This window comes from Neolewinella antarctica (assembly GCF_011927835.1).
Taxonomy (GTDB): Bacteria; Bacteroidota; Bacteroidia; order Chitinophagales; family Saprospiraceae; genus Neolewinella; species Neolewinella antarctica.
The window spans coordinates 1094957-1152627 of the sequence record NZ_JAATJH010000002.1; the positions used below are offsets into that span (position 1 = coordinate 1094957).

General features: G+C 55.9%; 45 protein-coding genes (1 of these 45 cut by a window edge). 26 read left to right on the forward strand and 19 right to left on the reverse strand.

What is annotated here, in order from left to right; translation table 11 throughout:
• Positions 1-745 carry the 3' portion of a hypothetical protein gene (locus tag GGR27_RS09595; protein WP_168037194.1) on the forward strand. 323 nt of this gene lie to the left of the window's left edge, so the window shows 745 of its 1068 coding nt (coding positions 324-1068); the start codon falls outside the window, past its left edge; the stop codon is at positions 743-745.
• Positions 746-762: 17 nt separating this feature from the next.
• Here the strand turns inward: GGR27_RS09595 and GGR27_RS09600 are convergent, their stop codons facing one another.
• Positions 763-2163 (reverse strand): M28 family metallopeptidase, encoded by a 1401-nt coding sequence (locus tag GGR27_RS09600; protein ID WP_168037195.1) that lies wholly within the window; start codon positions 2161-2163, stop codon positions 763-765.
• A gap of 168 nt (positions 2164-2331) precedes the next feature.
• On the opposite strand from GGR27_RS09600, the gene GGR27_RS09605 reads away from it, so the two are divergent.
• From GGR27_RS09605 to uvrC, 4 genes are all read left to right on the forward strand, one after another.
• Positions 2332-4119, forward strand: a complete 1788-nt coding sequence (locus tag GGR27_RS09605; RefSeq protein ID WP_168037196.1) for an ABC transporter substrate-binding protein — start codon at positions 2332-2334, stop codon at positions 4117-4119.
• Positions 4120-4352: 233 nt separating this feature from the next.
• Positions 4353-5471, forward strand: a complete 1119-nt coding sequence (locus tag GGR27_RS09610) for a DEAD/DEAH box helicase (RefSeq protein ID WP_168037197.1) — start codon at positions 4353-4355, stop codon at positions 5469-5471.
• Between the two features lie 129 nt (positions 5472-5600).
• On the forward strand, positions 5601-6152 hold the full coding sequence (locus tag GGR27_RS09615; RefSeq protein WP_168037198.1) for a hypothetical protein: 552 nt from the start codon (positions 5601-5603) through the stop codon (positions 6150-6152).
• A gap of 108 nt (positions 6153-6260) precedes the next feature.
• Positions 6261-8084, forward strand: a complete 1824-nt coding sequence (uvrC, locus tag GGR27_RS09620; RefSeq protein WP_168037199.1) for an excinuclease ABC subunit UvrC — start codon at positions 6261-6263, stop codon at positions 8082-8084.
• A gap of 16 nt (positions 8085-8100) precedes the next feature.
• Here the strand turns inward: uvrC and GGR27_RS09625 are convergent, their stop codons facing one another.
• Positions 8101-10098, reverse strand: coding sequence for an alpha-amylase family protein (locus GGR27_RS09625; protein WP_168037200.1), 1998 nt, complete (start codon positions 10096-10098; stop codon positions 8101-8103).
• 245 nt (positions 10099-10343) lie between these two features.
• Here GGR27_RS09625 and GGR27_RS09630 point away from each other — a divergent pair, with 245 nt between their 5' ends.
• On the forward strand, positions 10344-11126 hold the full coding sequence (locus GGR27_RS09630) for a DsbA family protein (RefSeq protein WP_245184508.1): 783 nt from the start codon (positions 10344-10346) through the stop codon (positions 11124-11126).
• Between the two features lie 11 nt (positions 11127-11137).
• Here the strand turns inward: GGR27_RS09630 and gatB are convergent, their stop codons facing one another.
• The 5 genes from gatB to GGR27_RS09655 all read right to left on the reverse strand — a co-directional run bounded on the left by gatB (position 11138) and on the right by GGR27_RS09655 (position 16701).
• The gene (gatB, locus tag GGR27_RS09635) at positions 11138-12616 is read right to left on the reverse strand and encodes an Asp-tRNA(Asn)/Glu-tRNA(Gln) amidotransferase subunit GatB (RefSeq protein ID WP_168037201.1); all 1479 of its coding nucleotides are present in this window, start codon (positions 12614-12616) and stop codon (positions 11138-11140) included.
• Positions 12617-12655: 39 nt separating this feature from the next.
• The gene (locus GGR27_RS09640; RefSeq protein WP_168037202.1) at positions 12656-13828 is read right to left on the reverse strand and encodes a Gfo/Idh/MocA family protein; all 1173 of its coding nucleotides are present in this window, start codon (positions 13826-13828) and stop codon (positions 12656-12658) included.
• 61 nt (positions 13829-13889) lie between these two features.
• Entirely contained in the window at positions 13890-14462 is a 573-nt protein-coding gene (locus GGR27_RS09645) for an acyltransferase (protein ID WP_168037203.1), read from the reverse strand.
• A 12-nt stretch (positions 14463-14474) separates the two neighbouring features.
• Complete coding sequence (locus GGR27_RS09650) at positions 14475-15410, reverse strand: UbiA family prenyltransferase (RefSeq protein ID WP_168037204.1); 936 nt, start codon at positions 15408-15410, stop codon at positions 14475-14477.
• 130 nt (positions 15411-15540) lie between these two features.
• The gene (locus GGR27_RS09655) at positions 15541-16701 is read right to left on the reverse strand and encodes an acyl-CoA dehydrogenase family protein (protein WP_168037205.1); all 1161 of its coding nucleotides are present in this window, start codon (positions 16699-16701) and stop codon (positions 15541-15543) included.
• A 378-nt stretch (positions 16702-17079) separates the two neighbouring features.
• Here GGR27_RS09655 and GGR27_RS09660 point away from each other — a divergent pair, with 378 nt between their 5' ends.
• From GGR27_RS09660 to GGR27_RS09700, 9 genes are all read left to right on the forward strand, one after another.
• Entirely contained in the window at positions 17080-18558 is a 1479-nt protein-coding gene (locus GGR27_RS09660; protein ID WP_168037206.1) for a sigma 54-interacting transcriptional regulator, read from the forward strand.
• A 57-nt stretch (positions 18559-18615) separates the two neighbouring features.
• On the forward strand, positions 18616-19659 hold the full coding sequence (locus GGR27_RS09665; RefSeq protein ID WP_245184510.1) for a lactonase family protein: 1044 nt from the start codon (positions 18616-18618) through the stop codon (positions 19657-19659).
• A gap of 62 nt (positions 19660-19721) precedes the next feature.
• Positions 19722-20840 (forward strand): MBL fold metallo-hydrolase, encoded by a 1119-nt coding sequence (locus tag GGR27_RS09670; RefSeq protein ID WP_168037208.1) that lies wholly within the window; start codon positions 19722-19724, stop codon positions 20838-20840.
• Positions 20841-20972: 132 nt separating this feature from the next.
• Positions 20973-21707: a 3-keto-disaccharide hydrolase gene (locus GGR27_RS09675; RefSeq protein WP_168037209.1), complete on the forward strand. Its 735-nt coding sequence runs from the start codon at positions 20973-20975 to the stop codon at positions 21705-21707.
• Positions 21708-21741: 34 nt separating this feature from the next.
• A complete protein-coding gene (locus GGR27_RS09680) occupies positions 21742-22860 on the forward strand; it encodes a glycerate kinase (RefSeq protein ID WP_168037210.1) in 1119 nt (372 codons plus the stop codon).
• A gap of 347 nt (positions 22861-23207) precedes the next feature.
• A complete protein-coding gene (locus GGR27_RS09685) occupies positions 23208-24359 on the forward strand; it encodes a hypothetical protein (protein ID WP_168037211.1) in 1152 nt (383 codons plus the stop codon).
• A 191-nt stretch (positions 24360-24550) separates the two neighbouring features.
• Positions 24551-25480 (forward strand): DUF4249 family protein, encoded by a 930-nt coding sequence (locus GGR27_RS09690; RefSeq protein ID WP_168037212.1) that lies wholly within the window; start codon positions 24551-24553, stop codon positions 25478-25480.
• A 112-nt stretch (positions 25481-25592) separates the two neighbouring features.
• A complete protein-coding gene (locus GGR27_RS09695; protein WP_168037213.1) occupies positions 25593-26516 on the forward strand; it encodes a DUF4249 family protein in 924 nt (307 codons plus the stop codon).
• Positions 26517-26717: 201 nt separating this feature from the next.
• Positions 26718-29123: a TonB-dependent receptor gene (locus GGR27_RS09700; RefSeq protein WP_168037214.1), complete on the forward strand. Its 2406-nt coding sequence runs from the start codon at positions 26718-26720 to the stop codon at positions 29121-29123.
• Between the two features lie 17 nt (positions 29124-29140).
• Here the strand turns inward: GGR27_RS09700 and queE are convergent, their stop codons facing one another.
• The 4 genes from queE to GGR27_RS09720 form a co-directional block, all read right to left on the reverse strand.
• Positions 29141-29776, reverse strand: coding sequence for a 7-carboxy-7-deazaguanine synthase (gene queE, locus GGR27_RS09705; protein ID WP_168037215.1), 636 nt, complete (start codon positions 29774-29776; stop codon positions 29141-29143).
• A 187-nt stretch (positions 29777-29963) separates the two neighbouring features.
• Positions 29964-30911: an NAD(P)-dependent oxidoreductase gene (locus tag GGR27_RS09710; protein WP_168037216.1), complete on the reverse strand. Its 948-nt coding sequence runs from the start codon at positions 30909-30911 to the stop codon at positions 29964-29966.
• Positions 30912-30990: 79 nt separating this feature from the next.
• Entirely contained in the window at positions 30991-32868 is a 1878-nt protein-coding gene (locus GGR27_RS09715; RefSeq protein WP_168037217.1) for a M56 family metallopeptidase, read from the reverse strand.
• A gap of 3 nt (positions 32869-32871) precedes the next feature.
• Positions 32872-33246, reverse strand: coding sequence for a BlaI/MecI/CopY family transcriptional regulator (locus GGR27_RS09720; RefSeq protein WP_168037218.1), 375 nt, complete (start codon positions 33244-33246; stop codon positions 32872-32874).
• A gap of 322 nt (positions 33247-33568) precedes the next feature.
• Here GGR27_RS09720 and GGR27_RS09725 point away from each other — a divergent pair, with 322 nt between their 5' ends.
• On the forward strand, positions 33569-34183 hold the full coding sequence (locus GGR27_RS09725; RefSeq protein ID WP_168037219.1) for an L-threonylcarbamoyladenylate synthase: 615 nt from the start codon (positions 33569-33571) through the stop codon (positions 34181-34183).
• 85 nt (positions 34184-34268) lie between these two features.
• Here GGR27_RS09725 and GGR27_RS09730 read toward each other — a convergent pair whose 3' ends face one another.
• Complete coding sequence (locus tag GGR27_RS09730) at positions 34269-35546, reverse strand: hypothetical protein (protein ID WP_168037220.1); 1278 nt, start codon at positions 35544-35546, stop codon at positions 34269-34271.
• A gap of 187 nt (positions 35547-35733) precedes the next feature.
• Positions 35734-35955, reverse strand: a complete 222-nt coding sequence (locus tag GGR27_RS09735; RefSeq protein ID WP_168037221.1) for a hypothetical protein — start codon at positions 35953-35955, stop codon at positions 35734-35736.
• Between the two features lie 152 nt (positions 35956-36107).
• On the opposite strand from GGR27_RS09735, the gene GGR27_RS09740 reads away from it, so the two are divergent.
• From GGR27_RS09740 to GGR27_RS09750, 3 genes are all read left to right on the forward strand, one after another.
• Complete coding sequence (locus tag GGR27_RS09740) at positions 36108-36917, forward strand: beta/alpha barrel domain-containing protein (protein ID WP_168037302.1); 810 nt, start codon at positions 36108-36110, stop codon at positions 36915-36917.
• A 90-nt stretch (positions 36918-37007) separates the two neighbouring features.
• Positions 37008-37508 carry a hypothetical protein gene (locus tag GGR27_RS09745; protein ID WP_168037222.1) on the forward strand — a complete coding sequence of 167 codons (501 nt, stop codon included), beginning with the start codon at positions 37008-37010 and terminating at the stop codon, positions 37506-37508.
• A 131-nt stretch (positions 37509-37639) separates the two neighbouring features.
• The gene (locus GGR27_RS09750; protein ID WP_168037223.1) at positions 37640-39340 is read left to right on the forward strand and encodes an ArnT family glycosyltransferase; all 1701 of its coding nucleotides are present in this window, start codon (positions 37640-37642) and stop codon (positions 39338-39340) included.
• Positions 39341-39819: 479 nt separating this feature from the next.
• Here GGR27_RS09750 and dinB read toward each other — a convergent pair whose 3' ends face one another.
• Positions 39820-40953, reverse strand: coding sequence for a DNA polymerase IV (gene dinB, locus GGR27_RS09755; RefSeq protein WP_168037224.1), 1134 nt, complete (start codon positions 40951-40953; stop codon positions 39820-39822).
• 521 nt (positions 40954-41474) lie between these two features.
• On the opposite strand from dinB, the gene mnmA reads away from it, so the two are divergent.
• The 4 genes from mnmA (at position 41475) to GGR27_RS09775 (ending at position 47813) form a co-directional block, all read left to right on the forward strand.
• Positions 41475-42581, forward strand: coding sequence for a tRNA 2-thiouridine(34) synthase MnmA (mnmA, locus tag GGR27_RS09760; protein WP_168037225.1), 1107 nt, complete (start codon positions 41475-41477; stop codon positions 42579-42581).
• Between the two features lie 39 nt (positions 42582-42620).
• Positions 42621-43277: a hypothetical protein gene (locus tag GGR27_RS09765; RefSeq protein WP_168037226.1), complete on the forward strand. Its 657-nt coding sequence runs from the start codon at positions 42621-42623 to the stop codon at positions 43275-43277.
• Between the two features lie 37 nt (positions 43278-43314).
• Positions 43315-45909 (forward strand): lamin tail domain-containing protein, encoded by a 2595-nt coding sequence (locus GGR27_RS09770; protein ID WP_168037227.1) that lies wholly within the window; start codon positions 43315-43317, stop codon positions 45907-45909.
• A gap of 248 nt (positions 45910-46157) precedes the next feature.
• Entirely contained in the window at positions 46158-47813 is a 1656-nt protein-coding gene (locus tag GGR27_RS09775; RefSeq protein ID WP_168037228.1) for a caspase family protein, read from the forward strand.
• A 133-nt stretch (positions 47814-47946) separates the two neighbouring features.
• Here GGR27_RS09775 and GGR27_RS09780 read toward each other — a convergent pair whose 3' ends face one another.
• Genes GGR27_RS09780 through GGR27_RS09790 form a run of 3 tightly spaced genes read right to left on the reverse strand, consistent with a single transcriptional unit; the run spans position 47947 to position 49697 of the window.
• On the reverse strand, positions 47947-48915 hold the full coding sequence (locus GGR27_RS09780) for a CdaR family protein (protein WP_168037229.1): 969 nt from the start codon (positions 48913-48915) through the stop codon (positions 47947-47949).
• Positions 48881-49198 (reverse strand): preprotein translocase subunit YajC, encoded by a 318-nt coding sequence (yajC, locus tag GGR27_RS09785; protein ID WP_168037230.1) that lies wholly within the window; start codon positions 49196-49198, stop codon positions 48881-48883. The genes GGR27_RS09780 and yajC overlap by 35 nt, the downstream gene beginning before the upstream one ends.
• A 4-nt stretch (positions 49199-49202) precedes the next feature.
• The gene (locus GGR27_RS09790) at positions 49203-49697 is read right to left on the reverse strand and encodes a DUF1573 domain-containing protein (RefSeq protein ID WP_168037231.1); all 495 of its coding nucleotides are present in this window, start codon (positions 49695-49697) and stop codon (positions 49203-49205) included.
• A gap of 198 nt (positions 49698-49895) precedes the next feature.
• Here GGR27_RS09790 and GGR27_RS09795 point away from each other — a divergent pair, with 198 nt between their 5' ends.
• Complete coding sequence (locus GGR27_RS09795) at positions 49896-50375, forward strand: shikimate kinase (RefSeq protein ID WP_168037232.1); 480 nt, start codon at positions 49896-49898, stop codon at positions 50373-50375.
• A gap of 164 nt (positions 50376-50539) precedes the next feature.
• Positions 50540-51937, forward strand: coding sequence for a S8 family serine peptidase (locus GGR27_RS09800; RefSeq protein WP_168037233.1), 1398 nt, complete (start codon positions 50540-50542; stop codon positions 51935-51937).
• A 584-nt stretch (positions 51938-52521) separates the two neighbouring features.
• Here the strand turns inward: GGR27_RS09800 and GGR27_RS09805 are convergent.
• Positions 52522-53868, reverse strand: coding sequence for a dihydroorotase (locus GGR27_RS09805; protein WP_168037234.1), 1347 nt, complete (start codon positions 53866-53868; stop codon positions 52522-52524).
• A 239-nt stretch (positions 53869-54107) separates the two neighbouring features.
• On the opposite strand from GGR27_RS09805, the gene GGR27_RS09810 reads away from it, so the two are divergent.
• Positions 54108-54758: a hypothetical protein gene (locus tag GGR27_RS09810; protein ID WP_168037235.1), complete on the forward strand. Its 651-nt coding sequence runs from the start codon at positions 54108-54110 to the stop codon at positions 54756-54758.
• Positions 54759-54859: 101 nt separating this feature from the next.
• Here the strand turns inward: GGR27_RS09810 and GGR27_RS09815 are convergent, their stop codons facing one another.
• Positions 54860-57313: a zinc-dependent metalloprotease gene (locus tag GGR27_RS09815; RefSeq protein ID WP_168037236.1), complete on the reverse strand. Its 2454-nt coding sequence runs from the start codon at positions 57311-57313 to the stop codon at positions 54860-54862.
• Between the last annotated feature and the right edge of the window lie 358 nt (positions 57314-57671).

Sequence of the window (57671 nt, forward strand, 5' to 3'; positions counted from 1 at the left end):
TAAGTACAAACTCGTCGTGCCGTGTTACGAAAGCGCGGAAGCTCAGGAACTGGTCCTCAAAGAATACCTAGCCTACCAAGCTTACGCACTGGTGACGCCAACTAGCTTCCGCACGCAGTTGCTCGAATTAACCATCCGTGACGAAAACGGTGGCTCCGATCGCATCGTGACCGCCTTTCTGATCGAGAACACCGACGAAATGGCCGAAAGAATCGGTGGCGAAGACACCGAAGTTCTCCTCGGTGCCCCCGCCGAGCACTACGCCGCTGAAGCCGAAGCCACCCACGCCCTTTTTCAGTTTCTGATCGGCAACGGTGACTACAGCCTGCTGATGCGCCGGAACGTGAAAATCGTAACGATTGGCGACGAAAAATTACCCGTTGGCTATGACTTCGATTTTGCCGGCTGGGTCGACGCGCACTACGCTTCACCCAACGGAGATGTTGGCCAGACTGACCTCAGCGAAAGAATCTACCTCGGCTACGCCCAGTCGGATGACATTATGGAACGCGCCACGACCAAGTTCCGCGACAAGCGCCGGGAAGTGCTTAAGCTAATCCGCAGCAGCGATCTTTCGTACGAGAGCCGTTTGGAGCTCGATCACTTTGCGACCAGTTTCTTCTCGCAACTCAACCGCCTCAAGAGCGACCGTGACCTGACGCTTTACGATCAATTACGCGGAGAAGTAGCATCCCTCATCCCCATGGGTGAAGACGCGAGTAATTTCCAATCTTTTGGAAAGTAAAACACCGCATTAGAATCCTACAGGCCGCGCGGTATGAGGGTGCTTGGGAAAACGACCAGGCTTTCGTTGCCGTCCGTACCGACCGTAGAAACACCAAAAAAGTAATTATCCACGACCATATTTGTGAACGTGTACTCTAGTTCACCGGCGGGCACGAAACGCTTGTGCTCCCACTGCGGAGCGGTCGTTAGCCGGTAATGGACGTAATAGCCCGCAACGGGCGTGCCAGTCTTTGGCGCGTCCCACTTGAGGCGGGCGCTGGGCTCCACGGTGCCACCGATCATTACCAGCGGCGGCGGTGGTGGGGCAGCGGCCAGCCCGGCGAGGGTAATTGCGTTTACGCCAGTCAACTTGGCGGCGTAGGGGAAGTTGACGTGCTCGAGCCGGTCACCGTACTCGATGCCGTCTTCCGTGCGGAGGTCCTGGTGTTGCTGGTTATAATTTTCGTGGGTTTCCATGATCCGGATACCCGGAAAGCCAGCGTCGTTGAACGGGCGGTGGTGACCGCCACGGCCAAAGCGGTCCAACCGGTAGATCATCATCGGGTTAAGGTTGGTTGCGTACTGCTCGGTCAGCCGGTGCACGTAGCGGGCGAGTTGGCGGCTGGAGCCATCGACCTCGCCACCGAAGAACCGGCGGTAGATGTTGGCGCGCTCGTCGTTGGCGCTGGTGGGAGAGTAGGGCTCGGAAAAAATGCGAAAGGAAGTGTTGTCGGTCACGCCGTCCACGCCGGTGATGTTGCCGATCATGTCATTGTTGAGGACGCCGAGGAGTTCCCATTCTTGTTCCAAAGCGTAGGCCGCGAGGCCTTTGCCGCCGAATAGTCCTTGTTCTTCGCCGCTCAACCCAACGTAAGCGATGGAGCCGGGGAAGCGGTATTTGGTGAGTACGCGGGCGGCCTCGATGGCACCGGCCAGGCCGGTGGCGTTGTCGTTGGCGCCGGGGCTATCGGAGGTGCCGTCGAGCGGGTCCGACACACGGCTGTCGATGTCGCCGCTCATCATGACGATCCGGTCGCGGTCCTGCGTGCCGCGCTGGATGGCGACGACGTTCACGACCCAGGTGTCGTTTTTGATGCGGCTTTCGGGGTCGCCTTCGACGAGGTTGCGCTGGTAGAATACTTCCAGGCAGCCGCCGCAAGCTGCACTGATGCGGGTGAACTCTTCGAAAACCCAGGTACGGGCTGCGCCAATGCCGCGGGTGGTGGAGGTGGTATCACTCAGCGTGTGGCGGGTGCCGAAATTGACGAGCGTGGTGATGTCACGCTCCAGGTTGTCGGCGCTGGCGGCGGCGGCGATGTCGTAGAGGCGCTGATCCGTGGCCGGCGGGGCGGGCTCGGGGGAGGATTGGGCGCGGACGCCGGTGCAGAGGAAGAGCAGTAGGAGCAGGGTAATCAGGCACACCGGGAACTTCAACATGTTGTAACGGTTAAATTGGTTGGGGGAGCGCCGAAGGTACAAAGGTTACTGACTACAGATAACCGAAAGAAGATTCGTGCCTATATTGTTAACAAAGGTTGTAAACATGTGTGTATAGCTTTAATTCTAGGTCACACACCTTGCGCCCGTTTTATTATAATAGCTATTATGAATCACCGCACCCTGCTGCTCGCGCTGTTGCCACTCGTGTTGGCTGCTTGCCAGTCTGACCCCGCACCCGCGTCCGCGCCCTACGACGCTCCACCGGCAAAGTCAGTTGCTTTCCGCAACACGGACAATGTTGTGCGGATCGGGCTTTCGAGCGAGCCCACCAGTCTCAACCCGCTACTGTCGATTGTGACCGTGGCCCGGACGGTGCACGAGATGATGTTTCAAATGCTCAACGCGCAGGACCCGGAAGATTACACCCTCGTGCCCATGCTAGCCAGCCTGCCCGACGTGGTGGAGGAAGCTAACGGGCAAATCGGGTACGCCTACAAAATTAATGACGCGGCCCGCTGGCCCAACGGCTCGCCAGTTACCGCCGCGGACGTCGTGTTCAGTATGAAACTCGTGCTAAATCCACTCCTGGCCAGTGGTGCCTACCGGCCGTACTACGAATTTGTCGAAAACGTCGTGACTAGCCCCAGCGACGAACGCCGGTTCAAAGTGATTACCGATGGACCCTACATGCTCGCCAAGTCCGTGCTCGGTAGTTTAGTCATCTATCCGGAATACGCCTACGACTCAGAAAAGAAACTACGCAAAATTCGCCTGCAGGAGATGGCGACCGATCGGGGCGCCGAAAAGCTAGCTACTGATGACGACGACCTGATTGCCTTCGCCGAAAAATTCAACGCCCTCGCCGCCGGCCGCACGGGCGATGATTTAGTCGGCAGTGGCCCCTACGCCCTCACGAAGTGGACGCCGAGCGAAGAGATCGTTCTGAACAAACGGGATAATTACTGGGCGGACGACGCCAGTGAAGAATGGTTACGCGCCGAACCCGATCAGCTCGTATTTAAAATCATTCCCGACCCCAGCACGATGGCTACCGCGCTGCGCGATGAACTCGTTGACGTTGCCGTCAATCTACCGATCGAGCGCTTCCGGGAGTTGCGCAAGGAACCTTACCTGCTGGACCGTTATAATTTTGAGACCGTAGCGAGTTTCACGTATTTCGGGTTGCTGTTTAACCAGCAAGATCCCCTTTTTAAAGACGCCGCTACCCGCAGGGCGGTCACTAAGTTGGTCGACGTCGATCAGCTCATCGAGCAACTCTACCCGGGTGAATTGGCAACCCGGATCGTCGGCCCCGTTCTGCCCGCCAAAAGCTACTACAACGAAGATTTAAAGATGATCGATTACGATCCGACTGCCGCCCGCGCGGACCTGGAGGCTGCCGGGTGGACGGACAGTAACGGAAATGGGATCGTCGATCAAATGATTGACGGCGAGCTACGCGAACTATCCTTCGAGTTCCTCATTTTTCCCAGTTCGGTTAGTGAAGCCATCGCGACCTTGGTAAAAGAGTGGGCGCGGCAGGGCGGCGTCGACGTGCGGCCCGTGACAAAAGACTCGCGCGCGCTGTTCGATGAGCTGGATAAAGGTAACTTCAAAATGGCCATCGTCGGTCAGGGCTTCAACGCTGACCCGGACGAGTTCACACAAGTCTGGGCTTCCAGCTCGGTGCCCCCGAACGGGACGAACCGGGGTGGTTTTGCCGTGCGGGAGGCAGACGAGCTGATCCGCGAATTGCGCGTCACGATCGACCAGGAGGAGCGCGCGCCGCTCTACCGGCGCTTTCAGGAGATTATCTACGCCAATCAACCGATGGTGTTCCTATTTTCTCCGAAAGATCGGGTGGTGGTCAGCCGCCGGTTTCGTTACCAGATTCGGTCGATGACGCCGAACGTCGGGTTTAACGGGCTGCTGCGGGAAGGGTGGAATGAGTAAACTTGCCGGGGTTGAACGCATTACTGCGGTCATCCAAAGTCCCGAAATGTGCTGAGGTAATCGATCACTTTTCTGGGTTCAAGTGATCTCCTCCGTTGGTTGGGAGGTGTACTGATCCGCCCGTGTACCATTCTACTTACTGATTAATGACCACACGTCGGTGAACACAACAGTGCTGATTTGTCAAATGAACGAGGTGAAGAAAGTACCGACTACCTTCGCAAAAAAATAAAATGACCACCTTTTCCGATCTGGGCATCAGTAAAGCCTACGTGAAGGCTTTGAACGAGCTTAACATTACTACCCCAACCGAAATTCAGTCAGCGGCGATTCCCACGCTGCTCACGACCAAGACCGACTTAATCGGTCTGGCACAAACGGGGACGGGGAAGACGGCGGCCTTCGGTCTGCCGCTGCTGGCCTCGGTCGACGCCAACAAGCCAGTCGTACAGGGCCTGATTATTGCCCCCACCCGGGAGCTGGTGCAGCAAATTAAAAAACAACTTTTCAAGTTCACGAAGCACCTCGACGACATGATTTTCGTGGAGGGCGTCTACGGTGGCGAGCGGATAACGAGACAGATTAAGGCCCTGCGGCGGCCCACGCACGTAGTCGTCGCCACCCCGGGGCGGCTGCTCGATTTGCTGGAGCAGGGAGCCGTCGACATTAGCTACGTGAAGACGCTGGTGCTGGACGAAGCAGACGAGATGCTCAGCATGGGTTTTAAGGAGGATTTGAACAAGATTCTTCGCCACAACACGACGAAGCGAAATACCTGGCTTTTCTCCGCCACCATGCCCGCCGAAATTAAAAGGATTGTGAAAACTTACATGGCGGACAACGCCATCCGGGTGGAGGTAAACAGGAACTCGCTAGTCAACGAGAACATCTCCCACGTCTACATCAATACCAAGATCAACGATAAGGTAGATTTAATCGGAAAAATCCTCACGCGGCGGGAGGACGAGCGAGGCATCGTTTTCTGCCGCACTAAAGCGGGCACCAGAAAACTAGCTAAAGAACTTCAGGACAAAGGGTTTTCCGTTGGTGCCCTCGAAGGCGATATGCAGCAAAAGGAACGCGATAAGGTTATGCGGGCATTCAGAAACAAGAAGGTTCGAATTCTGGTATCGACCGACGTTTCCGCACGGGGTATTGACGTCAACAATCTATCCTTCATCCTGCACCACCAGTTGCCGGAACACATGGAATACTACACGCACCGCAGTGGCCGCACGGCGCGGGCCGGCAAGAAGGGGCAGTCGATTGCGTTGATCATTCCGGGAGAAATGCAGAAGGTGCTCGACGTGCAGCGGGCGCTGGGGATCCGGTTTAAGGAAGTTACGTTGTGACTTCGAGAAGTTTTTTTCGGGGCAGTTCATCGATCGAAAGCTGGGAACCGCCGCGTCTAAACTAGGGAATTATTGCACGGTGTGTAAGTTGATTGTTTTCGTGACGGCCCGTAGTAAAATCTATTCCCAATGACGTTAGATAAATTGCTGGACGAGTTCTACTTAACAAACGGGATCCCTCAAGACGGTGGAATCGAAGACGATACCTTTCAGATGAAGGTCTTCTTCGTTATTTTGACGTTACCGAATCCAGTATTTCGCAAGGAGCTGACCCACATCCACGATATTCAGCACGTGCTGAATGACTGCGATACGTCCTGGCGCGGAGAAGGATTTATTTCCGGCTGGGAAGTTGGAACTGAATTCTGGAAGCGATTTCCCATCAATATTTTTATTCTGTGGGCCTTTGGCTATAGTTTGTGGTTGCACCCAGCGGCCGTGCACGGAGGTTTTAAAAAAGGCCTGAACAGCGTTGGGGTCGTTGACTTGGGCATAAGTAAGGAGGATTTCATGAATATGGAGCTCGACCGTTTGGTCGAATTGACTACGAGCCCCCGACGCACGGAGATGGGGGCTTGGCAGTGGGCTCAGTTCCTGTGGTGGTGTCTCGTGAGTCAGGTCATCCTACTCTTTCCAATCGCTATCTTAATAGCCGGAATAAGTTGGCTAATCAACCTTTAGAAAATCTGGTTGCTGTACTGCACGCGGAGGCGCCGAAATATTCGGTTGCCAACCGCGACGAGTGCTACTACTAAAAACCAAATTAAATCTCCCCACGTTCCCTAACCGATGAAAACAGCAGATTTCAAAGCCATCGCCGATACCGTTCCCAAGCAACCCGGTGTTTACCGGTTCATTGGGCCGGACGACACAATTTTGTACGTTGGCAAGGCAAAAGTGCTGCGCAACCGGGTGGCTAGTTACTTCGGGGATCGGAAAGACCGCCTGCACCGGACGCGTATCATGGTCAAAAATGCCGCGCGCCTGGAATTTACCATCGTGGAGTCCGAGGCCGATGCCCTGTTGCTGGAGAATGCCCTGATCAAAACCCACCAGCCGCGCTACAACATTAACCTGAAGGATGACAAGAGTTACTCTTACATCTGCATTAAAAATGAACGCTTCCCGAGGGTATTCATCACCCGTCAGGTGCGGCGCGACGGAAGTCAGTATTTCGGGCCCTACACCAGTAAGGGGCGGCTGAAGGTGATCCTTGATTTGATCAAGCAGCTCTTTCCACTCCGGACGTGCAACCTGAACCTCAGCCAGGACAACATCGAAGAAGGGAAATTCAAAGTCTGCCTGGAATACCACATCAAAAACTGCGAAGGGCCCTGCGTGGGGGAGGAAACCGAGGAAAACTACAACGAGAAAATTGATCAGGTAACGAATATCCTCAAGGGTAATTTCGCCGAAGTCCGCCGTCATTTTGAAGCGCGAATGGAGGAATTGGCCGCGGAAATGGAATTCGAACGCGCCCAGCAGATTCAGGACAAGCTGAAAAGCTTTAAAAACTACCAGTCTAAATCGCAAATCGTCAGTATTACGATCCGCGACGTGGATGTCTTCGGTGTGGCCGTGGACGAAGAGCACAACGAGGCATTCCTGAACTACATCAAGATCGTCAACGGGTCCATTATCCACACCACGACGCAGGAGATCGAGATGAACCTCGACGATGACGCGGAAAGCCTACTGACTTACGCCATTCCCGAACTGCGCGACCGCTTCAACAGTATTGCTCCGGAAATCATTCTCGATCACGACCTGCTGCTCCCCGGCGTCGAGGGCACCGTCACCGTTCCCAAGATCGGTGACAAACGCAAGTTGCTCGACCTCAGCGTAAAGAATGCCAAATACATGCTGTTGCAGCGCAAGAAGCAGCGCATGAATAATGCCAACCGCCAGACCCCGGCCGAACGCGTGCTAAAAACCCTCCAGTCCGACTTACAAATGGACGACCTGCCGATGCACATCGAGTGTTTCGACAACTCCAACATCCAGGGCACCAACCCGGCTAGTGCCTGCGTAGTCTTTAAAAATGGCAAGCCCAGTAAAAAAGACTACCGTCACTACAATATTAAATCCGTCGTTGGGCCGGATGACTTTGCCAGCATGAAGGAAGTCGTCCACCGGCGCTACCGTCGGCTCCTCGACGAAGGAGAGCCATTGCCGCAGCTCGTCATCATCGACGGGGGTAAGGGGCAACTCAGTAGCTCCATGGAAAGCATCGACTTGCTGGGCATTCGGGGTCGAATGGTTGTCGTCGGGATCGCCAAGCGGCTCGAAGAGATTTATTTCCCGAACGACTCCGTGCCGCTGCACATCAACAAAAAATCGGAGAGCCTGCGCCTGATTCAGCAGTGCCGCGATGAGGCCCACCGCTTTTCCCTGCGGCACCACCGCAACAAGCGTAGCATCGGGATGGTCGGCACGGAACTCCATCAGATCCCCGGCATCGGTGACAAGACGGTCAGTAAGTTGATGGCGCACTTCGGTAGCCCGAAAAAGGTTAGTCAGGCACTCGCTTCGGAGATTGCGGAGGTGACTAATTTAAGTACGGCTAAGAAAATTATTGAGTTTTACCGGCGAAAGTCGGTGATGGGGGAGTGAGGTAACAAAACGCCACTTAAGCCAGCGCATAGCACCGCCCGCCCATCAACTCTTTTATCGAAACAGCACCATCTTTAACATCAAGGTCATGGTAGCGGGAATCCTGCGTACAAAATAGTAAATCACCTTTAGCAAGGTCTTGCCAGACGGTCAGCGTAAAGTCCGCCAGCACTTCCTCGCCAAAAGCCACGACGAATAAATAAGCCCCCTCCCCGTCACTCGCCGGCCGAATCCAGGCCAGTACGTCCGGCCCCGTTCGTAGAATGCGCGTAGCTCCGAGGTGCGCTAATGTTCCCGCCGCAAATTGGTGCAATCGCGTCAGCCCGGCAAAGAGTTCGAGGTTGGTGCCCCAGCGGTACGGACCACTCACCGACTTATCCCCGCGCTCCTCCTGAAACACGTAAAGCTTGGTGTATTCCTCGTTGGTCGCCCGGCTGAAGTGCCGGTCGCGCTGCTCGAAACCAAGACTAAAGTACATCGGCATCAGGCCCAGAAATAAGCCGGTAAAGACTCGTTCCAGCTCCCCGAAATGGTGAAAGTGGTCAAACCGCGGATCGTCCTTGTCGCCCGTGATGACCGTCCACGCCGGGATGACCGCGCGGTCGTTCGCAACCTTCAGGTACTGCCGCGTCATCTGCCAGAATTCCGGTGAGTTCGGAACGGTCGACTGCAAGTTGCCGAGGGTAACCTCCGCCGCGGAGCGCACCAGGTGTTCGACTTCACTGCCGTAGGCCATGTAGCCATCCGCCGCCAAAAAGCTCTCGGCAAAGTAAGCGAAGTGGGGGGTGGTTCCCTGGATTTTAAGCTTTACGGCCCGCAGCGGATCGTAATAGGCGTCGATCTCCGTGGCTTTCGGTACACCACCGGCGCGCATCTGTACGTGGCTCATGTCGCCGCGCATGAAGTCGAACCCGTACGTAGCCTGCTGCTCGGCGTAGTGCTCGGTCAGGTAGTTCCACACCCAGGGGTGCGGGGTCCCGAAGTCTATTTCCCAATCCTGGTTGTCGCGCTTGCGGCCGTACAGTTTGTACCGGGTAAGCGGGCCGAAAACGCGGCTCATTTCCTGCGGCTTGGTAATGCGATAGTCGCGCCAGACGCGGCCGGCCGCGTCGGTGGTCGTGGCTTCCGGGCGGGGGTCGACCTCGAGGCCGCGGTAGGGTGGGGCCATGGTGGCCGGGGCGGGTTCGTAGCCACGGTGGTAAAGCCAGTCGACCAGGTCGATGCGGCGGCGCTGGCGACCGAGGTAGTCTTCGGGATGGCCGAAGAGAATTTTCAGGCGCTTAGCTTCGGGTAACCGCCAGAGATGGCCGACGGTCGCGTAGGCTGGGGTGGCGGGGCCGCGAGCAACTAGCCAATCGTAGATCGCCCCCTGCGCTTCTTCGTGGAGGTACTCCCGGTGGCTGACGATCGTTTTATCATCCCGCAGCAGCCACTCGAAGTGGTCGGGGTTGGCCAGGACGATCTCGCTGTAGCGGTCGGTGTGCGGAATAACGTCCATCCCCACGGCTTTGCCCAGCGCATGGAGGATGTTGATGACGACCCGGAGTTGGTCTTCCAGTTTGACGACGCCCGCCTCGTATAGCTCCTGGCTGTAAAATTCAGTATTCAGCCGCCAGCTCGCCATGCCGTAGAGGCTGCCGACGACACCCGGCTCCCAAATGGGCAGGAGATGTATGCCCCGCACGTGGTCGGGCAAGGTCAGCGCGTACTTCACTACTTCCAGGAAACTACCAATCGTACGTACGTTGACGCCGACGGTGTTGCAGGACTTCAGCCACTCACCATCTTTTTCACCGAGCAGTGGGGAAGGGTAGGGCGTGTCCGGATTCAGGCATTTCGTCATCACATCCGTGCCGAGGCGCTGTCGCAGGATGCCGTGGACGTCCGACCAGGGCAGGGTTACCGCGGTTTCCGGAGCGAGACCGACAATCCAGGAAGTAGTGCCGTTGCCGTAATCGGTAATTCTCTCCGGAGCTTTCGTTTGCCAAAAAGCGGTGTAGGATGTTGTGGGCATAAGCGGGGTTCAATTGCCGGCAAGGTAGTTAGCGGACCCCGGGCATTAAAAAAAAATGGGAGCAAGCTTTTACCTGCAACTACGGTAAGTAATGATGGACACGGTCCGTAAATAGCTTTATGGATACCCATTCTTCGTTTTGAGCGATTATCAACGGATTTTCACACTAATCACCACGCTTCCCAAAGCGTTACTCCCGTATGCGTTTTCTGTATCTAATATTAGCCATCTTACCTTTCTTTCCCATGAATGCACAAAAACTAAGCGTCCCCGCCGGTGCCCACTGCGACCCCGCCACCGGGCTTTGCACTCCGTCTCCCCTCCCCGCACCCGTCCCGATAGCTATCGGGACGCCCGCACAGCTCGCGGACGCAGAGATCATTTACGTAGGCGACCCCATGTGTTCCTGGTGCTGGGGCATTAGCCCGGCCCTGAACCGCCTCGAAAAAGCCGCCGCCGCCAACGGCATTCCTTACCGCATCGTTGTCGGTGGCCTCCGCCCCGGCGGTGGTGACCCCTGGGACGCCGAGATGAAAAAATTCATCGGCCACCACTGGGACCAAGTGACCGAACGCAGCGGCCAACCCTTCGGCCGCGCCCTTTTCGAACGTGACACCTTCAACTACGATACCGAACCGGCCTGCCGCGCCGTCGTCACCGCCCGTACGATGAACCCCGCCGTAGAGTCCCGCTTTTTCGAACTCGTCCAGTACCGCTTCTACGTCCTCAACGAAGACCCTAACCACACCGACTTCTACCGGCCAATTTGCGAAGAACTGGCCCTGGATTTTACTGCATTCAGTACCCTTTTCACGAGCCAAAAAATGGTCGATGCCACCGAGCAAGATTTCCGCCTGAACCGCAGTTGGGGTGTTACGGGTTACCCGACGGTCGTGATCCGCAAAGGTGACCAGCTAACCGCCCTCGCGCGTGGCTTTGCCACCTTCGAGAGCATGTGGGGTGCGGTGGAAGCGCTTGTGGATACTGAGCGAGGAGAGAATAGAGGTAAGAATAAAGAGGTAAGATGAAAGTGAAATGACTACGGGTTTAGCGCTTTACTGAGCAAGATTTTGGTCTCCTTCGGTCCGGCACTGCCCTGGCTGCGTTTCATGACTTCCCCCATGAAGAAGCCAATCAGTCCTTTTTTACCCTTTCGGTAAGTAGCTACTTTGTCGGGATTTTCGGTGATCACTTCAGCGACGATCTTAGCGAGGAAGTCGGTGTCGGTGTTCTGAATCAACCCGAGTTCTTTGGCTCGCGCGAGGGCGGCGGACGGAGCATTCAGGAGACTGGGCAGCAACTTGCCCGTTGCGGCGGCGATGGCCACTTTCCCGCTAATGATCAGTTCCTGAAAGGAGGCAATCGCCGACGGCGATAGGGGTAGTTCGCCGGTCGAAATACTTTCTTCCGTCACCCAGGGGGCGAGGCGGTTGATCCATATTTTGGCCAGGCCATTTACGTCGGGGCTTGATTCCGCGTAGGTCAGAAAGGCTTCGTAATCTTCCCGGTCCTCACTCAGTAAATTGGCGTCGGCGGCGCCGAGGCCGTACCGGTTCTGTAGGGTGGTGTAAGCTTCCCACGGCAGGGTACCGATCTCGGCGCGGACGTCGCGCAGATAGTTGTCGTCGAGGACGACGGGGGGTAAGTCCGGGTCCGGGAAGTAGCGGTAATCGTGGGCGTTTTCTTTGTTGCGGAGGGCCGTCGTCGTCCCGCTGCCGGGGTCGTACTGGCGGGTTTGTTGCACTACCTTCTCGCCCCGCTCTAGTAGGCCCGTTTGCCGCTGCACTTCGTACTTCACCGCGCCGCGGGCGAACTTCATGGAGTTCATGTTTTTGATCTCACACCGGGTGCCGAACTCTTTTTGTCCCTCCGGTCGGACGCTGACGTTGACGTCGCAGCGTAGCGAGCCCTCCTGCATGTTGCCGTCGCTGACGCCGAGCCAACGCACGAGCCGGCGCATCCCGGTCATGAAGGCATCGACCTCCGTGGCGGAGTGCAGATCCGGTTCGGTAACAATCTCCACTAATGGCGTTCCGGCCCGGTTCAGGTCTACTTTCGTAAACGGCTCTCCGGTGGCGTGGATGCTTTTGCCGGCGTCCTCTTCCATGTGGATGTGGTGCAGCCGGACGGATTTAGGCGGGGGCGTTTCGTCACTTTCCGGTACGGTGCCGGAGGAATGACGCGGGCGCAGGGGAAGCGCGCCGCCCAGGCAAATCGGGTTCCGCTCCTGCGTAATCTGGTAGCCTTTGGGTAGGTCGGCGTAAAAGTAATTTTTCCGGTCGAAGGTGCTGCGTTTGTTGATCTTGCAGCCGAGCGCCATACCGAGCTTCACGGCGAATCGTATTTGCTTTTCGTTCAGCACGGGAAGCGTGCCGGGGTAACCCAGGCTCACCTCACTGATGTTGCGGTTGGGTTGCTGGCCGAAAAGATTACGGTCGGCGCAGAAGGCTTTGGACTCGGTGGCGAGTTGAACGTGGGCTTCCAGGCCGATGGTGGTCTCGTACTTCGTGCTGCTCATGGCGGCTAAGGTACGTTTCGACCCTTGTTCGGCAACAACCTACTCGCTACCGGATTTATAAATCGCCTCGATCACCCGTACGACCATCACGCCTTCCTCGACCGGCGTGGCGATTTCCGCGCGGTCGTTCCGCACGTCAACGACGTTATCGATCACGAAGTGATGGTTGGCCGCCGAACCGGTATAACCCCCGTAATCGTTACCGGGTGCGCTGGCCGGCAGGTCGGGAAACGCGATGTTTTTAGCGTGGCAATAGCGGACCTCGTTCATGTACTGACCGCCCAGTTTGATGGTCCCTTCGGTCGCGATGACGGTGAGGGTCGACTCAAAGTTTTGGTCCCAAACGGCGGTGCTGAAGTTGAGACTGCCCATCACTTCATTGGGTAGCGAAAATTGGACGGAGCCGCTATCCGGAAAGGCGTGAAAATCCCGGTGGTTTTGATTCGCGAAGCGGGCGTGGTGGATGGTCGGTTCTCCGAACCCCCAGCACAGCAGGTCAATAAAGTGTGCGAATTGAGTGTAAAGCACGCCGCCGTCGAGCCGTTCATTTCCGTGCCAGGGGTGGGGTAAATTTTGGTCGGGAAGGAGTGCGCTGGGCACGGGAGCGGGTGCGGGGTCCGCTGGGGGAGGAGCAATGGTATAGTACCGGTGGTCCCGGTTCCAAAAGCAGTCCAGGTGGACCTGCAAAACGCGCCCCAAACGCTTCTCCACTAAGCACGCCTTTAACCAGGCGGAAGCGGGGCTGTACCGATTCTGCATCACGCCAAAAACCCGGCAACCCACTTTTTCGGCTGTTACTTTAATACGTTCGGCGGAAGCGGAGTCGGTAGCCAGTGGCTTTTCGATAACGACGTCCAGGCCAGCTTCCAGCGCCGCGATCGTCTGATCAGCATGCAGACCGTTGGGCGTGCAGATACAGGCTACGTCGAATCGGTCAGTCTGCTGCAGAGCGAATTTCAAATCGGTGAAATACAGCGTGTCCGCCGGTAAGTTATCGTCCCACCGCAACTCATCCTTTGCGAGCGGATCAACGATACCGGCCAACCGCGCACCGGGGTGGGCGACGATCAACGCGGCGTGGCGGCGACCGATGTGGCCGAGGCCGACTACGAGGAATTTTACTTTAGGTAGCGTGTCGATAAACGTAGCTTTTTTGGACGGGCGAAGATAGGAATGTAGGCGGTAGGAAATTAGGCGGTAGTCGGTAGACATACGGGTAGTTGCGATATGAGAATCATCTCAAACCTACCGCCTACCGCCTACTGCCTACTGCCTACCCTTCCTCCCAACATCCCCGCTCATCCAAAAAATACCCCACACCCGCGTCCGCGCAAAACGCCCGCCCTTCCGCGTCAAAATCTAGCCGAACGCCCGCCTTGCTGACCCAGCCGACGTGCCGCGCCGGATTGCCGACGACCAGCGAGTAAGCCGCAACGTCCTTCGTGACGACCGACCCCGCCCCGACCATCGCGTAAGCCGCCAGCGTGACGCCACAAACGATGACCGCGTTGGCCCCGATGGTGACACCACGTTCCAGCTTAGTGGCTGCATATTCTCCCCGCCGGTTGACCGCCGCACGCGGATTTTTAACGTTGGTGAAAACCGCCGAAGGACCAATGAATACATCGTCGGCGCAGGTGACGCCCGTGTAGAGGCTGACGTTGTTCTGCACTTTGCAATTTCGACCGAGCACGACGCCGCTCGCTACGTAAACGTTTTGACCCAAGTTGCACTTTGCCCCCAACTGGGAACCGGAAGACAGGTGACAAAAATGCCAGATCTTGGTGCCGTCCCCAATGCGAGCGCCCTCATCGACAACGGCGGTGGGGTGAATGAAGACCGGCATAGTGGGTATATTTTAAAAGAATATGAGCAGCATTAACCCGCCCAGCAGGAGCAATTTGAGTTGCGTGCTGATGCGGTGGTAGTCCGTCGGATTACGCGCCCGCAGAACCTGGTAGACGATCACCATGAGCGCCAGCGCCAGCACCCCGACGGACACCAAAAGTGCCGGCCGCAAAAAAGCCGCCCAGCCCAGCATGGCCGGCAACAGAATCGCCAGCGTCACCAAAATACCCAGCATCACCGCGATCTTCCGGCCCGACGCCACGCCCCACAGGACGGGAATGGTCTTGCGCCCCACCGCAACGTCACCTTTATAGTCTTCGAGATCTTTCACCAATTCTCGCAACAGGGTCGCCAGGAAGGCGAAAACCATGAACAGAAAACACACACTGAGGCTCTCCCAAAAAACAGCACTGTTTACCCTGGAAAGCTCGCGCAGCGGCACCCGCTCGGCCAGCAAAATGATTCCCGGTACGCCGGCGCAGTACAAGCCCACGAGGAGATTACCCAACAGCGGCTGCATCTTAAAGTAGACGCTGTAAATCGCTAAGATGCCCACCGCGACGGGGTAGATCCAAAGCAAATCGCGCTCCCCCAAACGAAAAGCCAGGAGTTGGCTGACCAGAAAGCCACCGAGAATCAACGCCCCGTAAATCCACTGCACCAGGCCAACGCCCAACTCCTGAACGGGGTTAGTATCCGGGCGGTTAATGTCGTCGATAAACTGGTCCTGAATGTCGTTGATCACGTAGCCGGAGGCGGTGATGATGACCGTTGCCAAAGTGAGCTCAAAGAACTTAGTGATGTGTAAGTCCGGCGTGATGCCGGCAGCGAGTAAAGCGGGCTGGATAATGTGGTAGCACACGAGGTACTGCGTCAGGGCTACGACCAGTAAGTTGGGGACGCGTAGCAGCCGAAACAACAGGGGGATATACCGAAATAATGTCATCGGCCGCAAGATAGCCGCAATTGAAGCGGGACCACATACGGAAAGGCCAGATTGTGCTCGCTGGAGCGCAATCTGGCCAAAAGAATCTTATTTGCGTACGAAGCTTACGCAGTCTTCCGTGAAAAAAGGATTAGCCTTTCAACAGGCCGCGGCTGATGACGAGCTTCTGAATTTCGGAAGTGCCCTCACCGATGGTGAGCAACTTACAGTCCCGGTAAAACTTCTCGGCGGGGTACTCGCGCGTGAAGCCGTAGCCACCGAAAATTTGCACGCCTTCGTTGGCGACCTTACAAGCCGTTTCACTTGCGTGGAGCTTGGCCATGGCGGAAAGCTTCGTTACGGGAAGATGAGCGTCTTTGAGTCGACCCGCCTCGCGCGTCAGTAACTCGGCCGCTTCGATCTCGGTCGCCATTTCGGCGAGTTTGAAGGCGATTGCCTGGAACTTGCTGATGGCCTTGCCGAACTGCTCACGCTCCTTAGAGTAAGCGAGGGCAGCGTTGAAGGCACCGCGGGCGATACCGACGGATAGTGCGGCGATGCTGATGCGGCCACCGTCGAGAATCTTCATGGACTGGATGAAACCTTCACCTACTTCGCCCAGAATCCGGTCGGCGGGGAGGTGGCAATCTTCAAAGATCAGTTCGGCCGTCTCGCTGGCGCGCATACCGAGTTTCATCTCTTTTTTGCCACCGCGGAAACCCTTGTCGGTCCGTTCGACGACGAAGGCCGTCATGCCGTGGCTGTCCAACAGTTCGCCCGTCCGGACGATGACAACGGCTACCTCACCACTGATGCCGTGGGTAATGAAGTTTTTGGCACCGTTGAGGATGTAGCTGCCGTCGGGCTGCTTTTCGGCAACGGTACGCATCCGGCCGGCGTCGGAGCCGGTGTTGGGCTCAGTTAATCCCCAGGCGCCGAGGTGTTCGCCACTGGCGAGGGCTGGGAGGTACTTCTGCTTCTGTGCTTCAGTACCGAACATCAGAATATGGTTGGTGCAGAGTGAGTTGTGCGCCGCGACGCTCAGGCCGATGGAACCACAAACGCGGGCGATCTCGTCGATAATCGTGATGTACTCGGCGTAACCGAGGCCGGTGCCGCCGTATTCTTCGGGGACGAGCACGCCCATGAAGCCATATTCACCCATCAGCGTAAAGAGTTCGCGGGGGAAGGATTCTTCCTCGTCCCACTTCATGAAGTCGGGGAGAATGTGTGCTTCGGCGAAGTCGCGGGCACTCTGACGGATCATTTCTTGTTGCTCCTGTGCGGGGCTTTGGGTTGGGGTAGTTACCATGGCGGAGGCGGTTTAAGGCTTTGTAATATAAAGATAAGTGTAAAATGCGGCAATTGGTTCTGAGAAGTAGCGCATTCGCCGGTAAATATAGTCTCTTTGGCGGCATTTGGTGCGTTAATTTTAGTTTAGGCATCGTAAATAAACTTGCTTCTGGGGTGTTCGCCGATTTGCTCGATCGGGAGAAGTGGATCGGGCGCGGTCGCAGGTGCCGGGTAAATCAGGAGATGGCCAGGGAAATATGGCGTATTCGGTGGACCATTCCCCCCAGCTTTCACGGCCAACAAACTTTGCATCCCGCGACCGCGCCCCCCGAAAAACAGGCCGACACAACCAACTACCCCCGCCGCCGTTTACCCTATTCAATCCCCAAAAGAATCTATGGCTAATCACCCGACCACCCTCGGCGCACTCAAGGCGACGGACTATAAATCGCGCAGCGTAAAACAAGAACTCCGCGAGAACCTGATCACCAAGCTCAAGAATAAAGAAGAAGTTTTTCCCGGCATCATTGGCTTCGACGATACCGTGCTGCCGGACGTACAGCGCGCCGTGCTGAGCCGCCACAGCATTCTCTTACTGGGTTTGCGGGGCCAGGCGAAGACTCGAATCGCCCGCCTGCTCGTGACGCTACTGGATGAATACATGCCCATCGTTAAGGGAAGTGAACTAAACGACGACCCCCTCGCGCCCATCAGCCGTTACGCCGTCGACCTGATTGCCGAGCACGGCGACGATACCCCCATCGAGTGGGTCCACCGCGACTCCCGCTACGTAGAAAAGCTCGCTACCCCCGACGTAAGCGTGGCCGACCTCATCGGCGACGTCGACCCCATCAAAGCCGCCACCCAGAAGCTGACTTACGCCGACGAGCGCGTGATCCACTTCGGTCTCGTGCCCCGCGCCCATCGCGGCATCTTCGTGATCAACGAGCTGCCCGACCTCCAGGCGCGTATTCAGGTATCCTTGTTCAATATCCTCCAAGAAGGCGACATCCAGATCCGGGGCTTTAAGCTCCGGCTGCCGCTCGACATTCAGTTCATCTTTACGGCCAACCCCGAAGACTACACCAACCGCGGCAGCATCATTACGCCGCTGAAGGACCGGATTCAGAGCCAGATCCTGACCCACTACCCCAAGACGATCGAGACGGCCAAGGCCATCACCAAGCAGGAAGCCGGTCAGGTAAAAGAACAGGCCGACATGGTTGCCGTAGACGATTTGCTGCAAACCATGCTCGAACGCATCGCCTTTGCCGCCCGCGACAGCGAGTACGTCGACGAGAAGTCCGGCGTCTCCGCCCGGATGAGCATCACCGCGCTGGAAAATATGATCTCCACCGCCGAACGCCGTGCCCTGCTCGCGAGCGATACTGAAACCGACGCTCGCATCACCGACTTCTGGGGTGTCGTCCCCGCCATCACCGGCAAGGTCGAGCTCGTCTACGAAGGCGAACAGGAAGGCGCCTACGGGGTAGCCATGAATTTGCTCGGTAAGGTCATCAAGGATACCTTCCTCGAATTCTTCCCCGACCCCAACGCCGCTACCGCCGACGGACGTGGTACCAGCGATCCCTACGGTATTATCCGCGCCTACTTCAGCGGCGGCAACGTGGCCGAATTGATGATCGACGGCTCCAACGCGGATTATCACGACGCGCTCAACGGCGTGGCCGGCCTCAGGAAGTTCGTCACCGGAACCATCGAGCGCGATCTTTCCGAAGCAGAGACTTATCTCTACATGGAACTCGTGCTGCACGGCCTGGCCGAAACGGAAATCCTTAACAAGGAATCTATCCAGAACGGTCTTAGCTTCAAGGATATCTTGTCGGACATGTTTGGGTCGGAGGATCTTTACTAAACCAAATGCTTATCATTGTGCTTACCGCAGCCCATTGGGGTGCAAAAGCTCAAGAATATGCTTATAGTTGGTGGATACACCCAACGAGTGGACGAGAATACCCCGGGCAAAGCCCGGGGTATTTCTGTTTATGACTGGCTGCCCGGGGAGGCGGGCCTGAAGTTTCTCGGCTTCGTCAAAACGTCGAATCCTAGTTACGTACTGACCGACCAGTCGCGGCAAATCATCTATGCCGTCAACGAACATTCCGCCGCGGAGGGCGCGGCGGTGGTGGCCTTTAAGGTCAGTCGGAAGAAAGAGGATAAACTGTCGTTCCGGGAAATAGGACAAGTGCCGTTGGCCGGGGACGATCCGTGTCATCTTGCCTTCGCGGGCCGCAACCTCGTCGTGTCGTGCTACACGAGCGGGCAGGTCATGATTCTGCCGCTCGATGTGGAAGGCGCGTTGGGTACGGTGAGCCAGACGTTCACGTTCGCGGCGGATAATGGCCGGGAAGCGCACGCGCACTGCTCCGTGTTCCAACCCCTGCCGGCACAAATCCTGGTAGCGGACCTGGGGTCGGACCGGCTACGGGTCCTGCGCCGGGAAGACGACGGTTCCTTTACGCACGCGGCGGAACTAGACCTTGAATTTCCGGACAAACAGGGCCCGCGCCACGTTGCGCTGCACCCCACCGGGCAGTACGCCGTCGTCAACGGAGAGCGGGAGGGTAGGGTGCGGCTCCTCACTTTATCCGGCGACCGGCCCCGCATCACGCACACGGCCAATGCCCTGCCCGAACGGGTGCTGGACGAGGCGTGGGGCGCGGCCATCCGCATCAGTAAAAACGGTAAGATGGTCTACACGACCGACCGGAATTTCAGCGTCGTGCACGCCCTGCGCATCGACGAGCGGTCGGCCGTCGTGCGGTTCCGGCACAGCGACCCCAGCGGTGGTGACCAACCGCGGGACGTAATCCTTTCGCCCGACGGCGACTGGCTGTTCACGGCCAACACGGCGTCCAGCTCGGTGGGTATTTTCAAGATCGACCCCAGTGGAGAGCTGACGCACTACCGTACGGTCCCGAAAGTACCGACGCCGACTTCCTTCGCTTGGTTGTAAGTTTACGTTAGCGAAACCACCGCACCAATTTGCCCTTCGGTATCGCGCGCAAGCATGTCATCATGAAACCACACTGGTTGTTGGGTCTGGCCTTGTTGCCGGTGGGGTACATCGCGCGAAAGGTGCGTAATGACCCACAATTTGGCGCGGGCGCGGGTGCCATGAAACGGGGGAGAAAGAAAAGGTCGGTGGCGTGGAAAATGGGCTCGTACCGGAACCTAGACAAGACACCGATCAAAGAAGATTTTAGTAGTTTGTTGGGCGATCTGTATGGTTATCTGAAGGCAACGAATACGCAACCTTCGAAACCTCTTCCGATCGCGGTCGCCAACACCAATTCCATGGTGGACCCCACGAAGGACTACCTCACCTGGTTCGGCCATTCCGCGTTGCGGTTAGAGACGGCGGGGAAAACCTTGTTGCTCGATCCGATGCTCGGTGAGTGGGTTGCTCCGGTGCCCTTCCTGGGCCACCGTTTTCCTTACAAAGATTATCACCCCGTCAGTGAAATTGGGGATGTCGATTTGGTTGTCTATTCTCACGATCATTACGATCATTTAGACTACGATACTTTTCTCGCGCTCAAGGACCGGGTCAAGCACTATTTGGTGCCAATTGGCGTCGGCGCTCACCTGCGCGAATGGGGTGTCCCCGCCGAAGAAATTACGGAACTGGATTGGTGGGAGTCTGCTGAACTAGCCGGCTGTGATTTTACCCTCACGCCGGCCCGCCACTTCAGCGGCCGGGCGACGGGGACGCGAAATAAGTCGCTTTGGGGTGGCTTCGCCATTCGGACCTCTCTGGATCATCACCTATTCTTTGGAGGCGATAGTGGTTACGGCAGGCACTTCAAGGAAATTGGAAAAAGACTCGGCCCATTCGACGTCACCATGCTCGATTGCGGACAGTACCACGACCGGTGGAAAAACGTTCACATGCTTCCCGAAGAGGCATTGCGGGCGCACGCGGACCTTGGGGGGGTAAGCTTGTTACCGATTCACTGGGGCGCTTTTAGCCTGAGTGACCATTCCTGGTCGGAGCCGGCGGAGAGAATCGTGGCGGCCGATGATAAGAATGTTGTCATCAGCCCGATGGTGGGGCAACGGTTCGATCTTGATTTGGTAGAAAAGTGTAAGTCGGAATGGTGGAAGTTCGATGACTTTGTGCCAGAAGCAGAATAAGCCCTCGTCCGGAAGTAGATCCAATTATCCCCGCTTTTTGACCAACTTAATTTGCACCCGCGACTGCGCCAAATTACTGGCCGCAGGCAGTGCATTGTTTCTATCTTGCTCCCACAATGTAAAAGTCGATCCATGAAATTTATTTACTTAAGCCTCTGTGTTTTACTGGCTTTTGGCCTCGATGCACAGATTACCGATCCGAAAGCAACGGAGTTTTATACCCCCGTCCCCCCGAAAGTGGAATCCGGCGAAAGCATTGGCACTCCGCCGAGTGACGCCATTGTGCTACTCGGTCTCGAAGGGGATTTGAGTGCATGGGTTGCGAAAAAAGATAGCTCCCCCGTAGCTTGGACCGTCGCGGACGGTGTCATGACCGTAAAAGCCGGCACCGGAGACATCAAAACCCGCCGCACCTTTGGTGACGTCCAACTACACCTAGAATGGCGGAGCCCGAACGAGCCCGACAAGGAAGGGCAGAACCGGGGTAACTCCGGCGTTTTTCTAATGGACCGCTACGAAGTACAAATCCTGGAAAGCAACGGCGGCGAGACTTACACGAACGGCCAGGCCGGGAGTATTTACAAGGAAAGCCCACCGCTCGTCAACGTGACTAGCAAGATGGGTGACTGGAATACTTACAATATTGTATTCATGAAGCCCCACTTTAATGCGGACGGAATGCTCATCCGCCCGGCTACCATTACGGTGCTGCACAACGGCGTTCTCATACAAAATCACTGGGAGATCAAAGGCGTGACCGAGTACATCGGCTTGCATAAATACACGGCGCACGGGGATGATGTGATCAGTCTGCAGGACCACAGTAACGAGGTTTCTTATCGGAATATCTGGGTAAGGGAGCTTTAACCGGTCATTGGTTTACGATGAAAATGTAGGTATTGTGCGCGTACTCATTTGTCCGGATAAATTTAAAGGATCGCTAACCGCGCGGGAGGTGATCGACAGCATTCGATTGGGTATTTTGCAAGCTGACCCCACGGCGCAAATTATTAGCCAGCCACTGGCGGATGGTGGGGAAGGGTCGTTGAGCATCGTCCGGGACTTATTTGCATTACAAGAACACCGGCTGGAAGTAACCGGCCCGTTACGCCGCCCGGTGATGGCAACTTATTTGATGGGAGACGGCGTGGCTTACATCGAATCCGCCAGCGCCTGTGGCTTGCAGTTGGTACCGCCGCACCGGCGCGACCCGGGATTCACCACAACGATCGGCGTGGGGCAATTGATTGAAGACGCGTTGGCGCGGGGGGCGAAGGAGATCAATCTGTTTCTGGGGGGAAGCGCGACCAATGACGGGGGCGTGGGCATGGCCGCCGCACTGGGTTACCAGTTCTTTAGTGACCGGGGGAATGACTTCGTGCCTAGTGGAGACTCTTTGGGTTACGTCACCAAGGTTGATGCTTCGGGGGTAGGGGAGGTTTTAAAGAAGGCAACCGTCCGGGCGATTTGTGACGTGCGGAATCCTTTGCTTGGGCCGAATGGCGCTACGTATGTCTATGCGGTACAAAAGGGGGCTACGGTTGAAGAATTGCCCGTGCTGGAAAACAACCTTAGTCATCTGGACGCGGTGCTGGAAGGAGTATCATCACAGGACACACAAGAATTACCGGGGGCCGGCGCGGCGGGTGGGCTTGGCTACGGCGCCGCTGTTTTTCTCGGCGCAGAACTGATTTCCGGTTCGGACTGGCTAATGGACGCGGTGAACCTGCGCGGTCTTATGCAAGAAGCAGACTTGGTGATTACCGGCGAAGGGAAGGTCGACCGGCAGACGCTTTCCGGGAAGGTGGTCGCTGGGGTGGGGCGACTGGGGCTGGAGCTTGGCGTGCCCGTTTGGGCGGTGGCGGGGGTGAATGAGTTGGGGCAGGCGGAGTTGCCGGCGGGGGTGGCGCGGGTGCTGGCTTTGGTGGATTTGCCGGGGGTTACGGTGGGGCGGGCGGTGCGGGGGGCTGGGGGGCTTTTGGTTGGGTTGGTGGCTGGGGAACTAAGTAGTGATAATTAGGTACCACTAATTACGTGTTACACTGTGTAAAGTAGTTGAATGAGCGTTTATAAGATCGACGACGAAAGGTAGTTAGTACTTAATTTCAGTCAACTGGTAAACGTTAAAAAAGTGTTAACGTATTTAATCGGGGGTCGATGTGTACTTGACATTGACTTTATCAATATATATTTATACCATACATCCAGTATACCTTTGCTTAATAGCTGTTGCTAGCTACTCCAAATAGGCCCGTTTGTGGTGAATAAATTTAGCTGCTAAGCATCTCTCATTTTATCTAAAATCCTTTCTAATGTTTACCCCCCCCCACGCGGAGAATAGCCTTCGCCGCACTCCTTCTCTGCTCCGTGTTCTTCTCCTGTGAGGACCAGGACGTACTCCAGCCCGAAGCTGCCTTTCAACAACCTACGGAAGTCATTTCGTTAGACATCCCGACGGTTGATTTGAGTGAAATCGACTTTACGGTAGTGGATGGTATCCCTAGTTTTCCGGACCTGATGGAATTTAGTAAAGCTAAGGTAGCCGTTACTAATGCCGATGAGGAAGAACTTCGCCTCTGGACTAAGGCCAAAGGTTTTCAGAGCATGTTTTTCACTTATGACCAGTGGTTAGAAGATTTGCCGGATGAGAAGCCAGCGGTGGATATCACCATCCCCTCTTACGTTCACGTAGAAAAAGACCGCAAAGGTGGAGATGACTTTTTTGATGTCAATTCCTACTCTTTAATCAACAGCTTTCTCGTGAACAGCGATGGCGAATTTTTCATCGGGCAAGGACTACACAAAGTCAGTAAAAACCACCACGTGCAGGTAGTGTCCGGTGATCAATCGCTACTGGCACGGGCTACAACTACCCTTACTACTGATTCTAGCGCTGGTATTTTTGTTGACTATTACGATGGTCGTACTTTCGACATGAGCGATATAGAGAAGGCACCAGCGGAGAGCTTAGTCCAATGCCCCTACCTAAGGACCGTGGACTCTCATACCGGTTATTATCTGGAAGCTGAGAAAGAAATTAATACACGCGTATTACGTGGAGGTCTTACCGTTAATCTCATGCAAGTAAGGGACAGGCAAGGTGCACAAGAGATAAGCTATTTCACGGAAGTTTACGCCAAAAATACAAGGTATAATTGGCCCAGAAGACGTTATATCTTAGCGAATGTGCGCGTAAGAAGCCTTGTCAACTTCGACATGTTACGTCGTCCCATCGGGGCATTCGCTCCACAGGGTTCAGGTGATGTTGACAATATTTCTTTCGTTGAGGGACAGAGTGGACCTGCTGATCTCTCATCATTTAACAGGGAGTTAGGAATTGTCAAACTGGCGGGTTTGATAATTGATAGCGGTGTGTACACCCGTGAGCAATTCCGTAATTATCAGGGGGGCTCCTTCATTCTAGACGATTTACGATACGATATCTTTAGGGGCCAAGTTCGTGCCGAATGGGACCAAACCGGTTGGCGTGGAATGCAGACTGATGTCGGATGCCGATAGTGAAATAAAACAACACTACTACATTTACTTAAGCTAGAAGATGCCGTGCGTACGCGGACAATATCTTGTAAGTCAAGTAGTTATTGTTAGTCATGGAAACTAGTCCATAGTTAGTTCTTTCTAGACACTTAAACTAGCCTCTCGCTGTTTCCTCTTGGAATAGTGGGAGGCTAGTTGCAATTATAACCTACATGAAGATTTTGATTTACCTGTTATCACTGGCAAGCCTTTTCTCATGTGTAGAAGGTGAATTCGACCTACCTGAAACATCAATCGAACCAAAGTTAGGCGTCATGGCATTTTTGATGGATAGCACCCTGGCGGAAGTCAGAATCAGTAAGTCGCTCACGCCCGCCAGTTTGGAATTAGCGTACCGGGTTCCGGATGCTGAAGTGAAATTGTTCAAAAACGATAGTTTACTGACCAATTTACAAAATTACCCGGCCTACGACGCTAAATCCTGGAGATTTGGTGGATACCGGAGTTCGGTATACTTGAGCGATGAAATAATAATTGTTGAAGAAGGAGCTAACTATCATTTGGTGATCGATGCGCCTAGTTATCCGACGGTACGTAGTGAGGCCGTGGTTGCAATCACTACCCTGCGCGACGTTAAATTAGAAGCTACATTCAGTTTTACGGAACCCGATTTTTCCGGGAAATCACGTAAAATTATTGATAAGATGTCGATTAAATATACTAACGTTGGTGACATGACGGGTGAAATTTATGTCACAACAACATACCAGAATAATTCACCTGATGTATTTGGTTTGCCGATCAAATATGATCGAGATACGAGTGTGTACCACCATGATTTTGTATACGGAGAAGAATACCTTCGCCTTGATCCTCTTTCAATGGGCTGGCAGACATTTATAGACCCCACTAGTCGAAAAAACCCCAATCCATTTGGTCTGCTCGGTTCTCCAACCTCCTTGAGTATAATACGGGTGCCGGAGGCATACACTAACTTTTCCAATATCGTAGTAGCTCAAGACTTGCAAAGTTTATCCGGACTCTACGCCACTTCCCCCACCACCGTGCCGACAAACATGATTGGGGGATACGGCATTTTTACGATTATTGAGCGCCACCATGGTTTGTTCGATCTTCGGTAGCCGAATGGTTTTCACTTGTCCTGTGTGGATACGCTTCGATGAATTTATGTGCAGCTAGTTTACTTAAGAAGGTATTAATGAATTAGCTTAACCGCTCGTAATTTTTGCTAACATGAAAATACTAATCAGTCTGCTATTATTGTCGAGTCTGCTCTCCTGCGTAGAAGGCGAATTCGATCTTCCCGAAACATCCATCGAACCAAAGTTAGGTGTCATCGCATTCTTAATGGACAGCACCCTGGCGGAAGTCAGAATCAGTAAATCGCTCACGCCCGCTAGCCTGGAATTGGAGTACCGAGTTCCCGACGCGAAGGTGAGGTTATTTAAGAACGATAGTTTGTTGACCACCTTGCATAATTACCCAGCGTATGATGCGAAAAGGTGGAGATTTGGTGGATATACGAGTTCAGTATATTTGAGTGACGAAATAGTAGTTGTCGAAGAAGGGGCCAGGTATCACTTAGTGATCGACGCGCCTAATTATCCCGTGGTACGAAGTGACGCTGTAGTAGCAACTAATGCCCTGAGCAATGTCGAAGTTGAAGCTGTTATCCGGTATTTACCACCTAACTTTTTAGGAGATTCGTTTAGCATTATTGATACTTTATCAATCAAATACTATAATAGTGGTAGCATAGACGATGAAATTTATGTTGCTGCTTCTTTCCGAAATTCATCACCTGATGTAGCTGGTTTGCCGTTTAAATTTGATCGGGACACGAGCATCTATCACCATGATTTTCCGTATGGTAGGAGCCAGCTTCTTCTTAACCCTATTTCAACGGACTGGCAGACATTTATTGACCCTAGCAAATATAGGATAAACTCCTCAAATTTTGGTCACGATGCTTCCATTATTGTGATTCGAGTGCCGGAACAATTCACTAACTTTTCCGACATCGTAGCAGCTCAGGATTTACAGAGCCTATCCGGACTCTACGCCACCTCCCCCACCACTGTGCCGACGAACATGATTGGCGGATACGGCATTTTTACGATTATTGAGCGCCACCATGGTTTGTTCGACCTTCGGTAGCGGGACGGTTTTCACTTATGCTTTACAGAAACGCCTCAGTGAATTTATGGAGTAGACATTTTGCGTAAGAAGGTGTCGATGAATCAGTTTAACCGCTCCCGAAGCGTGCACAATTATTTTCGTCAAGAGTCGAATCCTATTTATCGCAAGAACGAGAGCAGCGTCCGGGCGTGATTAACTGTTTTTATTCAATAATATTTTATGATTAATCGAACTGGCCGGGTGTTTAGCTTTCAGTACAAAATCAGTGTTAATCCTATTTCTATCCGGTTGGGTATCGTGCTTTTAGTGGGTGGATTTATTTCTCTCTCCAGTTTATCGGCACAAACCACCTTAACGGGAGTAGTCCGCGACAGCCTTACGCAGGAAAGCCTGCCCTTCGCCAACGTCCAGAGCCACGACGGCAAAATAGGCGCAACCGCGGACGAAGCGGGGTACTTCAAGCTGCAACTCCCCGAACCCGGCTCCACGGATTCCTTCAGGATCACCTACGTGGGGTACCGAATGGGCAATTTCGCGCTGGTGCCCGCCGCTGGTACCCAACCCACCGTGTTTTCCCTGGCGGCTTCTTCCCTGCTGCCCACGGTCGAAGTAACCGTGCCCGGCTCGACGTTCGGCCCCACCGCGGGCGTTCTCACCCCGTCGGTCGCCGAACTGAAACGTACGCCGGTGTTGTTCGGCGAGGCGGACCCCCTAAAGAGTCTCGCGCTCCTGCCCGGCATCAGCAGCGGTAGTGAAGGCAGCGCAGCCATCAACATCCGCGGCGGTAATCCTAACCAGACGGATCTACTGATTGACGGTAACCGCATTTATAACGTGAACCACATCGGTGGCATCCTCTCGGCGGTGCCTACCCTGGGTACGAAAACGGTAACGGTTTACAAAGGCGGCGTCCCCGCCAGGTACGGCGGCCGGCTGAGCGGGGTGGTCGACATCACGTTGCGGGAAGGACGCCGGGACAAGTTGGTGAAAACGTTCGGTATCGGTTTTGGAACCATGCAGGCGGCGCTGGAAGGTCCGGTGGGGAAAGATAAGCAGGGCTCCTTCCTGGTGACCGGTCGCTACTCCTACCCGTCGATCATCAATAATCTCGCTAACAGCGGGAGCTACGAAAAACTGGAAAGTGGCTCCCACGAATCCATCAGCCTGTACGACTTCGTCGGTAAATACCGCCGCGACCTCGGACGCCACGTCGTTACGGCCTCCGCATTCATCAGTGGGGACAACGGGTTGACGCAGAACGACCGTAATTTTAATTTGTCAGCCGACGATTTTGCCTGGGGAAACCGATCCTTTACCCTGAAACACCAGTACCGCTCACCCGGCGGTGGCGTGTGGTCGAACTCGTTACAGTACCTCAACTACTCCTACCAATTCGACCGCTGGGTGAAACCCGACGACCGGTCCGATCGCGAAGTAACCATCGCCCAGCGGGAACTGAGCAGTTCGCTGAACGACGTCGTGGCAACCACCGAATACGCCTACGGCTTTAACCGCCACCTGGACGTCTACGCCGGGCTCTACACCGCCGGGCATTCTTTCCGGACGGCCATCGAAGATAAGTTCACTACGGGAGAGCTGACGCAAACATTCGACCGCACGATCGGTCAGGACTCCCTCGAAGTTGCCCTGTACGCTTCGGCTGACGTGAAGCTATTACGGGATCGCTTACAGTTGATGATGGGGCTGCGCGTTAGCGGCCTCGGCCTCGCCCTGCCCCGCAACGTGGAGCCGCGCCTTCGCCTGTCCTACAATTTCTACGAGGGCTTTTACTTGAATGCCTCCTACGATCATCACTTTCAGTACGTACACCAGCTCACTCCGAGCATTTCTCTGTACCCCAATGAGCTCTATTTGTTAGCCAACGACCAGTTCCCGGCCGAGCGCTCCCGGCAGGCCGCGGTGGGTGTTGGTGGCCTGCACGGATCGCTCCAGTGGTCGGTCGAAGCTTTTCACAAACGGCTCGACCAGTTGGTACGGCTCAACCCCGGTCAGGAACGGGACGCCGATTTCGTCGAACGGTTTCCGCAAAACGTAGTGGGGGACGGTGAGGGAGAAGTCCGGGGGCTCGAGATTTACCTCAAACGAACCGGTGAGAAATTTGATTACAGCATCGCCTACACCCTGAGCAGATCGGACCGGCGGTACGACGAGGTGAACGAAGGCCGGTGGTTTCCTTTTACCTTCGACCGGCAGCACGATCTAGGTATTACTACCTCGCTTGCTATTGGGAAGAAGTGGCGGCTCAACACCGCTTTTATCTATCAGTCGGGCCACCGCTTTACGCTGCCGCTGGCCAGTACGGCCTTTTTCCAGGTTTGGGGTGACTACAACGACGCCCGACTGCCCGCCTTCAACATTCTGAACGTCAGTGCATCGAAACAGTGGCGGGGTAAGCGGCGGGCGAATCGTCACCACGAGTTGACATTTTCGTTGTACAATGCTTACAACCGCCCCAACCCGTACACGCTCGAATTCGGCAACTCCTGGTCGCAGGGCATCGACCCCCAGACGGGTCTAGTAACCGAGGTAGTTTCGCTGGAAGTAGTCACGTTATCCGCTTTCCCCATCCTCCCCGGCGTCAATTATACCGTCACGATCAAGTAGGTTGCTTAGGCGCCACGTCAGTCGATCCCCATCATCTTGTGCGTTTGAAGGCTAATTCGCCACTGCGGATGCGCCATGCAGTAACCAACCACCGCCGGAGTGTTATCGGTGCCGGGTTCGTCCTTAGGTTGGAGGAAGAAGTGGGTAAAACCCAAATCCGTAAAAGCCGGCGGCTGGGCTCCCCATTCCGGTTGCGGATAAACGAGCTTCAGTTCGTCGCCCACGGTCACCACTAATTTTGCGTTGGCTTTCGGGCTGACGCAGACCCAATCAATACTCTCCGGAACAACAACCGTCCCGTTCGTTTCCACGGCCACCTCGAAACCACGATCGTGCAGCGCCTGGATGAGCGGCTCGTCCAGTTGTAGCAGCGGTTCGCCACCGGTGCACACGACGTAAGGCGTACCCCCACCCGGCCATAAGCTCGCGACTAGGTCAGCGCATTCCTGCAAGGTATAGCGCCCTCCGTTTTGTCCGTCCGTACCAATAAAGTCCGTATCACAAAACTGGCAAACGGCACCACTCCGGTCCTCTTCCCTGCCACTCCAGAGGTTGCAACCCGCAAAGCGCAGGAACACGGCGGCGCGGCCGGCTTGGGCGCCTTCGCCCTGGAGGGTGTAAAAGGATTCTTTTATTTTGTAGGTACGAGCCATTAGGCGGCAAAGGTATTGCTTCCGACGGATTTGCTGCGCAGTACTTCGTGCACCAGAGGAAGTTGAGGAGGGTAAAAGAGGAGGTATGACACGACCGTGTATTATTCGGGCTATAATCAGCTCAAAATCCACAATGCCAGTCGCGCATCTTCACTCTTTCCTCTTACTTCTTTCCTCCCCTCCCCTCCTACCTCCCCCGAAAAGCCGCCTCAATCTTAGCGAACAAAGCGTGCGCGTGCCCCTCCTCCGCCTCGGCGCTCCACCCGGCGATGTGCGGCGTTAGCACGGTCCGCTCACTCCGGCGGAGGTACTGAAACGGTTCCGGTAGCTCGTTGGGTGCGAGGTGGACGAAGCTTTGCTCTTCGTATTCGTGGACGTCCAGCGCGGCACTCAGCACCCGGTCGGCTTCCATCGCGGCAACCAGGTCTTCCGTATTCACGAGCTGCCCCCGGGCGGTATTGATCAGGTAGATCGGTTTGGCGAAGGCATTAAACCAGGCGGCGTTCGCGTAGTGGTGGTTGCCCTCCAAAAAGATGTGGAGGGATACTACGTCAGCTTCTTTTTGCAATTGATTCAGCGTTATTTCCTCGGCGTATTCGTCCCCGTAGTTTTTACGAAATTTATCGTGCGCCAGCACCCGGCAGCCGAAACCGGACAAACGCTTGGCCGTCTCCTGGCCCATATTTCCGTAACCGATGAGGCCCACGGTGAGGTGGCCGAGCTCGGTGCCAATGTTGCCCCGCCGGACCCACTCACCGCCGCGCACCTGCCGGTCCGCCCGGCCCAAATGGTTGAGCAGCATCAGCATCATCCCGAGCGTATGCTCCGCAACGGTGTGCTTACTTCCCTCCGGGCTGTTGAATACTTTGATGCTCCGTTCCTCCGCGTATTTAAGGTCGATGTGGTCCGTCCCCACGCCCCAGCGGGCGACGAAGCGGAAGTGGGCCGGGCAGGCGTCGATAAGTTCGCGGTCGATGTCCAAACGGCTGCGAATCATCAGCCCGTCGTAGAGTTGGAGGGCCTGGAGGACGTCCGGGCGGGTCAGGTGGTCGAGCTCGTCCACCGTGTGGCCCTCCAGCGTGAGGGCGTTTTTCAGGTAGGGATGGGCGGCTTTATCGAGGAAGGCTATGCGCATGGCGGCGAAGGTACGGTGCCGGACAAAGGCTGGCTGGTCGATAGAAGCGTTATCCCCGAGCTACGGCTACCTCTCGGTTCTACCGCTCCCGGTGTTTCTCTTTGAGAAACTTGCGGGCGTATCTCTTTTTCAGCGTGACGAATATCGCTCCTTCGTAGTCACTTAGGTCTAGTTTGCTCAACGGTTCTGCTCCTTTGATTACGCTGATCGCCTCGATGTGCTCGGGGTTTAGTTCGTTAATCGGGTCGTCATTATTCGGGTTTCCGTCACTGGGGATGGAGTGGACCAGGACGTCCTCGATGAAATAGGCAATTTTGCCGGTCATCTTCACCTTGGGTACCGGGGCTAGTCCCGTCGGCCACTGCACGGGTTGTGCGTCTTTGGCCACGCCGGTCGCCTGGTTCGTGGTTATTTCGACGAGTCCGTCGTGACCTGCGAAGCCCATTTCCGCCAATTTTTCGGCGTCATTAACCACGCTGATTTTTCTTACATTCGTTAGCTCCAGATCGTCAAACCTTGCCCCGTCGACGATTTTTCCGTCCAGGCGGATAACTGATTTTTCGGTCACTTCGTAATCGCCAACGCCGTCGTTGATAACGAACACATTCCGCTTTTCTTTTCCGGGTGCTCGGGTTGCCTGAGCGTCGCTACCCACGGTGGGGATGTCCCGGGCAGAACGATTGTCGCTTTTGATCTTGAGGTTACCCGGCGGGATGGTATCGTGGATCAGGGGCGCGGTCGCCCCGACTAAGTGCGGGACTAGCTGGCGCGTCGCGGGTGCCAGGTTTTTTGGGGAAGGAGCGGGGGGCGTGTGGTCGTTACCGGGGGCCGTTTGTGGGGACGGAGTTAGGGTTTGTATCGTAATGGGAGAAAGTAGTTGATCCGGTTCCGCATTCGGGGTAAACACCAAATCACCCTGTTCTTGCAAACAATCCACGGCACCGGCGTCCGCGCCCAAATCAGTATTTGCGTAGCTAAAATGACCCACACCCAGTAGGACAACGAGCAAGGCCGAGAGCGCGAAACGGCTATTTTCGGGGGCTTGCTCCGATGAAAGGAGCCGGTGAATACGGGACGAGAACGGCGTTTTAGTAGCACTCATGGCTAAGGGGTTTTGGGTGATGGAAAACTGAGCGGCCGCAACCAGGGCGGAAGCGTAAATGCGTCGGTCGGGGCAATACTCCGCCACCCAGTCGTCGCAGCGGTGCTCCCGCTCCCGGTCGATGAACCGACTGAGCGCGTGTACCGCCGGGTGGTAGAAAAATACGGCCCAAAGGATCTGCTGCGGGTAATTGAGCAAGTGATCGTAGTGGCGCAAGTGGGCGATTTCGTGGAGTAGCAACGTACGGGCCATGGCTGGCGTTAACTGCGCTGCCAAGGCTACTGGTAGCACAATAACCGGCGACCAGAAACCAAGCGTCATCACCTCCGTCGCCACTCCACTCAGGTGGATGGTTACCCGGCGGGTGACGGGGTGATCGTGAAGTAGCTCCCGTACGGATTGCGTCCATTCAGTGGGAATGTCCGTGAGGCCAGTACGCTTGAGTACGTTGATTTTAAGTTGGTTAACCCACAGGAGGTAACAAACGGGTATCAGTCCGGTAAGATAAATAATTGATAAGAAAGGAGTTATGGTACCTAGTCTGTCCGACCACGCACTGATTTCTGGACCAGTAGCCCAAAAATTACCGGTCGGAATAAATACCGTCGGCGGGGCGGCAAGTAAAATATTTTCGCAAACGGGCGCTACGTAATAGCCATCGTAGAGCGCGTAACCAAAGCCAGCGGCCAGGGCCCAGAGCGCGGCGTAGCCCAGGAAGTATTTTGCGTTCGCGGAAGGGAGAAAAGGCGCGACCGTGCGCACCAGCGCGTACAGCAGCGTACCCATCCAGAGGGTGTGTAGCAGGGCGAAACCAAAAGCGGTCGCGAGGGGGAGAAGGGAGGTCGTCCAGTCCATGACTTAGCGTTTTTGGCGTTTGATCCAGGCTTCCAGTTCGTCGAGCTCCGCGGCGCTGGGCGTTTCGTTACCGAGCGCCCGTAGGGCGAGGCTGATCTTGCTGCCACCGAAGGCGGAGTCGGCCAGCTTCCCGAAAAGCGACTGCTCGATGGCTTCGCGGGGGACGGCCGCGACGTAGGTGTGCGTCCGTTGGTCCGTGTTTCTGGTGACGAGGCCGGATTTATTCATGCGCTGGAGTTGCGTCAGGACGGTGCTGTAACTGACCTTGCGCCGGTCCTGCAATCGGTCATGTACCTGCTGCACGGTAGCTGGTTGCTCCCGCCAGAGGAGGTCGAGGATTTCTAATTGCGCACCGGAAGGATTGGGATGATCAGCCACGTTGTTTACTTTGCGGTGAAGATATACTACAAATGTAATACTACACAAGTAGTAATGCAGAGTTTTCTTCGCGGTCGGCAAATTATGGTCCGTGATTTTTATCCACTGAGTCGTTTCTGGTCAGGTGGGTGCCACGCACCGGAACACGATTGTGCCGTATTTTCTACCAACATGGGCGGAATATGGATAACTTACTGATCGGTCGGGCAACAACGCGAAATATACCTTTGCGTGGATTCCTGGTCCGCGTGGTGAGATTCGCATAATTGTGTGATCTTACCGCAACATTTTCTTTTAACCCACACACCAAAACACAGCGCCCATGCTTGTATCCATCAACGCCGACAATCCCCAGGGTCGCCTCATCCAGCAGATGGTCGACATTCTCGAAGACGGCGGCGTCATCATTTACCCCACCGACACCATTTACGGCATCGGTTGCGACATCACCAATAAGAACGCCGTGGAGCGCGTCGCCCGAATTCGCGGCCTCGACCCCAGTAAGGCACTATTCAGCTTTATTTGCCAGGACATCAGCCAGATCACCGAATATTCGAAGACGATCAACAACGACGTCTTTCGGGTCATGAAGCACAACACCCCCGGCCCCTTCACCTTCATTCTCAACTCCAACAACAAGACGCCCAAAATCCTGAAGAACAGAAAGGAGACAATCGGTGTCCGCCTGATCGACAACAACATCGTCGACGCGCTGGTCCGTGGCCTGGGCCGCCCCATCCTCACCGCCTCGGTGAAGAACGAGGACGATACCATCATAGAATACTTCACGGACCCCCACGACATCTACGATCGCTACGGTAAGCTCGTCGACGCCGTCATTGATGGTGGCCCGGGCGGTACGGAGCCGAGCACGGTGATTATTTGTACCGGAAACCAACCCGAGGTGCATCGGGAGGGAGCCGGAAAGCTGAAGTGATTGATTTGGATTTGTTTGAGCGGTCCTCGTAATATTGCCTGAAGGGTGTGGTCTTGTTGCTAATCTACTTCCGAGTATCGCTCAATCATTCCACCTGAATTAGGTAAGGTTGTAAGCTAATTCCGCTGACGTCTCTAAACCCAGGGCCCAGGTATACCTCGCGTAACACGCCTGGTGGGAGATCTTCGGTGATAAAAGTGAACGTAAGCTTATCCTCCTGAAAGCCGACAACCGAGTCGATCCAGATCGAGGTACTTTCCCCACCCGGCCCGTAATTGAAGTTGCGGTAGCGGATGTCCATCGGTTCGGAAAACTGCACGGTGAAGGTATTTTTATCCCGCACGAGACTAGTAACGATGGGTCGGTCCGCCGTGTAATTCGCGCGCAACTGAGCTATCGGTTCGGATAGAAATCCACTACCGTCAATGATGGCGTCCACCGCATCACTATCCGTATAATCCATTTCGATGAGCTCACGTACGGCCACTTTTTTGTCCGCTGCTCTTTCGTAATGTCGCTGACTAATGGCGTAGCCTACGTAATATCCCAGATCGCGCTGCCCGAATACGTTGGGTGCGTTGCTCCAGAGCCATTTTGAGGTATTGGTTTCGGAGAACATTTCCGTCTCAAACACTGACCATACGCTATCGGCGTGTGCCTGGCCGAACAGGACGGACGCGTAGGGTTCTGCTCCCGTAGCCGTACACGAAACGAACTCCGCTACGCCTTCGTAAAGGCACCGGCCCGGTAGGTTGTCGGGGATTGGCTCCTGCTGCGTATGAACGAATTCGTGCACGAACAGTGTGTAGGCATTGTCAATCGGATTAGTAGCGAAGTAAGCTTCCCGGGCTGGCCGTACGTCTTTCGGAAATTCCGTTGTCACAACATTACTGTCGGCGAGTGTGGATTCGCTCCCGATGAGTACAAAACTATCCACTGCGGTGCCGCCCGTCCGGAAGGCACCGACGCCGAAGTAGATGCTGGCTGGTTTTGGGCAGGGGTATAGTCGTTTTAAGTCCCGAACGCCCGCCTCGATCCGGTCGGCCAACTCGGGCGCGCGCAAGGTGTTTTCCCGAATCGATGCCCAGAATTTGGGGTACGCTTCGATGTTGGCCAAGTATTCTTCCGCAGTGTAATTGCGAACCTCGCGAAGCTTATCGAGGCCCGGCGTAGCGCGGTCCAAAAAAAGTGTTTGCAGGTACTCACGCTTGGCCAAGCTATCGTCGGTAGCGATGATTTTATCGTATGCTTCCCAGTAATGGTTGATGTCCTGAGTGTAGATGGGGACGGCAGACGTCGGCTGACGGCAAGAACCCACCAGCATAAATAAGCAAACGCAGGAACCATGGAGAATAAGTTTCATGCCGGCAAAGACGAAGAAGCTTTTAATAAGGTTGCTTTACAGCCGGTTCCAACTAGTTGGCTGCCGTACTTACGCTCTTACAAACGCCAAGGAGGAATACAACAGCGTCCACCTAAAACAGTGGATGGAATAGAGAACTAGAAAAATACCTGTCAGTAATGCAGACCGCAGACCATAGACCCACCCCTCAAGCCTCCGTCCGCTCCCAATTAGTACTCCCCACGTAAATCATCACCAAGCCAACAATCACCATCCCCAGCCGGACCGCGAAGGAGAGCGCCACGTTGTAGCGGTACAGCCAGTCGAGAAAGATCAAGTCTACCCCCACCATATTGATGAACAGCGTGAACAGGCCGATGATCAGCAGGAGAAATCCGATGACGCGGATGGAAGTAGCGTTCTTAAGCATGGCTCAGTGGTTTAACCGCAAAACTACGCCCGGCCACGTGGTGTTGACGGTTTACTACACTATTTTACCGTTCTCTTACCTTGTTTTAGCCTTTACCGACCGTGCCCACCACCACACCAACCATCAAGATCATCGAGTGCCCCCGGGATGCCATGCAGGGGCGGCACGACTTTATTCCTACGAAAGTGAAGTCCGCCTACATCCAGCAACTGCTGGCCTGTGGGTTCGACACGCTCGACTTCGGAAGCTTCGTCTCCCCCAAAGCCATCCCCCAGATGCGGGACACGGCGGAAGTACTGGGCCAGTTGGACCTGTCCGCCACCGCCACCAAACTACTCGCCATCGTCGCCAACATCCGTGGTGCCAAGGACGCGCTAACCCACCCGGAAATCGACTACCTTGGTTACCCCTTCAGCATCAGCGAAACCTTTCAGCAGCGGAACACCAACGCGACGCTGGAGGAGAGCCTCGACCGGGTGAAAGAAATTCAGGGCATGACGCTTGCGGCCGGCAAGGAGATGGTGCTCTACATCAGTATGGGCTTCGGTAACCCTTACGGCGACCCGTGGAATGTAGAAGTCGTCGAAGCGTGGGTCAGTAAGCTATCCGCGCTCGACATCCGCATCTTCCAGCTTTCCGACACCGTTGGCGTAAGCAGCCCCGCGAACATTTCTTACCTGTTCAATAGCCTAATCCCCAGTTATCCGGACCTGGAGATCGGCGCGCACCTGCACACGACCCCCACGACCTGGGAAGAGAAAGTAGTCGCCGCCACCAACGCCGGTTGCCGCCGCTTCGACGGGGCGATCCGCGGGTTCGGTGGCTGCCCCATGGCCAAAGATGACTTGACGGGTAACATGGCTACGGAAAATTTGCTTGCCTACTTGGGTTATGGGGCCACGGGTATCGACGAGACTAAATTTCGGCAAGCCATGGCCAATTCCGCCGGCGTTTTTCAGTAGAGTGGAATGACTTGTGAGAATTAAGCGTAAAGAGAATAGACCCCAGACCAAAGACTTCAGACCAAAGACCAAACCGTACCTTCGCCCCCCATGCGTTTTTCCAACCTATCCCTCCTTTTCGCCCTGCCCATCTTCCTGGCTTCCTGCGAAGCGGACCCTGCACCCGCGACCGCGCCCAAAACGGAGTCCGACATCTCCACCACCCTCCTCGGAACCTGGGAAACGGTGGAGGTCGACGTGATTTACCGGACCTACGAAAACCGCGACACCAGCTTCCAACAAGTTATCCGTGAGGCCGATTGGGGCCGGCTGTTTGGCGTCCGCCCCGCCCGCACTGAGTTTATGGCGGATGGCAAACACAAGCGTACCCATACCCTCACCAGCGGCCAGGTGGCCGACGTCACGAACGGCCTGTGGAAAGTGCAGAGTGGCGACAGCCTGCTCATCATCGAACCCAACAAAACGTTTTATTACGCCCACGAACTTACCGGCGACCGCCTCGTCCTCACCGGCGTGGTCGACTACGATTACGACGGGGAAGCGGATGACGAATACCGGTCGGTGATGCGTTTGGTTAGTCGGACCAAGTAGGCTTGTAGGCGGTAGTGGGTAGGCGGTAGGCTTGCGTGATAGGCGTCTCGTAAAGTACTACCGCCTACCTGCCTACCGCCTAATCTTCCTACCGCCTAAAATTCCATCTACTACCGGTAGCTTAAAGCCCCATGCCCACCAAATCGATCTCCCCCTACTGGTTTCTCGCTACCTGGCTCCTCGTCAACTTCGTGCAGGCCGCCGCGTCGCCGCTGGACCCGGACGAGACCTACTACTGGATGTACGCCAGCCAGCTCGATTGGGGGTACTACGACCACCCGCCCGCCGTCGCGCTGCTGATTTCGCTGGGGAAGGACTGGTTGCCGGGGTCGCTCGGTTTGCGCTTCGGCCACGTGCTGGCTGCGGGGCTGACGATGGTTGGTCTGTGGTACCTGTTGGAACGCCCGCGGGGTAAATTACTCTGGTTGGCCGCCGGGCTCGCCTTCGCCCAGCCGCTGCTCAATGTCTACGGATTCATCGCTACGCCCGACGGCCCCTTGCTGCTCTTTACCGTACTTTATTTGCTCGCCTACCGCCGGTTTCTGGAAGCGCCGAGCCTGGCCAACGGCGCCATCTGGGGGCTGACGATGGCCGGCGCGCTCTATTCCAAATACCACGGGGTGATGCTGATCTTTTTCTCCGTCCTGCCGCACGTGTTCTGGCTTATTCGCCAGCCCGGGGCGTGGGTGGCGGCGCTGGGTGGGGCGGCGCTGTACTTTCCGCATCTGTACTGGCAGTACACAAACGACTTTCCTTCTTTCCGCTACCACTTGCAGGGGCGCAACGACGCTTACGAGCTGCGGTTTACGGTGGAGTACGTGCTGAATCAGTTAGGGATATTCAGCCCGTTTTTGTTCTGGTACTACGTGAAAACCTTTTGGCAGGATAACGGCCGTAGCGACCGTTTTGTCGTTGCGAACCGCTGCTTGGTTGCCGGTTTTCTCGGCTTTTTCCTTTGTCTCACGATCAAAGGCCACGCCGAGGCACACTGGACGGCGCTGGTCAGCATCCCGCTCATCTACCTGACCTACCGGGCTACCCGTGACCGATTTCCGGAGTGGGAGAAAGGGATTTGGCGGATGGCTGTGGTCACCATCGGTATCCTTTGTGTGGCGCGATTGCTTCTGCTCGCCCCGCGCGAGTGGCTGCCATTCGACAAGCCTTTCGATCACCAGCCCTGGACGGAGCGGCTGGCCGCCGAAGCGGACGGTCTGCCGGTGATGGTCGAGAACAGCTACCGCCTTTCGTCCCTCTACAACTTCTACACCGGCCAGCCCGCCTGGACGATGACGAACGTCGACTACCGCCGCAACCAGTACGACCTTTGGTACGGCGACTCGCTTTTTCACGGGCGGGAAGTACTCGTAATGGGGCAAAGCAACTGGAGGGTGCCAACTGGGGAGCCATTCCGGACTGCTAAGGGGAGCATGTTGCTGAAGCGAGTCAAGAATTTTCAGGTGCTGAAGGGAATCAAGCTGGAGGTGACCGGGCTGAGCGATACGCTGGCAACCGGGACGGACGTAAACATTGCCGCCACGGGGTTCCTCCCGCTGAATACGGGCGTACGGGCAGTGGATTTTACGACCGCCCAGGCACCGACGATCTACGCAACGGTTTATCCTTCGGACAACACCAGGGCGCTACATTTTGTGGCGCAGCCGCGGGTGCCGGGTATGTTGGAAGGGGAGCAAACGTACCTCTACCGAGGCCCCCTAAAACTGCCCACAAACCTACCCATCGGCCCGGCTAAAATAGAATTCGGACTTGCCTACCCGGGCATGCCACCGCTGATGGGCATGAGCCCTACCTACGAAGTCGTGCTAGAAAATTGATCGCAGCGCCCCGCCCGGAGGCCTTTATGCCGTTGCGTGGTGTGTTGCCCCCTGTGTTTGACCTTACGCAGAATGATCTTTCTAGTCGTAAACGGAGCAGAACACAAAAGACACAGAAAGAGGACACAAGCACAAAACGGTGTGAGTACGCTGATTTCACTAGCTTCTGCTTTATGCTTTTTTTCTTCCTTTTGTGCTTATGCGTTAAAATTAATCTTCAGTGCTCGATAATTATACCAAATGTGCAAGATTCAGCTACTAATTAATGTTACGCAGATTATTTCGCCACAAAAGCACAAAAATCGGTGTACGGCTACGCCGAAGCACCGTTTACTTATTCTTGTGTGCTTTTGTGTTTATGTGGCATATCCCGTTGCGTAAGGTCAGTTACTAATTTAAACTTCCCCCTTTAGTTTGCCCCGCCGTACTCCGTGCTCTTTCCTCTATATTCTTTCCTCTTCCCTCCAACCTTCCCCCCCTCAAGCCTTCAAAACCGCCCCCGCCCCAAACCGCTTCCGCACTTTATCTAACGCCACCATCAGGTTATTGTCCTCCTGCGTATCGTTGAAAAGGTCAAGCTGCGTGTGCCCCCCGGCCAGGCGGTCGAAACGAATGCCGATGAGCCGGATGCACTGCCGGCGGGTAAAGAGACGGTTGAACAGTTTTTCCGCCACCGGCAGAAGCTGCTGGTCGTGGGCGGTGACCTTGACGCGCTGGCTACGGGAATAAGTATTGAAATCGGTGTACCGAATCTTGACCGTCACCCCGGCGGTAAGCTTGCCGGCCGCGCGCATATCGTAGCTAAGCTTCATGGTCATGTCGCGCAGTTGGCGGCGGAGGAAGTTTACGTCGATCGTGTCCGTCTGGAAAGTGTGCTCGGAGGAGAAAGACTTGCGCTCGGTGTAGGGCACGACCGGCCGGTGGTCGATGCCGTTGGCGCGGCGGTGAATCTCGCGGCCGGGCTTACCGAATTCGCGCTCCAGTAGATCTACCGGTACCTGACTGAGGGTGCCCGTTTTACGGATGCCCAGGAGACTTAACTTCCGGGCCGTCTCCCGACCGATCAAAGGAATTTTCCGGACGGGTAGGGGAGCGAGGAACAACTTTTCCTTCCCCTGCTCCACCCAGCCGGAGCCGTTGGGTTTCGCCTCGCCCGCCCGTACTTTTGAAACGAGCTTGTTCACGGCGAGACCAGCCGATACGGGTAGGCCAGTTTCCTTAAGTATTCGCTCGCGCAACTCTTTGCTCCACTGAAGGCAGCCGATATACTTGTCCATCCCCGAAATATCCACGTAGAACTCATCGATCGATGATTTCTCGAACACGGGTCCTTCCTCGGCAATGATTTCCGTGATGATGGCCGAATGCTTCTCGTAATCCTCATAATCCCCCCGCACCACCTTCGCCGATGGGCAGCGCCGTAATGCGATCGCCATCGGCATCCCCGAGTGAATCCCAAAGTGCCGGGCCTCGTAACTACAGGAGGTCACCACCCCCCGCCCGCCCAGACCACCCACGATGAGCGGCCGGCCGATGAGCTTACTATTCTTTTTGATCTCTACGGAAGCGAAGAACGCGTCCATATCCAGGTGGAGGATGGCCTTTTGAAACATTATGTTGGTGTAAGTCGAGTGAGTAGGGACATCTCTAAATGGCCGGGAAAACAACAAATTTGTAAACAGGCGAGCGAACTAGCAACTATATGTTGTAAAAGTAGCTCGTGTTTGTTGAAATGGGAACTTTTTGTGTTTAAAATGTGGTGTAAAGATTCTGGGAATCTCAAATTTCCTTTTAACACGTAAGCCACAATGCACGAAGTACTGCGTAGCAAACCACGGAAAACACAAAAAAGAAAGAAACAGAATCAAACTTCCTGAAATCTCGCCTACCGCCTACCGCCTACCGCCTACCATCCTAAAAACCCTGCACCCGCGACCGCGCCCAAAATCAAACGCGAAACTAAAAATCTACCCAAAGCATTATTGGCTACACACCTCCTATCCTCTTCATCCTCCTATACCTCCTCCTCTTCCTCTGGAAATGGCCCCGACTAAGTCGGGGCCGGAGGTAAAAGAAACACTACCTTTACACCCCATTTGGCAAGGCCCTTCAACCTTAGCGAAATCCCCCTACCATGAGCAAACTAGGCAGAGTACTCGTCGCGATGAGCGGCGGAATAGATTCAACCGTCACGGCCATGATGCTCCACGAGCAAGGCTACGAAGTCGTCGGCATCACCATGAAAACCTGGGACTACGCCAACTCCGGCGGCTCCAAGAAAGAGACCGGCTGCTGTAGCCTGGACTCGATCAACGATGCCCGCGCCGTGGCCGTCCAGATGGGTTTCCCCCACTTCATCATCGACATCCGCGACGAGTTCGGCGACCACGTGATCGATAACTTCGTCGACGAATACATGGCCGGCCGCACGCCCAACCCCTGCGTACTTTGCAACACCCACATCAAGTGGAGCGCCCTGTTGAAACGCGCCGACGCGATGGACTGCGAATTCATCGCCACGGGCCACTACGCCCAACTCAACCACGCCGCCGAGACTGGTCGCTGGAACGTCCGGAAATCAGCCGATGACCACAAAGACCAGTCTTACGTCCTCTGGGGGCTGAGCCAGGAATGCATGGCCCGCAGCCGCTTCCCCCTCGGCCACATGACTAAGCCGGAAGTGCGCCAACTCGCCTACGACTGGGGCTACGAAGAACTGAGCAAAAAAGCAGAAAGCTTCGAGATCTGTTTCGTACCGGATAACGACTACCGGGGCTTCCTGAAGCGCCGCGTACCGGAGCTGGAAGCGCAAGTCGCCGGCGGCAGTTTCGTCTCCACGACCGGTGAAGTGATGGGTAAGCACGAGGGCTATCCATTCTACACCATCGGCCAGCGAAAGGGTCTCGGTATCGCTTTCGGCGAACCGATGTACGTCACCGAAATCAACGCAGCGACCAACCAGGTTACCCTCGGCCGAGTCGATGATTTGATCCGGAACGGCATGTCGGTCGGCGGTATGACCCTACAGAAATACGCCACGCTACCGGAAAACGGGCTGGAGCTCATCACGAAGGTGCGGTACAAGGACAAGGGTACGCTCAGCCTCGTCGAGCAACTTTCGCCGGACCTGGCGAGTATCGAATTCTACGCCAACGTGCGGGGTGTTGCGCCCGGGCAGAGCGCCGTTTTTTACGAAGGTGACGACGTCGTCGGTGGCGGTTTGATTCACACCAGCCGGTAAACCTAACGTTCGATTTTTCCCCAATTAGATCAATTCAGTATGAAAGCTATCCACTATGCCCTGGCAGCGCTTTGCCTCACTTTCGTGATGTCCTGTCTCGACGCGGAGTGCCGCGATTGCGAAGCATTCAATTACGATGCGACGGTATTTAACCCCGACTTTGTCGCTAACGACATCGCCCTTCAGGATGCAGTGACGGACGACATCATCATCGTCGATTATTTGCAGTTACTTGCTTCTCCTACGCAAGAGTCGTGTGCCGCCGAGGTTGACAGTAGCAACGACGTACCCTGCGTGACCGTTGCTAACCTCTCATACCGCATCGATAGCCTCGGAATCGGTATGCAACTGGTGTTTGAAAGAAACGATCGGGCCGGTGAAGGATCTGTTGACCAGGTAGTTATGTCTTATGAGTTTGTGGGTATTACCGGTGAGGCATTTGTTCGGACCCACAGTTTGGAGATTGAGCCAGCGGTGGAGTACGTGGCCGACCGCGTGGTGCTGCTCGACACCATTACGCTCGGTGAGATCATTTATGAGGCGGTAATCGATCTTCGGCAACCGGAGACTGCGTTCGACGTTCTGGGCGACCGTTTACCCGCTTCCGGCCGCTTCACCAACGTGTACTTCAAAGAAGGGGTCGGCTTGTTGGGCCTGCGCAGGGTCGACGGGCGGGTGTTCTTCCGGGAAGACTAATCAGCCCGGCTTTCCGGAGCCTGTTTATCTTTAGGGGATGAAGTTACCCGGCCTGCTCCTCTCTTTTCTCATTAGTCTGCTCATCAGCCCCGTGGCAATCGCGCAGACGGTGGTGTCGGATGATTTTGCGGGCACGGAACTCGAGCCCCAGTGGTTCGGCGACCGGGGTGACTTTGTCGTCACTGACGGCCGTTTGCGTCTGGCCGCAGCGGGCGGCGGCACCTCCGTACTCTCCGTCGACTTGCCGGGTGGCCTTCCCCGCGCTACGTTGGACTCGTTTTCATTCGAATTTCTCGTTGACATGGACTTCGCTCCGTCTAGCGGTAATTTTTGTGCGATCGACATTCTCGGCGCGCGGCACACGGAGGACTTGGCAACCGGAATTTTTATGAAGTTCGGTGGCGTATCCGGCGACCAGGATGCCTGGACGGGGGAGGGATTGGAAGAAGGCGACATCAGTTTCGGTGAGTTCACGGGCGTGGCCGGTGCGCTCGGTACCGACCCCGCCACCGTGCGTTTTCGGGTGACTTACGATCAGGTGGCCGGCTGGCAATTTTTTGCGGATTATTCCGGAGGCACAAACTACGTGCTGCAGGGAACGCTGCGGGAGGGTTTTAACTTTGACCCGGCTACGATTCGGGTGACTTGCGCGTACACGGCGACGCGCTCCGACAAATTCAGTTTCGACGACTTCAACGCGTTCAAAACCCTCACCGAGGTTCGCGACGAAGAGGCGCCTACGATCGGAAGTGTAGCGGCCGTGGACAACCGGACGGTACGGATACTTTTCAACGAAGACGTCGAGCCGACGACGGTGGCCGATTACGTATTTTCCGAGGGTGAGAATGCGGTTACGGCGCTGAATCAGTTCCCGGGTGGGGTCGAACTAACGCTGGAAACCGCCCTCACCATCAGCGAGTCGTACGCAATCACGATCACCTCAATTAGTGACGCGGCCGGAAATGAGACTACTGACCTAGTCGCTGCCTTCACCTACGATCCGGTCATCCTCCCAACCGCCGAAAATCTGCTCATTACCGAGATTATGGTGGACCCCAGCCCGACGGTCGGCCAGCCCAACGCCGAGTACGTGGAGCTGTACAATGATTCCGATACGACCATCGGGGCGAATAATTTATTTATCGGTAGCGGCGGGACTTCGGTGGCGCCGCTCAACAACATCCGCATTGCCCCACGGAGTTACCTCGTGCTCGTACCCGACGAATTTGCGTTCACCTTCGACGCTAACGTTCAGCCAACTAACCTACCTGGCTTAACGAACTCCGGAGACAACATTAGCCTGTTATTGGGTGAGGATACCTTGGTGTCGTTTGACTACACGGACGCGTGGTACAACGACCCGGAACGTGACGAAGGTGGCTACTCCATCGAGTACACGGGGTTTACGGGCGCGGACGCGGGATGCAGTGGTCTCTGGCGAGCGAGCCTGGATGAAAGTGGCGGAACACCGGGCCGGGAAAACTCCGTAGTCAACCAACCGGCCGACACCGTTCCGCCCGTGCTTCAATCCACCAGCGTCGATGGAGACGGGGTTACGCTTGGTTTCAGCGAACCCCTAAACACCGCCGATCCGGATTTCTTCCTAACCCGGGGCGATACGGACGTTCCCCTCGGTGGCGTCACCACCCCGGACGGTGGCCGCACCTTCCGGCTGTCACCCCTCGACCAGCTTGAGACCGGCGTTGTGTACACCCTCGAACTCCCCGTCGTATCCGACTGCGTCGGTAACAAAACGGACGCCCGCGCGATCACCCTTGGCATTCCCGATAGCGTAGCCCCCGGCGACGTAGTCATCAACGAAGTACTGTTCAACCCGGCAACGGGCGGTAGTGATTTCGTAGAACTGTACAATTGCTCCGAGAAAATATTCCAGATCGAGGGTTGGACGCTCGCTAATACCCAGACTACCAACGGCAGTCAGGAAATAATGGCCAGTCGGCTATTTCTCCCCGGTGAGTTCCTGGTCCTTACGCCCGACCCGGAAGATCTTATCGCTCGCTACCGTAACGTGGAGCCCGCCCTACTCGTCGAGCAACCCCTTCCCGGACTCAGTAACGATGCGGGTAACGTGACCGTCTCCGCAAACGGTACCGTCCTCGACGCTTTCGACTACACCGACGACCTCCACTCCGAACTACTGGACGACCGGGACGGTGTTAGCCTCGAACGGCTGCGCTACAAAGTGCCCACCAACGGCAGTAATAATTGGTTCAGCGCCGCTTCGGTCGAGGGCTACGCGACGCCCACCCGGCCCAATTCTCAACTGCGGGATATCGACCCGGGCGTAGGAGCCGATCGGGTATTTTCGCTCCCCACCAAAACGTTCAGCCCCGACGAAGACGGTTTCGAGGACTTTCTCGAAATTCGGTACCAAGACGTTCCCGTCGGCTTCCTCGCCCGCATCCGCATTTTTGACGCACAGGGGCGCTTGATCCGTACGCTGCGCAACGTCGAGCTGCTCGGGACGGAAGGTGGCCTGCGTTGGGACGGCGCGAACGACGACGGGCGGCCGGCCAGGGCGGGCGCCTACGTGCTGTTCGTAGAGTTGATCAATCCGGACGGGCCGGTAGCGGAGGAAAAACTGGTGGCGGTGTTGGCGGCGGAACGGTAGCAGACGGAGGGGAACGAACGACGGGCTAACCGGTCGGTGCTTTTTACAATAAAACCCGGTAAGCTCGTGCTCCTGCGGTTTTGTGGTTGACCGTGGCGTATTCAATATCGCCGGAACCATCCAAGTCAGTTAATAAAATTAATTGGTCCCAAACGGCATCGGTTGGTCGCGCAAACAATTTTTTGGCGCCGAACCGGCTTATAGACCCTACTATTTACAACAACTTACTGACTAACCCGAAACGGACGATGCGTTACCTACTAACCCTGGCTTTTGCCACGTGCACCCTGCTCCTATCCGCACAACCCGGCACCTGCGTCCGCGGCAACTGTGAAAACGGAAACGGAAAATTTCAGTACAACGACGGTGCCTACTACGACGGCGACTTCCGGAAGACAACATTCCACGGCGAGGGGCTACTGCGCTACGCCGACGGTGGGCTGTTCGCGGGCAACTGGGCGGACGGACTGCAACACGGCAAGGGGCGCATGACCCAGGGCGACGGCACGGAATATTTCGGCTACTTCCACCGGGGCCAACGCCAGGGGAAGGGGACGATTACTTTCCCCGACGGAAACCGGATCGTCGGCAACTGGCTGGCTAACCAAGTAACCGGCGCGGGTGAATTCCACTTCGCGAACGGTGATTTTTACCGGGGCCAGATCGTCGACGCGCAATTGCAAGGGCAGGGCACGATGGACTACAACAACGGCGATCGCTATACCGGCCACTGGAAAAAATCGGCCCGCGATGGCTTTGGTAAGATCGTATTCGAAAACGGCGGCCAACTCGAAGGCACCTGGGCCGGTGATGATTTTCAGGCCGACTGGACCCAGCTCGGCTTCCGGGGCGACGTCCAAAACCTACCCGATTGTCGCGGTGGCTGCCCGGCTGGCGATGGTAAAATCGTGTATCCGGACGGAAAAATATATGCTGGCGCAGTGGTCAATAATCGCCCGGCCGGTAACGGCACCGTCACGTACCCAAGCGGCAACATCTACTACGGCGGCTTCATCAACGACCAGCCCGAAGGACTCGGCCTGATGCACTACGCCGACGGACAAATGCACGGCGGCATCTGGGCGAAGGGCCGGACCTACCGCCGCTTGTTCACCGCCACCGGCCGCCCGGCACGCAAAATCGCGCCCGATTACGACGAGGCCGTCAAGGTGTGGGCCGTCGTCGTCGGTGCCGCTCGCTACCGCCACTTGCGGACGCTGAAGTACACGGACGACGATGCCTACCACCTCTACGCCTTCCTCAAATCCGTAGAAGGCGGCGCGCTGCCCGACGAGCAAATTAAAATCCTGATCGACGAGGACGCCACCCAAGCCAACATCAACCTCGCGATGCACGATATCTTCCAGCGGGCGGACGAAAACGACGTGGTGCTGTTCTACTTTTCCGGTCACGGTCTCCCCGGGGCCTTCCTCCCCGTCGACTACGACGGCGTCAACAACCGCCTGGAACACTACCAACTGCGCGACGCACTCCTGACCAGCCGCGCCAAGCACAAACTGGTCATCGCCGACGCCTGCCACAGCGGTAGTCTGGGCGGGACGGAAGAAAATGCATTCGCCGCAAAGAACGGCGGGGCGGGGGAGGCCCTGCAGGCTTACTACCAAGGCTTAGAAACCGCCCGCTCTTCCACGGCGCTGTTGCTTTCCAGCAAAGGCGAAGAGATTAGCCTGGAAGACGGCGGACTCCGCTCGGGCATCTTTAGCCATTACTTGATCCGGGGCATGAAGGGGGAAGCGGACCAAAACGCCGACCGGTTAGTCTCCATCGACGAGCTGTTTGGCTTCGTCCACCGGGAAGTACGCCGGTACACGGGGAACATCCAGACACCAACGCTAACGGGCGTTTACGACGGCTTGATGCCGGTGGCGGTGGTGCGGCGGTGAGTCCGCCAGTTACACATCCGATGACCACGAAGTAGCAGCGAAGCTAGAACTGACTAATTTTAATTCGGCATCTCAAGGAAGTACTTACCAGCCTACTGCCTACCAGCCTACCGCCTCTCTCCCTACCGCCCACTCACTGCATCCCATAATAAGTAACCACCCCCAGCGCCAAAAAAGCACTGACCACCTCCTTCGGCTGCTCCACCAATACCAGGGGAAGACTTGGCGAAAAGCTTCCGTCCCGCATCGTGCCCACGTCCGCTACCACCCGAAACTCCTGCGCCGTCACCCGGTCGAAAGCCGATTGCGGCAAGCTGACTTTGATATCTACGGTTGCCGGCGTCAGTTCGTAGCGCTGCCCCGCCGGGGCGTTGACGACCGTGATCGGTACGTTAATGATGCGCTCGATGAAGGGCTCGGAACGCACGCTAAAAAGCACGTCCCGGTTGCCGAGCGTGATGCCCTGCTTTGGTTTGACCAAGTTAATTTGAGCTTCCGCGCGGCCATTTAGCGCGGCGATGTCGAGTGGGGTCGTCGCCCAGGATTCGATGGTATCCAGCACGTCGTTGGCCGCGTTGATCGTGACGCTGTCCGGAGAGAGGTAAAGCGAATCCACGATCAAAAAGCCCGCCTGCGGCTGCACGGTGATATTGGACCGGATGGGGACGCGCTTACCCGCCAGGGGAGTAGTCAGGATGGGGACCGACTCGAAGTCCAGGTAGTCGACCCTGATGGAACCGCTGGATAAGCTGCGGCGAATCTGCTGCTGCAGTTCATCCCGGCTGAGGCGGGACCGATCGGGGTCACGCACGTCAACCGTCACGCGCACGGGCCCGGGCCGTAAGCTTTCCCAGATTAAGGACCACCCGCTGCCGGTGAGGTCCGTCTCGATGTCACCGGGCATTTCGCTGATGAGCACCCGTTCGGGGTCCACTAAGTAAGTGAGTTCTACCTCCCGGCTAATCGTATAATCCTGACTGAGGTTAAGGATGAGCCAGAAGATGAACGCCGCGCCGACACAAATAGCGAAGACCTGCCGGTCCGTCTCCGCCATTTTTTGCCAGGGGTTATTGCTTATCCACGTCCGTAGGGAAGATAGCATCGGTCAGGTCTTTTGAGATGGCGTTTCTGGTAACCCGAATGTACGTTTTGTTACCTACGTTGAGGGTGATGATCTTATCGTCGATCTTGTCGATGTGGCCCAGGATGCCGCTGGCGGTAACGACCTGGTCGCCCTTCTTCAGGTCGTCGGCAAAGGCGGTTTGCTCTTTCGCTTTCCGCCTTTGGGGGATGATCATGAAGAAAATAAGCACGACCAACATGGCGGCCATGAAAAGTCCGTTCGTCAGCAGGCCGCCGTTGGCCTGGAGCAATAATGTCTGCATAATATTATTTTTTTGTGACCCGCCCGCTGACGTAAAGGGTCGTTTCGGCGGGGTAAGTGTTTGCGGTAATGATCACGGGTTTACGCTGGAGCCCGCTTTTATTTTTGGTGTCAAAGGCTACGGAAATAACGCCCGACTCACCCGGTTGGACGGGCGCCTGCGGGTAACTCGGTACCGTACAGCCGCAGGTGCTACGCGCCGTGGCGATCAACAGTGGTACCCGGCCGCCGTTAACGAAGGTAAATTCGTGTTTCACCACCGCGCCGGCGTCAACTTCACCGAATTCGTAAATACCTTGTGCGAAATCTAACTTCGCCACGTTGACGCTATCTAATTCCCCGTGATCGACTGGTAGGCGGATCATGGCGGCGTTCGGTCCGAGTTCTTCCACGTCAGCATCGCTGGGCGCGGACGCGGGTGCCGCGCAAAACTGTAGGAGCAAAGCCAATGGGGCAACACCCACCAACGACCGCAACAATTTCTTAGGGCACCGAGTCATGAAGCTGAGTTTCGACTGGCGAAGGTAGCAATTAGCCCGGAGTCTGTTAGTACTCACTCAACCAGATCACAAACACAAGAACGCAACCGTAGGCTACTTTAATAATTTCAACCTCCAATCATCAAACCAAAGACCAAAGACTCAGGACCCAAGACTTCAGACCAAAGACCACCCCTCCCCGTCTACCTAACCGGCTTCATGGGCTCCGGCAAATCGCATACCGGCAAAGAACTCGCAACCCACCTGCGATTACGGTTTGTTGATTTGGACGACGAGATCGAGCGCCTGGCCGGATGCTCGGTCAGTCAAATCTTTGCGGAGCACGGCGAAGAAACCTTCCGGGAGCTCGAAGCCCGGGCCCTGCGTAGTTTTGCTGGCTCAGGAGTCATCATCGCCACGGGCGGGGGAGCACCCTGCTTTCACGACGGGATGGCCTACATGAACCAGACCGGTATTACCATCTTCCTCGATCCGTCCACGGAAATACTCATTGCCAGACTTTCCGACGGCCGCGGCCACCGCCCCCTCCTGCAGTCCGAAACCAACCTCCGCGAGCTCGTCACGAATAAGTTAAGCGCCCGCCGACCCACTTACGAATGCGCCCAAATTCACCTCCACTACGCCGATCCCAAGTTCGACGTCACCGGCTGGCTGACCAAACGTCTCGACAACTACTAGCGTAAATACTAGGTTGTAGCCAGGAGAGCGTTCAGTTGCTCGCCACCGTGCCGTTGTTGTCAGTGATCTTAGATCCACAAAGTAGACAAGCAGTAACCACAAAAATCACTCCCGCAGAGGTACACTTGGTCCCTCGCACGTTAAAAAACCAGCCCCCCCGCTAAATGAAATCATTCTTCCTCGTACTCGCCGTAGTAATGGTGACCGTTAATCTAACCGCCCAGGACCGTACCGAAACCGGCATGTACTTCGTCGGCTTCTCCGATAAAACCGGCAGCGCCGGAATTCTCGACAATCCTGGTGCCTACTTGTCCGAAAAGGCGCTGTTGCGGCGCGCGCGCCACGGCGTCACGGTCACCGAAACGGATCTGCCGTTACCAGGGAGCTACGTAAACGGCGTGAAGGCAACCGGCGTAAAGCTCTGGTTGCGCAGTAAGTGGATGAACGGTGTTGTAGTCGCCGCGGCCGGGCCACAACTCGACCAACTCCGCTCACTTGCCTACGTCGATACCGTCTATTACGTCGCACCGGTGCAGTACGACCGCCTAGCGGAAGAACCCACCATTCCCTCTCTGGACCACCCCGCGCCGAATATCGGGACGATCCCCGTCAACGAGAACTTCTACGGCTACGGCTGGCGAAACATCGAAGCGATGAAGGGCGATAGCCTGCACGTCTGGGGCTTTCGGGGCGACGGCGTTACCGTCGGTGTTCTCGACGGTGGTTTTCCCAATGTCGGCTACAAATACTTCCTCGGTTACGAAGACGAGGCAACCATTCCCGCCAACTACGACATCGTTCAGCAGGATAGCACGGCCCTCGATGGCTCCACTCACGGCGCGACGGTACTTAGTACCATGGCTACCTTCCGCCCCTTCCTTTTCGTCGGCACCGCCCCGGCCGCTCGGTACGTGCTGTTCACCACCGAAAACAGTGAGGGGGAACACCGCCTCGAAGAGATCAACTACGCCGTAGCCCTCGAGATCGCGGATAGTGCCGGTGTCGACATCGTCAACAGCTCCCTCGGGTACACGACTTTTGGCGAAAAGGGCATGAATTACGTCTACGAAGACCTGACGGGTAAGAAAAGCCCGGCCAGCATCGCCGCCAGCCTCGCCTTCGAGCGCGGAATGATTGTCGTCACGAGCGCCGGCAACTCCGGTAGCGACCCCTGGAAATTTATCAGCGTCCCCGCCGACGCCGAAAATATCTTCGCCATCGGTGCGCTGAACAGCGACGGGAGCCGCGCCTATTTCAGCAGTATCGGACCCACCCCGGATGGCCGGATCAAGCCGGACGTAAGCGCTCTCGGAGTAGAGGTAACGGCGATGACCGCATCGGGTAGGGGCGTTACCGGAGCTAACGGAACCAGTTTGGCCTCTCCGTTAGTGACTGGCTTACTGGCCTGTCTGATTCAGGCCGTTCCCGGAGCGACGAACCGCGAAATACTCGACGCCGTGCGCGCTACCGCCGACCAGGCCGCGGCACCGGACAATGAACGCGGTTACGGTCAACCCAACTTCGCGGCGGCCTACCGCTACCTGATGCAGGCACGTAAGTAGTTTGTTAGACAATTGTGCGGGTAGGCGTAGTAGATTTTTGGCCAGAATTTGAGCGTCAAAAAAATGACCATAGTTGCCGCTTAAGAAAATATTACTATAATTATGAATATTTATAGTAATGAATATCAATATGTTAAGCAAAATATTTAAACCTTGTCGTAAATAGCTAATTCGGACAAAACTAGCTTATTCGTTTGTGAATTTGCTCCGCGTTGGTTAATTTTACGTACGGTCGCTTCGCAACCAAGCTTTTGCTTAGTCGTTGTCTTTTTATTGACCCACCCAAGATTTTTTTTATTTGGTATCAGTAAGTTGAAACGAGCCCTGGCAGTACGCTGTCAGGGTTCTTTACGTCAGGGACTTACGTCATCCTCAAATTTTGGGGTGGTCCCCACGCGAATTTAGCGGTACGCCACTTGATTTTGGGAGAGATGCGCCTTAAATAGCTAGCGGGGCGGGTGCCGCGGTGAAACGAGACGAATATTGTCTGACCCGACCGCACGTTAATACGGAGGTGTTAACGTGAAGCACTTTCGTTACTATTCTACTCGTACGTCAGCCAGGAAGAGGTACTGACGCCCGTGTCAATCCCGGGCAAATAACAACCGCTCCCCCCGTTGTTCCTCGAAGAATAAGCCCCGGTCATAAACCAGGTGGCCGGAGACGATCGTCTGACGGACCCTCCCTTTAAACGTATTTCCTTCCAGTGGCGACCACCCGCCTTTGTAGAACACGTTGTCGGCCGTCACCGTCCAGTCCGTAGACGGGTCGTAGATGACTACGTCAGCCCACATGCCTTCGTCCAAGTAGCCACGGCGGTCGATCTCAAAACAGACGGCCGGGGCGTGGCACATTTTTTCGACGATCTTTTCCAGGGTAATCTCGCCCCGCTGCTCGATGACCATCATCATGTCGAGTGCGTGCTGGACGAGCGGCAGGCCGCCGGGGGCTTTGAAGTAATCGTCGCTGGCTTTTTCTTCAAGCGTGTGGGGTGCGTGGTCGGTGGCGATAACGTCGAAATGATCGTCCAGTAGTGCGGGGAGGAGCGCGCTGCGGTGACGTTCCGCTTTGATCGCCGGGTTACACTTGATCTTGTTGCCGAGCGTAGCGTAATCGTCGGCGTTGAACGTGAGGTGGTGGACACAAACTTCGGCGGTGATTCGCTTTTCCGCCAGCGGAATGTCGTTACGGAACAGGACAATCTCCTCCGCGGTGCTGATGTGCAGAATGTGTAGCCGGGTGTTGTGCCGCTTCGCCAACTCGATGGCCATACTACTACTCTTGTAGCACCCCTCGGGGGAGCGGATGACGGGGTGCTGGGCAACGGGGATGTTCTCGCCCCATTTTTCACGCGCTACGGCGGCGTTCGCCCGGATCGTTGCTTCGTCTTCACAGTGCGTAGCGATGAGTAAGGGGCTTTTGGCAAAGAGCGCGTCCAGCGCCACTTCGTTATCGACGAGCATGTTGCCCGTGCTGCTACCCATAAAAATCTTCAGGCCACAGATGTCTCTTGGGTTGGTGCGGACCACCTCATCCAAGTTATCGTTCGAGCCACCCATGTAGAAACTGAAGTTCGCGGGGCTGCAGGCGGCGGCGAGGTCGTACTTATCCTGTAGGAGCTCCTGCGTGAGGGTGTTCGGGACGGTATTCGGCATTTCCATCCAGGAAGTAGTACCACCGGCTACGGCCGCGCGGCTCTCGGTTTTGATGTTTGCCTTGTGCGTCAGCCCCGGCTCGCGAAAGTGGACCTGATCGTCCATGATGCCGGGGAGGACGTAGCAGCCATCCGCATTAATTTCTTTGTCTGCCCGGCGGGTGAGGTCGGCGCCCACCGCTTCGATAAATCCGTCCTTGATGAAAACATCCGCGGAAAATCTTTTACCCCGGTTGATGAGCGTTCCGCCCTTAATGAGAATGGTGCCTTTGCGCATGGTAGCTGAATTTTGGGCGAAGATAACACGCTCCGTAATCCTGGCCCTGCTCCACCACTAGCTGACTTTGCACCCGCGACCACGCCCATTTTAGTATAACTATAAATAGTTACCGCGGGCTTTAACGCGGCCTTAGTGTTGCGGGGCTGAATTTTAAGACGCCCGGCGTGCAACCTTTGACAAACGGCCACCGCCATTGTGGCTAAGAACCTTAAATACTAACTCATAACCACCAGACCATGAAACTTCTTCTACCCCTCGTCTGCTGCCTCTTCGGTAGTGGTCTTTTCGCACAATCCGGGCCAAACCCAAACCAACCCGTGCTGGCCTACCGGGCGGCCGAAACTACCTATGACGTCAAAGAATTCAAGAACCAGCGGGAGCGCACGCTGCTCGGTGACCTGGACCTAACCGGCCTCTGGGGTGGCCCCACCTACAACTATTCCATGTCCGGCGACGACTGGGCCTTCGTCCGCGGTGGCTTCGGTGGCCTGGAATTCGGCGAGACTTTCTTCCTTGGCTACGGTGGCTGGCAGAGTCGCGAAGATTTTAGCGTCGACGACAACCCGAGTGAAGGCAGCCGTTATAACTTCCGCCAGGGCGGACTGATCATGGCCTACAGCCCGGGCCGCGACAAGGCCATCCACCCCCGCTTCACTACCATCATCGGCCCCGGAAGCATCGACGTGGCGGGCGACGACTTCGACCGTGACCGGATGCTCATTGGCCAGGCAATGGCGGGGCTCGAACTTAATCTGTTCCAGATCCTGCGCCTCGGTATCGACGGTGGGTACCGCTTTGCAAATGGTGTGGAGACCGGAGGGATTACGGACCAGGACGTATCCGGTTTCGTAGTGCAGGTCGAAGCCCGCTTCGGGTTTAGCTGGTAGTAGGCGCTCGTACTAATAAACTGAAATTAGGAAAGGCCGTGAACTTGCGTTCACGGCCTTTCCGTAATGTGGTAGTCTGGTAAACTGACTAACTGAAAACCTTATCGAGCCACGTTGAACTTCGCACTTGCGGAGAAGCCTCCGTTTGCGTCCACCCGCAGGAAGTAGGTGCCCTGGGGGAGTGATTCGACGTCAAGCCCGAGTGATTGTTGGCCCTTTGCCAGCGGAGTGGTTTGGGTGATCACGGTGCGGCCGGTCATGTCAATCACGCGAACCCGGGCGTCGCCGGCGCTGGCAACCTCGACGGTCACGTTCAGTTCACGGCTCGCTGGGTTGGGGAACACGTTGATTTGCTGCTGCTCGATGAGCGAAGCCGTTTCGAATAGTTCGATGGGCTCGCCGTTAGCGGGTAGCAGCGCGACGCAGGAGGTGCCTTCGTAGATACGGATATTGCGGAAGAAACTGGTTGCGTTTTGCGGGGAGGAATCGTGATCGTTGGCGAACACCATTCGGTTGAACGCCCCCGTAAAGTAATCTCCTACCGGAATGGTAAAGGACTTCCACGTACCTAAGTCACCGGCCGTATAAGTATCAAAATCGCGTATTCCCCAATTTTGCGTACCGAACAGTTTGAAGGTTGTCGGGCTGGAAATACCATTATCGTTATCGAATCCGATGCCGTGAATTTCGCCCCTGGTGGTCGATCCGAAATCAAAAGTGATGACGGTGTTGGGTGTTACCGTGTAATTCAGGTTGATGTCCTTCCACGCATTGCCGGAGAGTTGAATCGATTCGGCACTCTGGACGGAAACCGTTCCGCGGTCCTGGTTGCCGCCGTAAGTGTTCGGTGGGTAGGTGTTGAAGTCTACGGTAGAACATACTGTCTCGCCACCACCATCGTCGCCGCCGCCGCCGTCACCCTGCACACAGATTTCGTCGCTGAAAGTAGTTGCAAATTGACTGCCCGTAGCTACGTCCGTGCCGCCAATGTTAACGGTGTAACTCCCGTTACCGTAAGCGCAACAGATACCGTCTCCGTACTCATCATTGATCGTAAAGGTGTAGCAACCGACTGGCAGGCAGAGATCGGTCACGTAAGTAGAGTTGATGCCGGTGTAAGGGCCTCCGCTAGCAACGGTCGCTCCGTTGGCGCTGGTTAGCGACCAAGTGGTCTCTGCGGGGTAGCTATCGGTGACGATCTTGATACTGCCCTCCGTATCCTCACAGGCCGGAGGCGTTCCGCCGCCACCACCGCCGTCACCCGGTGGGGTAGAGCAAGCGGTGAGACAGGATCCGTTAAAAGCGCGGTTGCGCATCAGATTACCCGGCTGGGTGCCGAAACCGAGGTTAAAGTTGACCCCCACGGAAGTGAGGTGACAGTAGCTCATGATGGTACCGCCGCCACTCGGGATCGGTGCCGATCCACAGTTACCTTCGGTGGGGTAACAGCCGTCAATTGGTGTACCGTTACCGTTCCAGGCACAGGCGTGGGTGTGCTGCGAACCAAAGTTGTGCCCCAGTTCGTGGGCCACGACGTTTACCGACCAACTGTAGGTAGGAACGTTCTCGAAGCGATTATCGATGGAACTAAAGCCGTAGGCGACGGAGGGCGAACAAAGCACGTTGACGTAGGCAATGCCTCCGCTGGCCTGAAAACCGATCAGGTGGGCAATGTCACCGTTGAAGGACGGGCGGTTGGCCTGGAAGTCGTCGAGGTGATTCCTGCTGGTTGACCCATTGTAGGGGTCGGCGGTCGTCCAGACGAACATCTCGCTCATCACGATATTGAGGCTCTCGTTAGCGTAAAGTGTAGCAACCTGGTTGAACAGACCGGTGATGAAAGCAGTCGTCCCGTTACCGCGCTGCGCGAAAATGCTGTTGTCCACTTCAATGTAAACGTTGACGCAGTTATTGGCGTCTTTTTCCGATACGTCAATATCGAGTAGGTCTTTCTGATTGTAGGGAAGGTTGGAATCCGGTGTTGCGCATTCACCCATGTCTACCGCGGGAAGGTCCTGGTCGTTGTAGAGGATGTGGTTCGTCTGGCCCTTGCCCTGGAGTTTGCCGAGCACGTAGTTGCCGGCACTGGTGGAAATGGTGGCGCTGACTTCGTTCTCAAAGATTGAGAGGGCAACGACACTATTCTTGTTATTCTCCAGTACGCCCCGGTAGTGCAAACCGAGACCTTCTTTAGTGTAGCCGCCATTGCCGCTTTCAACGACGCGGAAACCCGCGGCGAAGATATCGTTGAGGACTAAATTGACCCGGCCAAGGCCGCCGGGCAAAGCTAGTTGGAGCGCTCGCGGGGTACTTTTCTGGATCGCATCGAGGTCGGTCTCCGCAAGGGAGAAAACGGTGTAGTCGGCACCGACCTTATCGAGTTCGTCCACCGGGGCGGTGGATTTCTCGGTAACGAAGAGAGAGAAGGATGCTTCGAAGCCAGCGGCCGCCGTGACGGCTTCGACTTGGTCCGCGGGGCGGAGGGATTGGGCGTTCAGCCCGGGGGTTAGTAGTGCCGTGCAAAGCAGTACCAGTAAATAGTTAAATGAACGCATAGAAAGTGATTGGTTGTTACAAAGAGTGATGAGTTTCCACACTTCGCGGCGCGAAGTGCAGAGTTAATTCGACTTGAATCAAGCGCGTGTACTGGTTGGAAGAGAGGCTAATGGTGCGCCGAAAGTGCAAGAGATGTAGGCGCACGGTTTTTTCTAGAGAAGACCGCTGGATGAGCTCCAAATGTACAAAGAACTTATTACAGTATTTCGTTATTTGAAAAGTTTCTGCCGCGAAGTGTTGTTTGAGCCACAAAACTCCCAGCTTTTGTGTTTTGTTAGTGCCTAGTCACCTATTACCGGAAAGAACAATAGCAAAAGGGGCCGACGATGCAAGACCGTCGGCCCCTCGGCCACATTA

What these genes read in the sequence shown, in the direction of transcription:
- GGR27_RS09600 (WP_168037195.1), bottom strand. Translation starts at nt 2,163, where the DNA reads ATGTTGAAGTTCCCGGTGTGCCTGATTACCCTGCTCCTACTGCTCTTC.
- GGR27_RS09605 (WP_168037196.1), top strand. Translation starts at nt 2,332, where the DNA reads ATGAATCACCGCACCCTGCTGCTCGCGCTGTTGCCACTCGTGTTGGCT.
- GGR27_RS09610 (WP_168037197.1), top strand. Translation starts at nt 4,353, where the DNA reads ATGACCACCTTTTCCGATCTGGGCATCAGTAAAGCCTACGTGAAGGCT.
- GGR27_RS09615 (WP_168037198.1), top strand. Translation starts at nt 5,601, where the DNA reads ATGACGTTAGATAAATTGCTGGACGAGTTCTACTTAACAAACGGGATC.
- uvrC (WP_168037199.1), top strand. Translation starts at nt 6,261, where the DNA reads ATGAAAACAGCAGATTTCAAAGCCATCGCCGATACCGTTCCCAAGCAA.
- GGR27_RS09625 (WP_168037200.1), bottom strand. Translation starts at nt 10,098, where the DNA reads ATGCCCACAACATCCTACACCGCTTTTTGGCAAACGAAAGCTCCGGAG.
- GGR27_RS09630 (WP_245184508.1), top strand. Translation starts at nt 10,344, where the DNA reads ATGAATGCACAAAAACTAAGCGTCCCCGCCGGTGCCCACTGCGACCCC.
- gatB (WP_168037201.1), bottom strand. Translation starts at nt 12,616, where the DNA reads ATGAGCAGCACGAAGTACGAGACCACCATCGGCCTGGAAGCCCACGTT.
- GGR27_RS09640 (WP_168037202.1), bottom strand. Translation starts at nt 13,828, where the DNA reads ATGTCTACCGACTACCGCCTAATTTCCTACCGCCTACATTCCTATCTT.
- GGR27_RS09645 (WP_168037203.1), bottom strand. Translation starts at nt 14,462, where the DNA reads ATGCCGGTCTTCATTCACCCCACCGCCGTTGTCGATGAGGGCGCTCGC.
- GGR27_RS09650 (WP_168037204.1), bottom strand. Translation starts at nt 15,410, where the DNA reads ATGACATTATTTCGGTATATCCCCCTGTTGTTTCGGCTGCTACGCGTC.
- GGR27_RS09655 (WP_168037205.1), bottom strand. Translation starts at nt 16,701, where the DNA reads ATGGTAACTACCCCAACCCAAAGCCCCGCACAGGAGCAACAAGAAATG.
- GGR27_RS09660 (WP_168037206.1), top strand. Translation starts at nt 17,080, where the DNA reads ATGGCTAATCACCCGACCACCCTCGGCGCACTCAAGGCGACGGACTAT.
- GGR27_RS09665 (WP_245184510.1), top strand. Translation starts at nt 18,616, where the DNA reads ATGCTTATAGTTGGTGGATACACCCAACGAGTGGACGAGAATACCCCG.
- GGR27_RS09670 (WP_168037208.1), top strand. Translation starts at nt 19,722, where the DNA reads ATGAAACCACACTGGTTGTTGGGTCTGGCCTTGTTGCCGGTGGGGTAC.
- GGR27_RS09675 (WP_168037209.1), top strand. Translation starts at nt 20,973, where the DNA reads ATGAAATTTATTTACTTAAGCCTCTGTGTTTTACTGGCTTTTGGCCTC.
- GGR27_RS09690 (WP_168037212.1), top strand. Translation starts at nt 24,551, where the DNA reads ATGAAGATTTTGATTTACCTGTTATCACTGGCAAGCCTTTTCTCATGT.
- GGR27_RS09695 (WP_168037213.1), top strand. Translation starts at nt 25,593, where the DNA reads ATGAAAATACTAATCAGTCTGCTATTATTGTCGAGTCTGCTCTCCTGC.
- GGR27_RS09700 (WP_168037214.1), top strand. Translation starts at nt 26,718, where the DNA reads ATGATTAATCGAACTGGCCGGGTGTTTAGCTTTCAGTACAAAATCAGT.
- queE (WP_168037215.1), bottom strand. Translation starts at nt 29,776, where the DNA reads ATGGCTCGTACCTACAAAATAAAAGAATCCTTTTACACCCTCCAGGGC.
- GGR27_RS09710 (WP_168037216.1), bottom strand. Translation starts at nt 30,911, where the DNA reads ATGCGCATAGCCTTCCTCGATAAAGCCGCCCATCCCTACCTGAAAAAC.
- GGR27_RS09715 (WP_168037217.1), bottom strand. Translation starts at nt 32,868, where the DNA reads ATGGACTGGACGACCTCCCTTCTCCCCCTCGCGACCGCTTTTGGTTTC.
- GGR27_RS09725 (WP_168037219.1), top strand. Translation starts at nt 33,569, where the DNA reads ATGCTTGTATCCATCAACGCCGACAATCCCCAGGGTCGCCTCATCCAG.
- GGR27_RS09730 (WP_168037220.1), bottom strand. Translation starts at nt 35,546, where the DNA reads ATGAAACTTATTCTCCATGGTTCCTGCGTTTGCTTATTTATGCTGGTG.
- GGR27_RS09735 (WP_168037221.1), bottom strand. Translation starts at nt 35,955, where the DNA reads ATGCTTAAGAACGCTACTTCCATCCGCGTCATCGGATTTCTCCTGCTG.
- GGR27_RS09740 (WP_168037302.1), top strand. Translation starts at nt 36,108, where the DNA reads ATGCAGGGGCGGCACGACTTTATTCCTACGAAAGTGAAGTCCGCCTAC.
- GGR27_RS09745 (WP_168037222.1), top strand. Translation starts at nt 37,008, where the DNA reads ATGCGTTTTTCCAACCTATCCCTCCTTTTCGCCCTGCCCATCTTCCTG.
- GGR27_RS09750 (WP_168037223.1), top strand. Translation starts at nt 37,640, where the DNA reads ATGCCCACCAAATCGATCTCCCCCTACTGGTTTCTCGCTACCTGGCTC.
- dinB (WP_168037224.1), bottom strand. Translation starts at nt 40,953, where the DNA reads ATGTTTCAAAAGGCCATCCTCCACCTGGATATGGACGCGTTCTTCGCT.
- mnmA (WP_168037225.1), top strand. Translation starts at nt 41,475, where the DNA reads ATGAGCAAACTAGGCAGAGTACTCGTCGCGATGAGCGGCGGAATAGAT.
- GGR27_RS09765 (WP_168037226.1), top strand. Translation starts at nt 42,621, where the DNA reads ATGAAAGCTATCCACTATGCCCTGGCAGCGCTTTGCCTCACTTTCGTG.
- GGR27_RS09770 (WP_168037227.1), top strand. Translation starts at nt 43,315, where the DNA reads ATGAAGTTACCCGGCCTGCTCCTCTCTTTTCTCATTAGTCTGCTCATC.
- GGR27_RS09775 (WP_168037228.1), top strand. Translation starts at nt 46,158, where the DNA reads ATGCGTTACCTACTAACCCTGGCTTTTGCCACGTGCACCCTGCTCCTA.
- GGR27_RS09780 (WP_168037229.1), bottom strand. Translation starts at nt 48,915, where the DNA reads ATGCTATCTTCCCTACGGACGTGGATAAGCAATAACCCCTGGCAAAAA.
- yajC (WP_168037230.1), bottom strand. Translation starts at nt 49,198, where the DNA reads ATGCAGACATTATTGCTCCAGGCCAACGGCGGCCTGCTGACGAACGGA.
- GGR27_RS09790 (WP_168037231.1), bottom strand. Translation starts at nt 49,697, where the DNA reads ATGACTCGGTGCCCTAAGAAATTGTTGCGGTCGTTGGTGGGTGTTGCC.
- GGR27_RS09795 (WP_168037232.1), top strand. Translation starts at nt 49,896, where the DNA reads ATGGGCTCCGGCAAATCGCATACCGGCAAAGAACTCGCAACCCACCTG.
- GGR27_RS09800 (WP_168037233.1), top strand. Translation starts at nt 50,540, where the DNA reads ATGAAATCATTCTTCCTCGTACTCGCCGTAGTAATGGTGACCGTTAAT.
- GGR27_RS09805 (WP_168037234.1), bottom strand. Translation starts at nt 53,868, where the DNA reads ATGCGCAAAGGCACCATTCTCATTAAGGGCGGAACGCTCATCAACCGG.
- GGR27_RS09810 (WP_168037235.1), top strand. Translation starts at nt 54,108, where the DNA reads ATGAAACTTCTTCTACCCCTCGTCTGCTGCCTCTTCGGTAGTGGTCTT.
- GGR27_RS09815 (WP_168037236.1), bottom strand. Translation starts at nt 57,313, where the DNA reads ATGCGTTCATTTAACTATTTACTGGTACTGCTTTGCACGGCACTACTA.